General features: G+C 64.5%; 51 protein-coding genes (2 of these 51 cut by a window edge). 17 read left to right on the forward strand and 34 right to left on the reverse strand.

Annotation, left to right across the window (positions count from 1 at the left end; all coding sequences use genetic code 11):
- The 3 genes in view from AC56KZ_RS05065 to AC56KZ_RS05075 are tightly spaced (at most 6 nt apart) and all read right to left on the reverse strand, a layout consistent with a single transcriptional unit that may run on beyond the window.
- On the reverse strand, positions 1 to 1416 hold the 5' portion of the coding sequence (locus tag AC56KZ_RS05065; RefSeq protein WP_497161026.1) for an AAA family ATPase. Its footprint begins 240 nt before the window's first position; the window shows 1416 of its 1656 coding nt (coding positions 1-1416); its start codon is at positions 1414 to 1416; its stop codon lies beyond the left edge, outside the window.
- 6 nt (positions 1417 to 1422) lie between these two features.
- The gene (locus AC56KZ_RS05070; RefSeq protein ID WP_497161027.1) at positions 1423 to 1896 is read right to left on the reverse strand and encodes a hypothetical protein; all 474 of its coding nucleotides are present in this window, start codon (positions 1894 to 1896) and stop codon (positions 1423 to 1425) included.
- The gene (locus AC56KZ_RS05075; protein ID WP_497161028.1) at positions 1893 to 2078 is read right to left on the reverse strand and encodes a hypothetical protein; all 186 of its coding nucleotides are present in this window, start codon (positions 2076 to 2078) and stop codon (positions 1893 to 1895) included. Before AC56KZ_RS05075 ends, AC56KZ_RS05070 begins: the two co-directional genes overlap by 4 nt.
- 180 nt (positions 2079 to 2258) lie before the next feature.
- On the opposite strand from AC56KZ_RS05075, the gene AC56KZ_RS05080 reads away from it, so the two are divergent.
- From AC56KZ_RS05080 to AC56KZ_RS05105, 6 genes are all read left to right on the forward strand, one after another.
- Positions 2259 to 3623 (forward strand): GIN domain-containing protein, encoded by a 1365-nt coding sequence (locus tag AC56KZ_RS05080; protein WP_497161029.1) that lies wholly within the window; start codon positions 2259 to 2261, stop codon positions 3621 to 3623.
- Positions 3624 to 3739: 116 nt separating this feature from the next.
- Positions 3740 to 4618 carry a glucosamine kinase nucleotide-binding domain-containing protein gene (locus tag AC56KZ_RS05085; RefSeq protein WP_497161030.1) on the forward strand — a complete coding sequence of 293 codons (879 nt, stop codon included), beginning with the start codon at positions 3740 to 3742 and terminating at the stop codon, positions 4616 to 4618.
- Entirely contained in the window at positions 4615 to 5712 is a 1098-nt protein-coding gene (nagA, locus tag AC56KZ_RS05090; RefSeq protein WP_497161031.1) for an N-acetylglucosamine-6-phosphate deacetylase, read from the forward strand. The genes AC56KZ_RS05085 and nagA overlap by 4 nt, the downstream gene beginning before the upstream one ends.
- Positions 5713 to 5735: 23 nt before the next feature.
- On the forward strand, positions 5736 to 6746 hold the full coding sequence (locus tag AC56KZ_RS05095; RefSeq protein ID WP_497161215.1) for an SIS domain-containing protein: 1011 nt from the start codon (positions 5736 to 5738) through the stop codon (positions 6744 to 6746).
- A 29-nt stretch (positions 6747 to 6775) separates the two neighbouring features.
- Entirely contained in the window at positions 6776 to 8341 is a 1566-nt protein-coding gene (locus AC56KZ_RS05100; protein WP_497161032.1) for a glycoside hydrolase family 3 protein, read from the forward strand.
- 195 nt (positions 8342 to 8536) lie between these two features.
- Positions 8537 to 9853 carry a tetratricopeptide repeat protein gene (locus AC56KZ_RS05105; RefSeq protein ID WP_497161033.1) on the forward strand — a complete coding sequence of 439 codons (1317 nt, stop codon included), beginning with the start codon at positions 8537 to 8539 and terminating at the stop codon, positions 9851 to 9853.
- 60 nt (positions 9854 to 9913) lie between these two features.
- Here the strand turns inward: AC56KZ_RS05105 and AC56KZ_RS05110 are convergent, their stop codons facing one another.
- The 10 genes from AC56KZ_RS05110 to rpsP all read right to left on the reverse strand — a co-directional run bounded on the left by AC56KZ_RS05110 (position 9914) and on the right by rpsP (position 18859).
- Entirely contained in the window at positions 9914 to 10726 is an 813-nt protein-coding gene (locus AC56KZ_RS05110; protein WP_497161034.1) for an SDR family oxidoreductase, read from the reverse strand.
- Between the two features lie 108 nt (positions 10727 to 10834).
- Positions 10835 to 13633 (reverse strand): M16 family metallopeptidase, encoded by a 2799-nt coding sequence (locus tag AC56KZ_RS05115; RefSeq protein ID WP_497161035.1) that lies wholly within the window; start codon positions 13631 to 13633, stop codon positions 10835 to 10837.
- Positions 13634 to 13789: 156 nt separating this feature from the next.
- Positions 13790 to 14239 carry a CBS domain-containing protein gene (locus tag AC56KZ_RS05120; protein ID WP_497161036.1) on the reverse strand — a complete coding sequence of 150 codons (450 nt, stop codon included), beginning with the start codon at positions 14237 to 14239 and terminating at the stop codon, positions 13790 to 13792.
- Between the two features lie 91 nt (positions 14240 to 14330).
- A complete protein-coding gene (locus AC56KZ_RS05125; protein ID WP_497161037.1) occupies positions 14331 to 14678 on the reverse strand; it encodes a DUF3579 domain-containing protein in 348 nt (115 codons plus the stop codon).
- 125 nt (positions 14679 to 14803) lie between these two features.
- Positions 14804 to 15763, reverse strand: coding sequence for a CobD/CbiB family protein (locus AC56KZ_RS05130; protein WP_497161038.1), 960 nt, complete (start codon positions 15761 to 15763; stop codon positions 14804 to 14806).
- A gap of 182 nt (positions 15764 to 15945) precedes the next feature.
- Positions 15946 to 16617, reverse strand: coding sequence for a CoA pyrophosphatase (locus AC56KZ_RS05135; protein WP_497161039.1), 672 nt, complete (start codon positions 16615 to 16617; stop codon positions 15946 to 15948).
- 81 nt (positions 16618 to 16698) lie between these two features.
- A complete protein-coding gene (gene rplS / locus AC56KZ_RS05140) occupies positions 16699 to 17085 on the reverse strand; it encodes a 50S ribosomal protein L19 (protein WP_497161040.1) in 387 nt (128 codons plus the stop codon).
- Positions 17086 to 17216: 131 nt separating this feature from the next.
- Positions 17217 to 17981: a tRNA (guanosine(37)-N1)-methyltransferase TrmD gene (trmD, locus tag AC56KZ_RS05145; RefSeq protein ID WP_497161041.1), complete on the reverse strand. Its 765-nt coding sequence runs from the start codon at positions 17979 to 17981 to the stop codon at positions 17217 to 17219.
- Between the two features lie 44 nt (positions 17982 to 18025).
- On the reverse strand, positions 18026 to 18589 hold the full coding sequence (gene rimM, locus AC56KZ_RS05150; protein WP_497161042.1) for a ribosome maturation factor RimM: 564 nt from the start codon (positions 18587 to 18589) through the stop codon (positions 18026 to 18028).
- 15 nt (positions 18590 to 18604) lie between these two features.
- Positions 18605 to 18859: a 30S ribosomal protein S16 gene (rpsP, locus tag AC56KZ_RS05155; protein WP_379785996.1), complete on the reverse strand. Its 255-nt coding sequence runs from the start codon at positions 18857 to 18859 to the stop codon at positions 18605 to 18607.
- 313 nt (positions 18860 to 19172) lie between these two features.
- Between rpsP and AC56KZ_RS05160 the strand changes: the two genes are divergently transcribed.
- Positions 19173 to 19583 carry an NINE protein gene (locus AC56KZ_RS05160; protein WP_497161043.1) on the forward strand — a complete coding sequence of 137 codons (411 nt, stop codon included), beginning with the start codon at positions 19173 to 19175 and terminating at the stop codon, positions 19581 to 19583.
- Between the two features lie 21 nt (positions 19584 to 19604).
- Here AC56KZ_RS05160 and AC56KZ_RS05165 read toward each other — a convergent pair whose 3' ends face one another.
- From AC56KZ_RS05165 to AC56KZ_RS05200, 8 genes are all read right to left on the reverse strand, one after another.
- Positions 19605 to 20255, reverse strand: coding sequence for a hypothetical protein (locus AC56KZ_RS05165; protein WP_497161044.1), 651 nt, complete (start codon positions 20253 to 20255; stop codon positions 19605 to 19607).
- Between the two features lie 160 nt (positions 20256 to 20415).
- The gene (locus AC56KZ_RS05170; protein ID WP_497161045.1) at positions 20416 to 22230 is read right to left on the reverse strand and encodes an acyl-CoA dehydrogenase; all 1815 of its coding nucleotides are present in this window, start codon (positions 22228 to 22230) and stop codon (positions 20416 to 20418) included.
- 97 nt (positions 22231 to 22327) lie between these two features.
- A complete protein-coding gene (locus AC56KZ_RS05175; RefSeq protein WP_497161046.1) occupies positions 22328 to 23260 on the reverse strand; it encodes an electron transfer flavoprotein subunit alpha/FixB family protein in 933 nt (310 codons plus the stop codon).
- 18 nt (positions 23261 to 23278) lie between these two features.
- Positions 23279 to 24028 carry an electron transfer flavoprotein subunit beta/FixA family protein gene (locus AC56KZ_RS05180; RefSeq protein ID WP_497161047.1) on the reverse strand — a complete coding sequence of 250 codons (750 nt, stop codon included), beginning with the start codon at positions 24026 to 24028 and terminating at the stop codon, positions 23279 to 23281.
- A gap of 193 nt (positions 24029 to 24221) precedes the next feature.
- Positions 24222 to 24479: a sulfurtransferase TusA family protein gene (locus tag AC56KZ_RS05185; RefSeq protein WP_497161048.1), complete on the reverse strand. Its 258-nt coding sequence runs from the start codon at positions 24477 to 24479 to the stop codon at positions 24222 to 24224.
- A 156-nt stretch (positions 24480 to 24635) separates the two neighbouring features.
- Positions 24636 to 27245, reverse strand: coding sequence for an alanine--tRNA ligase (gene alaS / locus AC56KZ_RS05190; protein WP_497161049.1), 2610 nt, complete (start codon positions 27243 to 27245; stop codon positions 24636 to 24638).
- A 93-nt stretch (positions 27246 to 27338) separates the two neighbouring features.
- A complete protein-coding gene (gene ugpQ, locus AC56KZ_RS05195) occupies positions 27339 to 28118 on the reverse strand; it encodes a glycerophosphodiester phosphodiesterase (RefSeq protein WP_497161050.1) in 780 nt (259 codons plus the stop codon).
- Positions 28115 to 28459, reverse strand: coding sequence for a DUF1294 domain-containing protein (locus AC56KZ_RS05200; protein WP_497161051.1), 345 nt, complete (start codon positions 28457 to 28459; stop codon positions 28115 to 28117). The genes ugpQ and AC56KZ_RS05200 overlap by 4 nt, the downstream gene beginning before the upstream one ends.
- Positions 28460 to 28605: 146 nt before the next feature.
- Between AC56KZ_RS05200 and AC56KZ_RS05205 the strand changes: the two genes are divergently transcribed.
- Both AC56KZ_RS05205 and AC56KZ_RS05210 read left to right on the forward strand, forming a co-directional pair.
- On the forward strand, positions 28606 to 29223 hold the full coding sequence (locus AC56KZ_RS05205) for a hypothetical protein (protein ID WP_497161052.1): 618 nt from the start codon (positions 28606 to 28608) through the stop codon (positions 29221 to 29223).
- A gap of 64 nt (positions 29224 to 29287) precedes the next feature.
- Complete coding sequence (locus tag AC56KZ_RS05210; RefSeq protein WP_497161053.1) at positions 29288 to 29713, forward strand: DUF3597 domain-containing protein; 426 nt, start codon at positions 29288 to 29290, stop codon at positions 29711 to 29713.
- Positions 29714 to 29887: 174 nt separating this feature from the next.
- On the opposite strand, the gene trpS is transcribed toward AC56KZ_RS05210, so the two are convergent.
- Positions 29888 to 30922: a tryptophan--tRNA ligase gene (gene trpS, locus AC56KZ_RS05215; protein WP_497161054.1), complete on the reverse strand. Its 1035-nt coding sequence runs from the start codon at positions 30920 to 30922 to the stop codon at positions 29888 to 29890.
- A 371-nt stretch (positions 30923 to 31293) separates the two neighbouring features.
- On the opposite strand from trpS, the gene AC56KZ_RS05220 reads away from it, so the two are divergent.
- The 3 genes from AC56KZ_RS05220 (at position 31294) to AC56KZ_RS05230 (ending at position 36813) form a co-directional block, all read left to right on the forward strand.
- On the forward strand, positions 31294 to 33612 hold the full coding sequence (locus AC56KZ_RS05220) for a family 1 glycosylhydrolase (RefSeq protein ID WP_497161055.1): 2319 nt from the start codon (positions 31294 to 31296) through the stop codon (positions 33610 to 33612).
- Between the two features lie 114 nt (positions 33613 to 33726).
- Entirely contained in the window at positions 33727 to 35529 is a 1803-nt protein-coding gene (locus AC56KZ_RS05225) for a cation:proton antiporter domain-containing protein (protein WP_497161056.1), read from the forward strand.
- A gap of 33 nt (positions 35530 to 35562) precedes the next feature.
- The gene (locus AC56KZ_RS05230) at positions 35563 to 36813 is read left to right on the forward strand and encodes a CaiB/BaiF CoA transferase family protein (RefSeq protein ID WP_497161057.1); all 1251 of its coding nucleotides are present in this window, start codon (positions 35563 to 35565) and stop codon (positions 36811 to 36813) included.
- 56 nt (positions 36814 to 36869) lie between these two features.
- On the opposite strand, the gene AC56KZ_RS05235 is transcribed toward AC56KZ_RS05230, so the two are convergent.
- The 9 genes from AC56KZ_RS05235 to AC56KZ_RS05275 all read right to left on the reverse strand — a co-directional run bounded on the left by AC56KZ_RS05235 (position 36870) and on the right by AC56KZ_RS05275 (position 46752).
- Positions 36870 to 37196, reverse strand: coding sequence for a hypothetical protein (locus AC56KZ_RS05235; RefSeq protein ID WP_497161058.1), 327 nt, complete (start codon positions 37194 to 37196; stop codon positions 36870 to 36872).
- Between the two features lie 160 nt (positions 37197 to 37356).
- Complete coding sequence (locus AC56KZ_RS05240; RefSeq protein ID WP_497161059.1) at positions 37357 to 38445, reverse strand: hypothetical protein; 1089 nt, start codon at positions 38443 to 38445, stop codon at positions 37357 to 37359.
- A gap of 55 nt (positions 38446 to 38500) precedes the next feature.
- The gene (locus AC56KZ_RS05245; protein ID WP_497161060.1) at positions 38501 to 40036 is read right to left on the reverse strand and encodes a hypothetical protein; all 1536 of its coding nucleotides are present in this window, start codon (positions 40034 to 40036) and stop codon (positions 38501 to 38503) included.
- Positions 40037 to 40106: 70 nt separating this feature from the next.
- Positions 40107 to 42887: a type VI secretion system Vgr family protein gene (locus AC56KZ_RS05250; protein ID WP_497161061.1), complete on the reverse strand. Its 2781-nt coding sequence runs from the start codon at positions 42885 to 42887 to the stop codon at positions 40107 to 40109.
- 119 nt (positions 42888 to 43006) lie between these two features.
- Positions 43007 to 44230 (reverse strand): MFS transporter, encoded by a 1224-nt coding sequence (locus AC56KZ_RS05255; protein WP_497161062.1) that lies wholly within the window; start codon positions 44228 to 44230, stop codon positions 43007 to 43009.
- Between the two features lie 9 nt (positions 44231 to 44239).
- On the reverse strand, positions 44240 to 45124 hold the full coding sequence (locus AC56KZ_RS05260) for a hypothetical protein (RefSeq protein ID WP_497161216.1): 885 nt from the start codon (positions 45122 to 45124) through the stop codon (positions 44240 to 44242).
- 17 nt (positions 45125 to 45141) lie between these two features.
- Positions 45142 to 45918 carry a hypothetical protein gene (locus AC56KZ_RS05265; protein ID WP_497161063.1) on the reverse strand — a complete coding sequence of 259 codons (777 nt, stop codon included), beginning with the start codon at positions 45916 to 45918 and terminating at the stop codon, positions 45142 to 45144.
- Positions 45915 to 46424 carry a hypothetical protein gene (locus AC56KZ_RS05270; protein ID WP_497161064.1) on the reverse strand — a complete coding sequence of 170 codons (510 nt, stop codon included), beginning with the start codon at positions 46422 to 46424 and terminating at the stop codon, positions 45915 to 45917. Before AC56KZ_RS05270 ends, AC56KZ_RS05265 begins: the two co-directional genes overlap by 4 nt.
- A gap of 37 nt (positions 46425 to 46461) precedes the next feature.
- Positions 46462 to 46752, reverse strand: a complete 291-nt coding sequence (locus AC56KZ_RS05275) for a DnaJ domain-containing protein (protein ID WP_497161065.1) — start codon at positions 46750 to 46752, stop codon at positions 46462 to 46464.
- A 190-nt stretch (positions 46753 to 46942) separates the two neighbouring features.
- Between AC56KZ_RS05275 and AC56KZ_RS05280 the strand changes: the two genes are divergently transcribed.
- The 3 genes from AC56KZ_RS05280 to AC56KZ_RS05290 all read left to right on the forward strand — a co-directional run bounded on the left by AC56KZ_RS05280 (position 46943) and on the right by AC56KZ_RS05290 (position 51670).
- Positions 46943 to 48721: a glutamine--tRNA ligase/YqeY domain fusion protein gene (locus tag AC56KZ_RS05280; RefSeq protein ID WP_497161066.1), complete on the forward strand. Its 1779-nt coding sequence runs from the start codon at positions 46943 to 46945 to the stop codon at positions 48719 to 48721.
- Between the two features lie 164 nt (positions 48722 to 48885).
- Positions 48886 to 50718, forward strand: a complete 1833-nt coding sequence (locus AC56KZ_RS05285; RefSeq protein WP_497161067.1) for a sensor histidine kinase — start codon at positions 48886 to 48888, stop codon at positions 50716 to 50718.
- 205 nt (positions 50719 to 50923) lie between these two features.
- Positions 50924 to 51670: a glycine-rich domain-containing protein gene (locus tag AC56KZ_RS05290; RefSeq protein WP_497161068.1), complete on the forward strand. Its 747-nt coding sequence runs from the start codon at positions 50924 to 50926 to the stop codon at positions 51668 to 51670.
- A 96-nt stretch (positions 51671 to 51766) separates the two neighbouring features.
- Here AC56KZ_RS05290 and AC56KZ_RS05295 read toward each other — a convergent pair whose 3' ends face one another.
- The 3 genes from AC56KZ_RS05295 to AC56KZ_RS05305 form a co-directional block, all read right to left on the reverse strand.
- On the reverse strand, positions 51767 to 52030 hold the full coding sequence (locus tag AC56KZ_RS05295; RefSeq protein ID WP_497161069.1) for a hypothetical protein: 264 nt from the start codon (positions 52028 to 52030) through the stop codon (positions 51767 to 51769).
- Between the two features lie 28 nt (positions 52031 to 52058).
- Positions 52059 to 52952, reverse strand: a complete 894-nt coding sequence (locus tag AC56KZ_RS05300; protein ID WP_497161070.1) for a sugar nucleotide-binding protein — start codon at positions 52950 to 52952, stop codon at positions 52059 to 52061.
- 91 nt (positions 52953 to 53043) lie between these two features.
- Positions 53044 to 55020: a right-handed parallel beta-helix repeat-containing protein gene (locus AC56KZ_RS05305; RefSeq protein ID WP_497161071.1), complete on the reverse strand. Its 1977-nt coding sequence runs from the start codon at positions 55018 to 55020 to the stop codon at positions 53044 to 53046.
- Positions 55021 to 55342: 322 nt separating this feature from the next.
- Between AC56KZ_RS05305 and AC56KZ_RS05310 the strand changes: the two genes are divergently transcribed.
- Positions 55343 to 56371, forward strand: a complete 1029-nt coding sequence (locus AC56KZ_RS05310) for a CDP-6-deoxy-delta-3,4-glucoseen reductase (RefSeq protein WP_497161072.1) — start codon at positions 55343 to 55345, stop codon at positions 56369 to 56371.
- Positions 56371 to 56979, forward strand: partial view of an MFS transporter gene (locus AC56KZ_RS05315; RefSeq protein WP_497161073.1) — the start only. 612 nt of this gene lie beyond the right edge of the window; only the first 609 of its 1221 coding nucleotides appear in the window; its start codon is at positions 56371 to 56373; its stop codon lies beyond the right edge, outside the window. The genes AC56KZ_RS05310 and AC56KZ_RS05315 overlap by 1 nt, the downstream gene beginning before the upstream one ends.

The following is a 56979-nucleotide window of genomic DNA, read 5'->3' on the forward strand; positions in this document are numbered from 1 at the left end:
CTGTGCCAGTTGCTCGCGGAATCCGCGCGGCAATTGCCAGAAGGTGGTGTACTCGCCGGTGAAGCGCGGCGCCAGCTTGGCGAGCGCCACCCGCTCGCGCTTGCGCCCGGTATCGATGGTCACGCTGCCCTCGTCCATGCCAACCAGCACCGCGTAGCGCGTGGTCGCGCCCTCGCGCAGCGTGATCACCGCCGGGCGGTCGAGCTGGCGCAGTTCGTAGATGCTGCCGCGGCCTTGCAGGCAGCGCAGGTCGATCCGGTAGGCGACCTGGCAAGCGGCGCCTTCCGGCAGCACACGGCCCCAACGCGTGGCCAGCGCGCGCAGGGCCATGGCCTCGTCCGGCCATCCAAGCGGTAACACTGACTGGGCGCCGGCGACCAGGCCAGGCCTGGCCGGCGCACTGGCCGCGCCAGGCGCGCTAATCGTTCCTGCCGCGGCCTGGCGGGCCTGCGCCAGCGGCGCCTCCATGCGCGGCATCGACTGCCACGCCGCCGCGCCCAGTATCGCCCCGGCCAGCACGCCACCGGCCAGCAGCGGCCAGCGCCCCATCGAGGCGATTCTCGCCGGCGCCGCGCCGCCCTGCCCCGCGAATACCTCGGCAGCGGCCGTGCGCACGATGAGCGGCGTCGCTACCCGGCTGTTTTCCACATAGGCGCCCAGCAGCACGCGGTCGCACAGCAGGTTGATGCGGCGCGGCACGCCGCCGCTGATCCGGTGCACCAGCGGCACGATCGCATCCGGAAACACGGGCGCGCCCTGGCTGCCCGCGACCGCCATCCGGTGCGCGATGTAGGCGCCGGTCTCGGGCTCGGACAGCGGCCCCAGGTGGTAGCGCGCGATCACCCGCTGCGCCAGTTGCTCCAGCTCGGGGCGCCCCAGCATCGTGCGCAGTTCCGGCTGGCCGATCAGGATAATCTGCAGCAGCTTGCGTTCGCTCGTCTCGAGGTTGGTCAGCAGGCGCAGCTGCTCGAGCACGCTCGTCGACAGGTTCTGCGCCTCGTCGATGACGAGCACGTTGTTGCGCCCTTGCGCATGCGATTCGAGCAAATAGGCGTTGATGGCGTCGATATAGGCCTTCACCCCTGCCTTGAGCTCGGCACCTTCGCCGTCCTGCACACCCGGCGCGGCGATGCGGAATTCCTCGCACACCGACTGCAGCAATTCGACGACCGTCAGCTTCGGATTGAAGATATACGCAAGCCGGCAGTTGTCAGGCACCTGCTCGATGAAGCAGCGGCAGACCGTGGTCTTGCCGGCCCCGATCTCGCCCGTCAGCAATACGAAGCCGCCGCCGCTGTTGATGCCATACAGCAGGTGCGCCAGCGCCTCGCGGTGGCGCTCGCTCATGAACAGGTAGCGCGGATCGGGCGCGATCGAGAACGGCGCCTGCTTCAGGCTGAAGTATTGGGTGTACATGCAAGGCTAGCGAAAGGGCGGCAAGGTTTTATACCTCGCGCAGTATATTTTGGATTTGTCGCCCTGGTAAGCGATGACGCTGCCCGGGTTCGACACGCGCAAGGAAAAGCGTGACGCGTCCGTCGGCCGGTGGCGCACACCCGCCGCGGCGCGGATCGCCTGTTCCAGTTCTTCCGGCTTGCTGTCGAGGACCGCGGCGACGAACACCAGCGGGTCGGTGTCGTCGCTGACCATGATCTCGAGCACCTGTTTGCCCCACAGCGTGGCGTCGGGCTTGAACCAGTGCGCCCCGCCCTCGCGCTTGTGCGCCGGGCCGAAGGCGCTGGTGAGCCAGGAATGCAGATAGGCGTTGTCGAGATGGCTGCGGCACAGCAGCGCACTGCCGATCACGGGTGACATGGTCGAGGGCGCCGCCAACGCATCGGCACAGATGCAGGCGAGCGCCAGCACAGCGCCCGCGGCGGCGCGCGGCAGGCTCACAGCTTCGACAGCCAGTCGCGATTGGCCGCGATCTTCGCCTTGGCCGAAGCCGGCAAGGCCTCGTAGCAGCCGGGGTGCTGCTTGAGCGCCCCTTCGCGGACCTCTTTTTCGAGGCCGTTCACGATAAACACGTAGACGGTGGCGCCTTCGCCATTCTTGCGTGTGCCCAAATAACGAATCACTTGTTTCTCCTGGTTTGACCTGCGCATTATGACACTTGGCGGACGGGACGGCGCTGCTTCAAACCCCATTTTCAACGCTTGATCCTGTTATTTCGCGTGTCCGTCGGTTGGGGCTGCGCGCGCTTCGTGCTTTGCCTTATCGTGCATGCACTGGAAACCATGAGAATAACAAGGACATTCATGAATAGCCGCATCAAGAACACCGCCGTCGGCGCCCTCCTGCTCTGCATCGGTATCGCCGGCATGCAGGGTGTCACCGCCGTCGAGCGCGCCCAGGAATCGCGCACACAACAGCGCCCGCCCGTCGTCGTCGACCAGCGCGCCATCACCGCCTTCAAGGCGATCGAACTGGCAGGTCCGTTTCGCGTGATCGTCAGCGAAGGCGCGCCGCGCCTGGCGCTGTCGGGCGAGGCCAGCCAACTGGCCGAGATCGACAGCGAAGTGCGTGGCGGCACGCTCATCGTGCGCCAGCGCGCGCGTTCCGGCATCCAGTTCAACATCGGCGGGCGCGACCGGCAGCCGGTGGTGGTGCGCATCGGCGCCACTGGCTTGACCAGCCTCTCCAGCAGCGGCAGCGGCGACGTCGAACTCGAATCGATCGGCGGCGAGCGCTTCGAGCTCAAAGCTTCGGGCCCGGGCAGCATCCGCGCGCGCGGTTCGGTGCGCGAGCTGCGCGTGAGCAGCAGCGGCAGCGGCGACCTCGAATTGCGCGAGGTGAAAGCGGCGAACGCCGACCTGACGGCGTCCGGCCCGGGCGACGTCCACATCGGCGGCATCGACAATGCGCTGACGGTGCGTGTCTCCGGTTCCGGCGACGTCGACGTCGACCAGCTGCGCGCCCAGCGCGCGCTGGCCCAGCTCAGCGGTCCGGGCAACCTGCGCCTGCATGGCGCCGCCCGCGCGCTGCGCCTGGAAGTGACGGGTTCCGGCGACTTCGACGGCTGCAAGCTGGAAGTCGAAAACCTGACCAGCGTGCAGCGCGGACCGGGCAGCGTCTGCGTCGCAGGCAGCATCCGCCAGTTCGAAGCCGACGTGCACGGCTCGGGCGACCTGGAAGCGAAAGGCCTGCAGGCCGGCCGCGCCGTCCTGCGCATGAGCGGCCCCGGCAGCGCCACCCTGTCCGGCAGCGCCGACGAACTGCGGGCCGAGCTGAAAGGCTCGGGCGAACTCGAGGCCGAGCACCTGAATGTAAAAACCGCCACGATCGACGCCGGCGGCCCGGGCGACGTGTCGCTGGCCAGGGTCAGCGATACCCTCGACGCCTCGCTGCACGGCTCGGGCGACCTGGCCGCCACCATCGACGGCAAGCGCGTCGTCCTGACCATGCGCGGCCCCGGCAACGCACGTTTGGAAGGCCGCGCCGACCGCATCGAGGCCGAGCTGAGCGGCTCCGGCACCCTGCAGGCACGGCGCTTGAGCGTGCGCCAGAGCGACATCAGGGTGCGCGGGCCGGGCAGCGCGACGGTGAACCTGGTGCGCGACGGGGCCGGGCGTTCGGAAGAGCTGGTGCTGGTCGAACGGGGCGGCACCCGTCAGGCGGACTGAAGGCCTTCGGGCTCGGCAATACCAGTTCGCGTAAAAAACCATACCACTTAGATACCTGTTGACAAGAAGGAACCGCCTCCCTATAGTGCCCTGACCTCCTTTCGGCACAATTTCACATGATCGAATACCTCATCGGCGTCGATGGCGGCGGCACAGGCACCCGGGTGCGCCTGGCCCGCCCCAGCGGCGAAGAGCTGGCGCAAGCGAGCGCCGGTCCCTCCGGCCTCGCCCACGGCATCGAGAATGCCTGGACCACCATCCTCGGCGCCATCGGCGAAGCCTGCGCGCTGGCCGACGTCGGCTCCCCTCCCCTGGCCTCGATGGCGATCGGCCTCGGCCTGGCGGGCGTGCATAACAAGGACTGGGCGGCGCAGTTCGTGGCAAGCGATCCCGGCTTCGCGGCCCTCGTGCTCGATACCGACGGTTTTACGACCTTGCTCGGTGCGCATGGCGGCAAGCCGGGCGCGATCGTCGCCATTGGCACCGGCAGCGTCGGTGAAGCGATGCTGGAAGACGGCGGCAAGGTCGAAGTCGGCGGCTGGGGCTTCCCCGCCGGCGACGAGGCCAGCGGCGCCTGGATGGGACTGCGCGCGCTGAACCACATCGAACAGGTGCTCGACGGCCGGATCGAAGGCGGCGCCTTTGCGCGCGAGGTGATCGCGGCCTGCGGCGGCGACCGCGACGGCGTGCAGATCTGGCTCGGGCGCGCCAACCAGACCGCGTACGCGGGCCTGGCGCGCTTCGTGGTGCAGCATGGCGACAGCGATCCGACCGCGTGCGCCATCCTCGAACACGCCGGGCGCGAAGCCGCCGCCATCGCCGCTGCGCTCGACCGCAGCGCAAGCTTGCCGCTGGCGCTGTGCGGCGGTCTCGGCGAAGTGCTGATGGCCTGGCTGCCGCCGCAGACCCGTGCGCGCTGCCGGACGCCCCAGGGCGACTCGGCGCGCGGCGCCCTCCTCATGATCCAAGGCCACCTCGAAAGAAATACTCAATGAAAGGCAACATCCTCACTCCTGGCGGCTGGGTCCATGGCGAACTGCGCGTTTGTGCCAGGACAGGCGAAACGATCGAGGCCATCGACGGCATGCGCAGCGATCCGAGCCTGAACGCCGACGACTACATCCTGCCCGGCTTCATCGACGTCCACGTGCACGGCGGCGGCGGGCGCGACATGATGGAAGGCGGCGACGCGCCGCACGTCATCGCCGCGCTGCACGCGAAACACGGCACCACCAGCCTGCTGGCCACCACCATGACCGCGCCGCCGCAGGACATCGAGCGCGCGCTCGACGCCATCGGCGCGGCGTGCGACGCACGCGGCAAGGGCGAGGCGCGCATCCTCGGCGTCCACCTGGAAGGCCCGTACATCAATTCGGCCAAGCTGGGCGCCCAGCCGCCCTTCGCCAAGGAAGCGACGCTGCTGGAAGTCGAAGCCTGGGGCCGGCGCGCGCCGATGCGCGTAATCACGGTGGCGCCCGAGATCCACGGCCACCTGGAACTGGTGCGGCTGCTGTCCGAGCGCGGCATCCGGGTCCAGATCGGCCACACCAGCGGCTCCTACGAGGACGGCGTCGCCGCCCTCGAGCATGGCGCGGCCGGCTTCACCCACCTGTTCAATGCGATGCCCGGCCTGCACCACCGCGAGCCCGGCATGGTCGGCGCGGCGCTGGCGCACGCCGACTACGCCGAGATCATCCCAGACCTGCTGCACGTGCACCCGGGCGCGCTCAAGGTCGCGCTGCGTTCGATCCCGCACCTGTTCTGCGTGACCGATTCGACCGCCGCCTCGGGCATGCCCGATGGCGAATACATGCTGGGGCGCCAGGTCGTCCATAAATGCATGGGCGGCGTGCGCCTGGCGGACGGCACCCTGGCCGGCTCCACCCTCACCATGGACGGCGCCCTGCGCAACCTGGTGAAAATCGGCCTGCCGCTGTCGGAAGCCTCGCGCCGCGTCTCGACGAATGCCGCCGACTACCTCGGCGAAAGCCAGCGCGGACGCCTGGAGCCGGGCTGCTACGCCGACATCGTGGTGCTGGACCGCGACTTGAACATCAAAGCTGTGTACATCGAAGGAGAAATGCTGTGACGGTCGACCAAACGGGTTCGCTCATGCTGCAGGAAGCCATGTCCGCCGGCGATTGCGTCGCCCTGCAACTGTCGCAGGACATGGAGCGCTACGCCGCACTCGGGCGCACGCTGAGGTCGACCAATTTTCACAGCGCCGTCACCGTGGCGCGCGGCAGCTCGGACCATGCGTCGAACTACGTCGCCTACCTGATCATGTCGCGCCTGGGGCGCCTCGTCACGTCGCTGCCGATGTCGCTGATCACGCTCTACAAGTCGCCGCTGGTGACGCGCGACACGCTGGCGATCTCGATCTCGCAGTCGGGCCAGAGCCCGGACGTGGTCGAGCCGATCCGTTATTTCCGCGACGGCGGCGCCACCACCGTGGCGCTGGTGAACGACGCCGAGTCGCCGCTGGCCCGGACGGCCGAATGGACCATGCCGCTGCATGCGGGTAAAGAACAGAGCGTGGCCGCGACCAAGAGTTTCATCACGAGCCTGGTCGCCGGCGCGCGCCTGGTCGCGGAATGGCAGGATGACGACGGCTTGCGCGCCGGCCTGGCCGCCCTGCCCGACGACCTGCGCGCGGCCTCGCAGGTCGACTGGTCGGCGGCGCTTCCAGTGCTGGCCCCGGCCCGCAACATCATGGTCGTCGGGCGCGGGATCAGCTTTCCGATCGCGCTGGAGGCGGCGCTGAAGTTCAAGGAGACCTCGGCGTTGCAGGCCGAAGCCTTCTCCGGCGCCGAGATCAAGCACGGCCCGATGGCGCTGATCGAAGACGGCTACCCGCTCCTGATCTTCGCCACCCGCGGCCCGGCCCAGGAAAGCCTGGTGGCCCTGGCCGTGGAAATGCGCGGACGCGGCGCGCGCGTGCTGCTGGCCGCACCCGCCGACATCGCCGCGCGCGACCTGACGCTGCCGGCGGCGGCGACGCCGGACCTCGATCCGATCGTCGCGATCCAGGCTTTTTACGTGATGGCGGCCAAGCTGTCGAAGGCGCGCGGACTCGATCCGGACCGCCCGCGCCACTTGAGCAAAGTCACGAAGACCAACTGAGCAAACCAAGCCAACCAAGAGCCAAACCCATGGACGAATACAGACAACTCGCCGGCCAGCTGATCATGGTGCGCCTCTTCGGCACCGAACTGGACGACGACACGGCCGCCTTCTTGCGTGACTATCGCGTGCGCGGCGCCTGCCTGTTCCGCCAGAACATGACGGACGCGCCGCAATTGACCCGGCTCACCGGCGCCCTGCGCGCCGTCATGGGACCAGGCGCGCTGATCGCGCTCGACCAGGAAGGCGGCGCCGTGGTGCGCTCGACCTGGGTGCCGGCGCCGCCCTCGGCGATGGCGCTGGGCGCGGCCAACGACCCGGTGCTGGCGCGCGACGTCGGCGCGGCGGTGGCGCGCGCGGTGCGTTCGCTCGGCTTCAACTGGAACTTCGCGCCGGTGCTCGACCTGAACAACAATCCGGACAACCCGGTCATCGCCGAGCGTTCCTTCGGGGCCGATCCCGACACCGCCACGCGCATTGCCTTGGCCTGGATGGAAGGCAGCCAGTCCGAGGGCGTGGCCTGCTGCGTCAAGCACTTCCCCGGCCACGGCGACACCCATGTCGACTCGCACCGCGCGCTGCCAACCGTCGACAAGCCGCTGGCCGAACTCGAGCGTTTCGAATTCGCGCCCTTCCGCATGGCGGCCCAGGCAGACCATCCTGCCCCGGCGATGATGACCGCCCACATCGTCTACCCGGCGCTCGACGCCGACTACCCGGCCACGATGTCGCGCGCCATCCTCACCGGCATCCTGCGCGACAGCTGGAATTACCAGGGCGTGATCATCACCGACGGCATGGACATGCACGCGATCGCGCTGCGCTACGGCGCCGGCGCGGCCGCCGTGCGCGCACTGGTTGCGGGCGCCGACATGGTGATGGCGATCGGTTCGCGCGAGTCCCAGCTTGAAACGATCGAGGCGATTGCCGCCGCGATCGCCTCGGGCGAACTGCCGATGCACGAAGTCGAAGCACGCCTGGCGAGATTGGCGAAGCTGGCGGCCGCGCACCCGGCCGGCGCCGCATCGCGCCCGCAAGCGGCCATCGTTGCCAACGGCACCGAGGTGTCGATCGGCGACGCACGCGGCGCCGACGAAGCGCCGATCTACAGCACCGATCTCGAAGACCGCGCGCTGATGGCAAGCGCATGGCGGCGCGCCCTGAGCATGCGCGGCACGGCCAGCCGTCCGGCGCCGGGCGGGCGCGTGCGCCTGGTGGCGCGCCAGGACGTGGTCAGCGACGGCGTGTCCGAGGCCGGCGTGCCGGCCTCGCAGATCGCCGCCTCGCTGGCGCAGTTGTACGAGGTCGAGCTGGTGACTTTCGCCGACCCCGAGGAATTCGACTGGAGCGCCTTGCCGGATGACGGGCGCTTCACGATCCTGGCCTCGACCTCGCGCCGCCGCTATGGGCCCTACGCCCGCGCCAGCTGGCGTCCCGACCTGCACCTGGCCCTGTGGAACCCCTACCAGGCGCTGGACTTCGACGCCCCCGCGCTGATGACCTATGGCTTCGCCGCCCCGGCCCTGGCCGCCGTCAACGCCTGGCTGGCGGGCGAGATCGAGGCCGAGGGACGCTGCCCGGTGCCGGGCTTCTGAGGGCTTGCCGGACAGCGGCCGACGGTAACGCTATGTAACCGCGTCCCCTCCAGGCGCCGGCCTGCGGCACAATTGCGCCGCAGGGTCCCGGGCATTTATGGGACAATGCTCGTTTGCACAAGCTTGGCAAAACTGCCACCATGTCGCGGATTGCACCGCTTTGTTGAACCGCTCATCTTTTTAGAAGGATCACTCATGTCCCATTTCCGCCTTGCTCGCCTTTGCCTGCTGCTGGCTGCCGTTGGCCTGAACACCGCGCCTGCCCTGATGACGAGCGCCCATGCGCAGCAAAAAGCTGACCCGGCAGCCGCCGCCCAGGCCACCACGGTGCGCCCGGAGCTGGGCAAGCTGTTCGATGCAGCGCAGGTCCAGCCCCTGATCAACGCCAAGAATTTCACCGAACTGCAAAACCGCATCACCCAGGCCGAAGCCCTGCCGAACAAGTCGCCTTACGAAGCCTATGTCGTGACGCGCATGAAGATGGTGCACGCTTCGGCCAGCGGCAATGACGCCGTTTTCCTGACGACCGCCGAGCAAGTGCTCCAGTCCGGCTTCGAGCCGAAAGAGATGCAGTCCAAGCTGGTGCTGGCGATGGCCGACATCCAGTACAAGGCCAAGAACTACGCCGCATCGACCGAACAGCTCAAGCGCTATGAAACGATGGGCGGAGACATGGCGACCGCGCGTCCGCTGCTGCTGCGCGCGCAGTACCTGAACAAGGACTATGCCGGCGCCAAGACCGGGCTGATGCAGGTCGTCAGCGACGCCGAAAAGGCCGGCAAGACGCCAAGCCAGGAAGACCTCAAGCTGCTGCTGAGCGCTGCGCACGAGACCAAGGACACCGCCGCCTACGAGTCCACGGTCCAGAAGATGGTGACTTACTACCCGACCGACGACATGTGGAACGAAGTCATCCGCGTGGGCGTGGTCAAGAAGCCGGGCTTCAGCCAGGACAACTACATGCCGGTGCTGCGCCTCCAGCAAGCCGTCACCAAGACGATGCGCGACGACGACTACATCGACCTGGCCGAAAGCGCACTGCGCGACGGTTTCCCGACCGAAGCGAAGAGCGTGCTGGATGCGGGCTACGCGGCCGGCGTGCTGGGCAAGGGCGCCAACGCCAAGGCCCACGATGCCCTGCGCAGCCGTGCCAACAAGGGCGCGGCCGACGATGCGAAGAACATCGCCAGCGGTGAAGCGGCCGCCACCAAGTCGAAGAACGGCGCCGGCCTGGTCAACCTGGGCTGGGCGTACGTGACGATGGGCCAGCACGACAAGGGCATCGGCTTCATCCAGCAGGGTATCGCCAAGGGTGGCCTGAAGCAGCCTGACGAAGCGAAGATCCGCCTCGCTGCGGCCCAGGCGCGCGCCGGCCGCAAGGACGAAGCGATCAAGACCTTCGAGAGCGTGAAAGCCGGCGGCGGTTTGTCCGACGTGGCGCGCATCTGGGCCATGTCGCTGCGCCAGCCGGGCGCTACCGTGGCTTCGGCAGCACCGGCCACCGCCAAGTAATCCACCTGCCGCACACGAAGCGGGCGAGCGCCATGGGCGCCGCCCGCTTTTTTTTATCCGTCAGAGGGCGGTGAAGCCGCCATCGACTGCCAGTTCGTGCCCGGTGACGAAGGAGGACGCGCCCGAGCACAGCCAGAGCACCGCGTCGGCGACCTCGCCCGGCTCGGCGAAACGTCCCATCGGGTGCGCGGCGCGCAGCTTCTTTTCGCTGGCGGGCTCGCGTGCGATGGCGCGTGCCAGCATGCCCGTGCGTACAGCGCCGGGACACACGGCGTTGACGCGGATGCCATCCCGGGCATAGTCGAGCGCGGCGCTTTTCGTCAGCCCGGCCAGCGCGTGCTTGCTGGCGGCGTAGACCGACTGCGCGGGCGCACCGACCTGGCCGTGGGCCGAGGACAGGTTGACGATCGCGCCGCCGCCGGAGGTCGCCATCTGGCGGATCTGGTATTTCATCGACAGCCAGACGCCCTTCAGGTTGACGTCCATGATCCGGTCAAAGGCCGCTTCGTCGATGTCCGCCAGGCGCAGGCTGTCTTCCTGAACGCCGGCGCAGTTGACGGCGCAGTCGAGCCGGCCATAGTGGTGCACCGTCTTGTCGACCAGGGTCTCGACCTCGCAGGCGCGCGTGACGTTCGCGGCCACGAACAGCGCCTTGCCGCCATGCTGGACGATCGTCGCCGCCGTGGCGTGGCCGCCGTCGACCGAGACATCGGCCACCACCACCGACGCGCCGGCGCGGCCGAAGGCCAGCGCCACTGCGCGGCCGATGCCGCCGGCGGCGCCCGTGACCAGCACGACCTTGCCTGCGAAGGTCGTCGACACGGATTCTTGCCTGGAGTCCTGCTTGAGGTCTTGCTTGCTGCTGCCCTTCATGTGCCGATGCTCCCGCGATGATGCTGAATGATTCCCAAAGGCAACATCATAGCGGGATGGAGGGCGATCATCAAATAGGCATGCGCCGTGCGGTGTGCAAGTGTTGCGTTATAGCTTAACTGCGGGCTTAACTGCCGGCTTAACTGCGGATTCAACGGCGCCTGCGGCCGCCTTGCCCTGGTCGCCGGCCATGACCACCGACAGCCTTGCCGGGTCGATCGCCTTGCGGAAGGCGGCGTTCAACTGCGGCAGCGTGACGGCCATGAGCTTGTCCTCGAACTGGCGCGACCAGGCATAGGTGCGGTCGCGGTACAGGTAGGAGGTCCAGCCGGCGGCCACCGCGCCATCCTCGGCGCGCGTCTGCTGGCGCTGCTGCATCAGGCCGGAGCGGGCGCCGGCCAGCTCGGCGCTGGTGAAGCCATCCTTCAGTGCGCGCGCCAGTTCCTCGCGCACGGCCGCGTCCAGGCGGCGCAGGTTCTGAGGCGCGGCGATGGCGCTGATGCCGAAGCTCCCTGCCCGGTCCAGGTCGCCGGCGTCGAGCTGCGAACCGCCGCCATACGACAGGCCGTCCTTCTGGCGGATGCGGTCCATCAGGCGCGAACGCAGGCCGCCCTCGCCGAAGATGTAGTTCGCCAGCATCAGCGCCGGGTAGTCCGGGTCGTCGATGTTCAGGTCGAGATCCAAGCGCGCGATGTACACGCCGTTTTCCTTGTCCGGCGTGTCGAGCGTCTTGCTCAAGGCAGGGATGTCGGCATGGCGGCGCAGCACCGGCGCGAAGTTGGCGGGCGCTTTCCAGGCGCCGAACAGTTCCTCGACCAGCGGCGCAACCGCCGCCGCATCGAAATCGCCGACGATCGCCATTTCGGCCGGCACCGTGCCGTAGAACTCGCGGTGGAAAGCGCGCAGGTCTTGCAGGCGTGCGGCCTTCAGTTCGGCCATGTCTTCATCGAACGTATTCGCGTGGCGCACATCGCCCGTCGGATACAGGTCGAAATGGCGCGACAGCGCGCGCGACGCCAGCGCCTGCGGTTCGGCGCGGCTCGCCTCCAGGCTGACGAGCGACTGGCGCCGCAGCTGCTCGAATTCAGGCTCCGGAAAGCCCGGTTCCTTGAGCACGTGGGCGACCAGGCGCAGGGCTTGCGGCAAGTGTTCGCGCGTGGTCTGGAAGTGGGTCAGGCCACCGGCGATTTTCAGCCGCTCGAATTCGTCGGCCAGCTGTTCGCGCGTGTAGCGGCTGGTGCCGCGCACCAGCATCGCGGCGGTCAGCTCGGGAATCGCGCCTTTGCCGAACAGGTTTTTCTCGTCGCCCATGTGCTGGCGCAGGTTCACCGTCACCGCTTCGCCGCGGTTTTTCTTCGGCAAGAGCGCCAGCTTGACGCCGCCGGCGCGGGTCAGCCGGGTGCGTTTCAGGATGTTTTCCTGGGTCGGCTCGAAGTCTTCCGCCACCAGGGTCGACGCCCGCGGCGTGAATTTCTCGAGGATGCTGTCGATCGACGGTGCAGGCGGAATCACGGCCCGCAGCGGCGACTCTTCCGGCACGAAAATGCCGGTGACGCGGTTGTCGCGCCTGAAATAGCGCTGCGAGGCGGCGGCCACCTCCTCCGCGCTGATCGTCTTGATGCGCTCGCGGCCGGTGAAGAACAGGCGCCAGTCGCCCAGGGCAATCGTCTCGGACAGCGCCACGCCGACGCCCTGCGGATCGTTCAGGCTGCGCTCCATCTCGTTTTCGTAGGTGCGGCGCACGCGCGCCATTTCCTCAGGCGTCGGCGGCCTGGCGCCAAAGCCTTCCACGGCCTCGGTCAGCGCGGCGCGCACCGGCTCGATCGGCTCGCCCTTCTTGACGATCGCGCCCACGTATTGCAGGCCGGGCGCATAGCCGGTTTCGCCAAAGGTGAAGACCTGGCTGGCCTTGCCGGTTTCGACCAGGCTCTTGTGCAGGCGGCCGGTCGGCACGTCGCCCAGGATCGCTGAGGCAAAGGCCATCACGTCGCTGTCGTCGTGCACGCTCGACGGCACCTTGTAGCCGAGCATCACGATCTGGACGTCGCCCTGGCGCCGCACGGAAAAACTGCGCTCGCCATCCTGGGTCGGCTCCACGGTCCAGAACTGGGGCAGCTGGCGCTTCGGTTTCGGAATCGCGCCGAACAGGCGGTTGACCTTGGCCAGCGTGGCAACGGCATCGAACTTGCCCGCCACCAGCAGTACCGCATTGTCCGGCTGGTAATAGGTCCGGTAGAAAGCGCGCAGGTTGGCCAGCTTGACGTTCTCGATATCGCTGCGGTTGCCGATGGTCGAGCGGCCATAGCTGTGCCAGTCGTAGGCCACGCTCTGCATGCGTTTGACGAGCACGCTCGACGGCGAATTCTCGCCGCTTTCGAACTCGTTGCGCACGACCGTCATTTCCGAGTCGAGGTCTTTCTGCGCGATGAAGGAACCCGTCATGCGGTCCGCTTCCATCTGCAGCGCCCAGTCGAGATTCGCGGGCGTGGCCTGGAACACTTCGTAATAGTTGGTGCGGTCGAGCGAAGTGGTGCCGTTGAATTCCATGCCGCGATCGGCGAACTGGCGCGTGATGTCGGGGTTTTTCTTCGAGCCCTTGAACAGCAGGTGCTCGAGCAGGTGCGCCATGCCGGTTTCGCCGTAATTCTCGTGGCGCGAGCCGACCAGGTAGGTGACGTTGACGGTGACGGTCGGACGCGAAGTGTCGGGGAACAGCAGCACCTTCAGGCCGTTGGCCAGGCGGTATTCGGTGATGCCCTCGACCGAGGCGCCCAGGCTCACGCCTTTCGGCAGCGGTGATGGCGGCGGCGCGGCCTGGACAACACCGATGCCGCCGGCCGCCAGCAAGGCAAACGCGCCTGCCACCACATGCGCAGGCAGGCCGCGCTTACATTGCGTGAAACTCATGTTATCCCGTCAGATTGGGCGCCCGCTGGACGCGCGTGCGCCGCCGCTGCGGCGCGCAAACGGCGATGGTAACAGATGCTTAGCCCATGGAAATGTCGCGACCCGCTGTTGTCGTGCTTGTTGTCGTGCTGTTGAAATGCGCTTGCACCTGGAAGGCTAATGCCTGGCGCGTTTCTCGTGGGCCTGCTGGCTGCCGCTGATGCGCGACAAGTCGCCCATTTCCTCGGCCAGGAATTCGAGCAGGTCATCGGCGCTGACGATGCCGGCCAGCGAGCCGCCGGCGTCGACCACCGGCACCCGGCGGATCCCGCGCAGGCGCATGTGCTCGATGGTCTGGTAGACGTCGTCGTCTTCGCGGCAGGTGAGCAGATCGTCGCTCATGATGTCGCCGACCAGCAGGCTGGACGGATCGAGTCCGAGGGCGATGACGGAAACGACGATGTCGCGGTCGGTGATGATGCCGACGGGAATAGCGTCGTCATCGACGCGGTCGACGACGACCAGGTCGCCGACATGGTGCTTGCGCATCAAAAAGGCCGCGGCCTGGACGGTTTCGTCGCGGGTGCAGCTGATCGTGTCGGCGGTACAGATGTCGCTGATGTTCATGGCGGTCTCCCTGCTGGTTGGCATGCGCACAGGCTATGAAGCTAGCGCAGGAGACTTACGGACCTTTGATCTGGATCAAACCGAGAATGGCTCACACCATTTTGTCGCCGGGGAAATCCACGAAGCAGGCATCCACCACCTGCAGGTCGTTATCCTTGGCGAAATTGACGACAAAGTGGTAAGCCAGCGGTTCGGCTTTCTGCAGCGCGTTGCTGACCACAACGGCTTTGACGCCGTCGATGATGGTCGGGTGCACATAGGGGGAAAACTGGATATGCGCATGGCGGCCGCCGCTGCCTTCCGCGCGGAAGCAGGTCATCGCCCCGCACAGGCGCTCGGCCCAGTCACTCGGACGGAACTGCTTGCCGTTGCTGGTAAGGCCCAGGATGAAGAACTCGCCTGCGGCGCCTTCCTTCCCGGTGTGCGGTAACTCGGCCATAGTGCTGCTTGCTGATACGAAAATGCTGCGTGGAAGTGAGCAGGTATTATATCTTATAGAAGACTGCGGGGACGAAGCGTCGTGCCTGCCGAATACGCGAAGCCACTAGCGCTCCAGCTCCCCAATCAGCCTAACCACACCATGCTGGAGAGCAGCAGCAGCAGGATCATCCATAATATCAGGGCGCGCCAGACAAGTCCTACCGTGCTTTGGAGTGCGCGCAGGCTGGGCTCTTCGCCGGGCAGCACGTCGTTTTCGGTATCGCTCAGGTCGACCAGGGCGGCGTCGACCGGCAGCAGGCGGGCTGCGTTTTCGTTCGGGGTGCCCAGGCGTACCCCCATGGCGCCACCGCCGGCAGCCAGGATGATGCCGCGCGACTCGTCCGCCCAGCGATTGGCGAAATTGCGCCAGGCATAGATCGCGTCTTCGAAGTTGCCGACCACGGCAAAGGCGATAGCGGTGAGTCTTACCGGGATCCAGTCGATCCAGTAAAAGGCCCTGGCGGCGAACTGGCCGAAGGCTTCGTTGCGCATGTGCTCGGGCTCGTTCCAGGCGCGCGCCAGGTATTCCGAGACGCGGTACAGCACCGCGCAGGCGGGGCCGGCAGGCATCAGGAACCAGAAAAACACACCGAACACGCTGCGGTGCGTTGTGATCAGCGACATTTCGACGGCGATGCGGGCGATCTCCGTGGCATCCATGCCGACCGTATCGATCCTTGCCCACTCGGCCAGCAAGACCCGTGCGCTCGCTTCGTCGCCATTGTTCAAGGCCAGCTGGATCGAGGTGAAATAGTGGCTGTAGTGGCGAAAACCCAGTGTCAGGTAGACGATGGCCACATTCCAGGCAAAGGCTAGGAACACCAGGCCGAAATACTGCAGCACCCAGTAGACGAGCGCAACCGGCAGTACCAGCAGCGCCATCATCAGGAACCAACCCATGCGGCCGTTCTTCGGCTCGCCCGCGTTGAACCAGCCCTCGATGCGCATTGCCAGGTTCTTGATCCCACCGTAGACCTGGTTATCCGCACGCAGGGGTTTCAACTGCTCGATGAGCAGGGCGCACAGGATGGAAAAAAATGTCATGCAAGTCCTTCTTTTGTTATGGCAATACCACGCTGCCCGCTACGATAGCGCAGGTCCCCGCCATAATCAAATCAGAACGACGTTTAAGAGTGCCTGAGAAAACCTTCAGGGCAGGACGAATGCAAGGCCGCCATGGAGGGCGCGTGCACAGCACGTGCGGCTTTACCTTTATCAGGCGCTCTTCATGCGCGCAGGAAATGGAACAGGTTGCGCAGCATGCCCGCAGTGGCGCCCCAGATGAAGAAACGCTCGTAGGGCATGGCATAAAAGCTGCGCCGCCCCGCGCCTTCGGGCAAGTCGAAGGAATGGCGCTGGTGGTGCATCCCGTTCATCAGGAAGGCGAGCGGCACCTCGAAGATCTCGGCGACTTCGTTCGGGTCCGCCGTCAACGCGAACGGCGGCTTGACCAGGGCCACGACCGGGGCCACACGGTAGGCGCTGCCGGTGACGTAATCGGGCAGCACGCCCAGGATCGACACGTGGCGCCGGTGCAGCCCGATCTCTTCCTCGGACTCGCGCAGCGCGGTTTCGATCGGCGACGAGTCGAGCTCCTCGGTGCGTCCGCCGGGAAAACTGATCTGGCCGGCGTGGTTCGTGAGGTGCTCGGTACGCAGCGTCAGGAGCACGGTCACGCCTTCAGGCCGGTCGACCAGCGGCACCAGCACGGCGGCGCGGCGCAGCAGCGCTTTGCCCTGCCCCAGCGGCACCTCGGGCGCCTCGGGCTCCCACGCAGGGCGCGTCTGGGCGAAGCGCGCACGCAACTCGGCCGGACTCAGCAATTCCGAATGGACGGCCGCTTCACCAGCGATGGCCTCGACCGGCAGGCGGGATGGATCGAGATTGACCTTAACCAAAAGCACTTCCTTCAACAGGGGGTGAAGCTTCGAACGAAAAAAGGCATCCCGAAGGATGCCTTTTTCATTCCACAGGCGCGATTACTGAGCGACTGGGGTTGCTGCAACTTTACGCTGCGGCAGCTTTTCTTTGATACGTGCCGACTTGCCCGAACGCTCACGCAGATAGTACAGCTTGGCGCGACGGACGTCACCGCGACGTTTCACTTCGATCGAAGCGATCAGTGGCGAATACAGCTGGAACGTACGCTCGACACCCTCACCCGACGAGATCTTGCGAACGATGAAGTTCGAGTTCAGGCCGCGGTTACGACGCGAAATGACAACGCCTTCGTACGCCTGGGCGCGCTTGCGGGTGCCTTCGACGACGTTGACGCTGACGATGACGGTGTCGCCAGGTGCGAAATCAGGAATCTTGCGGCCGAGGCGCGCGATTTCTTCCTGCTCGAGTTGTTGAATCAGATTCATTTTTATGACTCCAAAAACCATCTTGCTGGCACTCGTTGCTGCATATGTCGTAACACATGCCTTGCCCAGTAGAGGATGGGGTTGAACACAGGGGCAACATGCTCCCGTGTCTCGCACCAATCAGGTGCATTTTAAGGCAAATTCCCCGAAGGGAGCGTCGCCAAAAACTTTTCGTCGGCCGAAGTCAGCTGACCGGCGCTACGCGCCTTGTCCAGCAATTCCGGCCGTTTCTTCGCGGTCGCCTCCAGCATGCGCTGGCGGCGCCACTTGATGATCTCGGCGTGGTTGCCACCCATCAGGACCGGTGGCACCGCGACGCCTTCGTACACGTCCGGGCGCGTGTAATGCGGCGAATCGAGCAGGCCGTTGACAAAACTGTCTTCGACCGCCGAGGCGTCGTCGCCCAGCACCCCGGGCAATTGTCGCACTACCGCATCCATCAGCGCCATCGCCGGCAGCTCGCCGCCGGACAGGACGAAGTCGCCAAGAGAGATTTCCTCGTCGACAACGCGGTCCAGCAGGCGCTGGTCGACCGCTTCGTAACGGCCGCACAGGACAACCAGGCCAGGCTCGTCCTTCAATGCCATCACGCGCTCGTGGGTCAGCGCCCTGCCTTGCGGCGACATGAAGACGACGCGCGGCGGCGGCAGGCCGAGTTCGACCTGGCGCGCCTTGGCCGCAGCAATTGTCGCCTCCAGCGGGCGCGCCATCATCACCATGCCCGGGCCGCCGCCATACGGGCGGTCATCCACGGTGCGATGGCGGTCAAGCGTGAAATCGCGCGGATTCCAGACGGTCAACGCCCAGCGTTCCTGCTCGAAGGCGCGCCGGGTGACACCCGACTGCGTCAAGGCAGCGAACATTTCGGGAAACAAGCTCACGACGTCAAACTGCATCGGGACCTCGCTTCAATTGGACCGGATCAAAAGGCTTGCGCGCTTTAATAATCCAGGCCCCAGTCCAGGGTAATCTTTTTCGCCTTGATGTCGACGTGCTTCACGAACTGGTCCACGAACGGTACCAGGCGCTCAGGCGCCTTGTCGTTTGCTTCCCCTTCGGCGACGGGCGCGATGCGCAAGATCGACTGCGGACCGTTGCTCATCATGTCGACCACCTTGCCGAGGGCTTCGCCCTCGAGGTTCACTGTGTCCAGGCCAATCAGGTCGGACCAGTAATACTCGTCTTCTTCAAGCGAGGGAAACGCGGCGCGCGATACATGCACGCCGGTGCCCTTGAGCGCCTCGGAAGCATCGCGGCCGGACATCCCGACCAGGGTGGCGATCACGTCGCCACCATGTATTTTCACGCTCCGTACCAGGACGGAGTGCAGGCTCGGCTTGTCGAGCCACCAGGTTTTCACGTTCATCAGGGCATCCGCATCCGTCGAGAACGGCGTGACGCGGATGGCGCCGGCAATCCCGTAGGCGCCGGACACATACCCGACCTGGGTCAGGTCGTCCGGGGCTTGCGCCCCACCATCGACTGAAGCAGTTGAATCGGTCAAACCTGAAACCTTGCTTTAAGCAGCTGCTGCTGGGGTCTGCTGAGCGACCAGGCGAGCAACGGTTGGCGACAGTTGTGCGCCAACGCCTTGCCAGTAGGCCAGACGATCAGCGGTGATGCGCAGGCCGACTTCGGCGCCCGACGCCATCGGGTTGTAGAAACCGATGCGCTCGATGAAACGGCCATCGCGACGGTTACGCGAATCGGTTGCAACGATGTTGAAGAATGGGCGCTTCTTGGCGCCTCCACGAGCTAAACGAATAACGACCATAATATTTCCAAAAAGTTGTGCTGGGCGGAGAAAGCCGACGATTATAGCGCGCATGCCCCAGAGCAGCAAGCGATAACGGCAAAGGGCGGACAACGGGCGCGCGGTCCCGGCCGAATTGAGCATTATCGCCGATTTTCCGCGCGACCGCTACCTGCCCCTGCCCCTGCCGTGATGCTTCCGGATTCGAGTCGCTTCGCGCGTGGCCACTGGCGCGGAGGCTACAAGTTGATACATAGCATTTACATAAAAGCTAATGCTTTTGCCACCTTTTTGAACGATACTCATTGTTTCCTTGTAACACATTCATTCACGCATGGCACACAAGAACAAGACGCTCGCCACGGCCCTGGCACTGATCCTGGGCACGCTCGGAGCACACCGCTTTTACCTGCACGGCCCGGTCGACCGGATCGGCCTGCTGCACGCAGGCAGCCTGCCGCTCGCCGCACTCCTCTACAGCCAGGTGAACGGACTGCACGAGTTCTACGCCTTGTTGCCGCTCCTGGTGTCGAGCATTGCCGCTTTCATCAGCGCGCTGGTCATCGGCCTGACACCGGACGACAAATGGGACGCCCGTTTCAATGCCGGCTCTGGCAGGCAGTCGCGTTCGAACTGGCCGCTGGCCATCTTGCTCGTACTGACCCTGCTGGTCGGCACGACGGTGCTGATTGCGACGATCTCGCGCTTGCTCGACATCCTGTACACAGGCGGCGCCTACGGCTAGAACGCCTGCACGACCGTGTCATCACAAGCCGGCGGGCCAGCGGTATTTCGGCAGCACCGGCGGCGCAGTACCGCTGATGATGACGATTTCCCGGTGCGCCGTCAGCTCCAGCTGCGCCGGGTCGGCTGTGAACGGCGCGAGTTGCTCGTTCTCGATCAGGTAAAAGCGGATCGGCCCTGCCAGTCCGGCCGTGCCATTCGCTCCCAGCGGCTGGTTCCACAGCGCAAAAAACTGGCCCAGCGTGAACTTTTTCGGCACGTCGGTCTCGATGTGCACCACACTCGTGACGTCGTGCGTATGCAATTCATAGGCACAGCCGCTGCGCCCGACATTGTCGGGCAGGCCCTGGCGCACGCCGTCCCTGTAGATCGTGACCAGCGCATGCAAGTGGTAGTTTTCGTTGATGAGACAAGCGACGCCGCCGACCGGGACGCGCCCGGGCGGGGCCACCCAGGCCGGCCAGCCCGGCCGGCGGGTGATGGTGCCGGCGACGAGGTCGGTATGGGCCTCCGCCAGCACGGTGTCGGGGGGCGGCCGGCTGGGCGCGGCCGGAGGGTCGGCGGCAATCACATCCCGGCTGGAATCGTTGCCGCCACCGCAGGACGCCAGCATCAGCAAGAAAGACACGGCAAGCGCCGGACGAAGGAAGGTGCGCACTAGCGTGGGCAGCATGTTGGCTCCCTGTATTGATGGGTGAATGGAGCCAGCTTACGAACGCGACCGTCGTATTCCGCTTATCCGAAATCAAACTCAGCCGATTCAGGACGCGCTTGCGATCCGTGCAATAAAAAAGCGGCCCTCAGGCCGCTTTCGGGGAGCGCTGGGAAACGCTTCAGAACTGATCGACCTCGAGCGCCAGCACGCCGGCGCTGCCTTCGACGATCGCGCTGCGCAGGCCACTCGCACCCGACAGGATATGGTCGGCAAAGAAACGCGCGGTGCCGATCTTGGCACGCAGGAAGGCGGGGTCAATGTCCCCCTTGCCCTCCCCTGCATCCAGCTTTTGTTGCGCAACGAGGGCCGCGCGCGCCATCTGCCAGCCGCCCAGCACAATGCCGGCCAGCTTCAGGTAGAGCACGGAACCCGCAAACACGCCCTTGATGTCCGACTTCACGTTGGCCACGACGAAATCGACGACTTCTTCGAGGGCGGTGGAACCAAGCGCCAGCTGCTTGCCGATCGCAGCCAGGTCGGCGCCATGCACGCCGCCCTGCGCTTCGCCCAGCGCGGTTTCGGTCGCGCGTACCTGGGCCAGGATCGATTTTGCGGTCGCGCCGCCATCGCGCACGGTCTTGCGGCCGACCAGGTCGTTTGCCTGGATCGCGGTCGTGCCTTCATAGATTGTCAGGATCTTGGCGTCGCGATAATGCTGGGCGGCGCCGGTCTCTTCGATGAAGCCCATGCCGCCATGCACCTGCACGCCGTCGCGCGCGACGTTCTCGCTCATCTCGGTCGACCAGCCCTTGATCACCGGGACCAGGTATTCATAGACCGCGAGGCTGGACTTGCGGGTCGCTTCATCGGTGTGATGGTGCGCGAGGTCGAAGATGCCGGCGCCGACATAGGCCAGCGCACGCGCCGCTTCGGTCTGGGCGCGCATCGACATCAGCATGCGGCGTACGTCCGGATGGTGGATGATGGCGACCGAACCGCTTGACCCGGCCAGGTCGCGCGACTGGACGCGGTCCTTGGCGAAGGCCACCGCCTGCTGGTAGGCGCGTTCGGCCAGGCCGATGCCCTGCAGGCCGACGCCGAAGCGGGCCGCGTTCATCATGATGAACATGTACTCGAGGCCGCGGTTTTCCTCGCCGACCAGGGTGCCGATGGCGCCGCCGTTGTCGCCGAACTGCAGCACGGCGGTCGGGCTGCCCTTGATGCCCAGCTTGTGCTCGATCGAGACGCAGTGCGCGTCGTTGCGCGCGCCGGGCGTGCCGTCCTCGTTGATCATGAACTTCGGCACGATGAACAGCGAAATCCCCTTGACGCCCGGTGGCGCGTCCGGCGTACGCGCCAGGACCAGGTGGATGATGTTCTCGGCCATGTCGTGCTCGCCGTAGGTGATGTAGATCTTGGTGCCGAAAATTTTATACGTGCCGTCGCCCTGCGGCACGGCGCGCGTGCGCACCGCGGCCAGGTCGGAGCCGGCCTGCGGCTCGGTCAGGTTCATGGTGCCGGTCCACTTGCCGGTGATGAGCGGCTCGAGGTACAAGGCCTTCTGCGCGTCCGACCCGGCGGTCAGCAGCGCCTCGATGGCGCCGTCGGTCAGCAGCGCCACCAGCGCAAAGGAGATCGAGGCGGCGTTCAGCATCTCGGTGCAGGGCGTCGCAACCAGCTTGGGCAAGCCCTGGCCGCCAAACTCGGTCGGGTGCTGCACGCCCTGCCAGCCGGATTCGCCGAATGCCTGGAACGCGACCTTGAAGCCGGCCGAGGTAGTCACCTGGCCGTCGTGCCAGAAGCTCGGTTCCTTGTCGCTCGGGTGGTTCAGCGGGGCGACGACTTCGCCGCAAAACTTCGCGTTCTCTTCCAGCACCGCTTCGACGGTGTCGAGGGTCGCGTCTTCGCAGCCTGGCAGCTGGCTCACCTGCTGCAAACCGGCCAGTTCGTTCATCACGAACAGCATGTCTTTGATCGGGGCTTGGTAGCTCACCTTGATCTCCTCAGAATTGGATGTAAGAGCAGCTCGTAAAACAGGCCACGGCTGGCAGATGCCGGCGGCGTGGCCCGTGGGTGCATATGAAACCGGTTTAACCGAGTTCTTGCACGAGCGCCGGAATCACTTCGAACAGGTCGCCCACCAGGCCATAATCGGCCACCGAGAAGATCGGCGCTTCCGGATCCTTGTTGATGGCGACGATGGTCTTCGAGTCCTTCATGCCGGCCAGGTGCTGGATCGCGCCGGAGATACCGACGGCGATGTACAGCGACGGCGCGACGATCTTGCCGGTCTGGCCCACTTGCCAGTCGTTCGGCACGTAGCCGGCGTCGACCGCGGCGCGCGAGGCGCCCATGGCGGCGCCGAGCTTGTCGGCCAGCGGTTCGAGCAGCTTGAAGTTGTCACCCGAGCCCATGCCGCGGCCACCGGAAACAATGATCTTGGCGGCGGTCAGTTCCGGACGGCTGGAGACGGCCAGCTCGCGGCCCACGAAAGCGGACTTGCCGAAGTCGGCGGCGGCAGCCACCTGCTCGACGGCGGCCGAACCGCCGCTGGCAGGCGCCGCGTCGAAGCCAGTGCCGCGCACGGTGATGACCTTGACGGAATCCGTCGACTGAACGGTGGCAATCGCGTTACCGGCGTAGATCGGACGCTCGAAGGTGTCCGGCGACTCGACCTTGGTGATTTCCGAGATCTGGGCGACGTCCAGCCTGGCGGCGACGCGCGGCAGGATGTTCTTGCCGTAGGCCGTGGCCGGGGCCAGGATATGCGAGTAGCTGCCGGCGATGGCCAGGATCTGCTCGGCCACGTTTTCGGCCAGGCCGTCGGCGAAGTGCGGCGCGTCGGCGACCAGCACTTTGGTGACGCCGGCGATTTGCGCGGCAGCTTCGGCGGCAGCGCCGCAACCGGAACCTGCGACCAGCACGTGAACTTCGCCACCGCACTGGGCGGCCGCGGTCACGGTGTGGTGGGTTGCGCCCTTCAGGGAGCCGTTATCGTGTTCAGCGATGACTAGTGCGACCATGATGTTTTCCTGTATTTTTTAGATGACTTTGGCTTCAGTGCGCAGCTTCTGCACCAGCGTGGCGACGTCCGGCACCATGATGCCCGCCGAGCGCTTGGCCGGCTCGACGACCCTGATGGTCTTCAGACGCGGGCTAACGTCAACGCCCAGCTCTTCCGGCTTGATCGTTTCCAGCGGCTTCTTTTTGGCCTTCATGATGTTCGGCAGCGTGACATAGCGCGGCTCGTTCAGGCGCAGGTCGGTGGTGATGATTGCAGGCAGGCTCAATGCAACCGTTTCCAGGCCGCCGTCCACTTCGCGCGTCACCGTGACTTTGCCGTCTTCCAGCACCACCTTCGACGCAAACGTCGCCTGTGGCCAGCCCAAGAGGGCTGCCAGCATCTGGCCGGTCTGGTTCGAATCGTCGTCGATCGCCTGCTTGCCCAGGATGATCAGCTGCGGCTGCTCCTTGTCGGCCAGCGCCTTGAGGATCTTGGCCACGCCCAGCGGCTCGGTGTCGCCGCTCGTTTCGACCAGGATGCCGCGGTCGGCGCCGATCGCCATGCCGGTGCGCAGGGTTTCCTGGCACTGCGGCACGCCGATCGATACCGCCACCACTTCGGTGACCTTGCCGGCTTCCTTCAAACGGGTCGCTTCTTCGAGCGCGATTTCATCGAAAGGGTTCATCGACATCTTGACGTTGGCGATATCCACGCCGCTGCCGTCGGACTTGACGCGGACCTTGACGTTGTAGTCGACCACGCGCTTGACGGGTACCAGGACTTTCATAGGTGTGCCTTTGAAAAATTGAAGAGGTAGACTGGCTGAGGGCCTAGATTATAAGAGATAAACAGCTTCAAGGCTGAATTAAAGCACGATCGTGCGATTTTCGGTTAGAGGAAATCTTCGAAACTGTTCGACTGCTATAAAAAGAAGGGAAACTGACGGGGGCAGAATGCGCCCCGCCGGGAGGAAGAACGACTTACTTGCGGCGCATCAGGAAGACGAATTCGCCGCCGTTTTGCGTATGCGACAACAGGGCGTTGCCGGTTTGCTTGGCAAACGCCTGGAAGTCGCGCACGGAACCGGTATCGGTAGCCGTAATGCGCAGCACTTCGCCAGTGGCCAGTTCGGCCAGCGCCTTCTTGGCCTTCAAGATCGGCAACGGGCAGTTGAGGCCGCGCGCGTCCAGGTCCAGCTGAAATTGAATTGTTTCGGGGTCGAGAATGGTGTCGCTCATCGCATGCCTGCTTAGGTGGTGATACTGAATTGGAGTCTACTCCTATTTCCGGATTATGACGCGCCGCACAAAAATAGTCACGAAATGTTGCAGCGGCACAACCGCACGAGCTCGGTTGGCCGCATTCGTGGACGGGCGGCGAGGCCCGTCGAGGCATCAGCTGCGCTCGCCGACCCAGGCCGCCACTCCCGCCAGCGCCGCCGGCAAGCCTGCCGGATCGGTACCGCCGGCCTGCGCCATGTCCGGGCGCCCGCCGCCCTTGCCGCCGACCTGCTGTGCAACAAAATTGACCAGCTCGCCGGCCTTGACCTTGCCCGTTGCATCCTTGGTGACGCCGGCAATCAGGCTGACCTTGCCGTCGATGACGCTGGCCAGCACGATGGCCGCGGTGCCCAGCTTGTCCTTCAGTTTGTCCATGGTCTCGCGCAGACCGGTGGCGTCGGCGCCCTCCATCGTCGCGGCCAGCACCTTGATGCCATTGACAATAACCGCCTGGTTCACCAGTTCGTCGCCCTGCCCCGAGGCCAGCTTCGATTTCAGCGTCGCCACTTCCTTTTCGAGCAGTTTGACTTGCTCCTGCACCTGGTTGATACGCGAAGGCAGTTCGTCCGGCGCCGTTTTCAGGGCGGCGGCGGCGGCCAGCAGCCGGGCGTTGGTCGCCTGCACCCATGCCAGCGCGCCCTCGCCCGTCACCGCTTCGATGCGGCGGATGCCGGCGGCGACGCCGCCTTCGGACACGATCTTGAAGAGACCGATGTCGCCGGTGCGCGTCACGTGCACGCCGCCGCACAGCTCTTTCGACGAGCCGATGTCGAGCACGCGCACTTCGTCGCCGTACTTCTCGCCGAAGAGAGCCATCGCGCCATGCTTGACGGCGTCGTCGAAACTCATGTTGTGCGACTGCGTGGCGTGGTTTTCGAGGATCTCGCGGTTGACGATCGTCTCGACCCGGGCGATCTGCTCCTGGGTGACCGGGGCATTGTGGCTGAAGTCGAAACGGGTTTTATCCGGGTCGACCAGCGAACCCTTTTGCTGGACGTGAGGGCCCAGCACTTCGCGCAAGGCTTTGTGCATCAGGTGCGTCGCCGAGTGGTTGCGGATGGTACGCGCGCGCTTGGCCTGGTCGACCTGTGCGTCGACCGTGTCGCCCACTTTCAGCGAACCGGAACGCAGCACGCCGTGGTGCCCGAATACCTCGGCCTGGATTTTCAGCGTGTCCTCGACTTCGAATTCGCCAGAATCCGTGCGGATGGCGCCATGGTCGCCCACCTGGCCGCCCGATTCTGCGTAGAACGGCGTCGTGTCCAGCACGACGATGCCTTCCTGGCCGGCTTTCAGTTCCTCGACCTTCACGCCTTCGAAGTACAGGGCCAGCACGTGGGTGTTATGCACCAGCGACTCGTAGCCGACAAATTTCGTCTTTTCGCCCGCGTATTCGACCTTGGCGGCCATCTTGAACTTGCCCGCGGCGCGCGCGGTTTTCTTTTGCTGCTCCATGGCGGCGGTGAAACCTGCCTCGTCCAGCGTCACGCCGCGCTCGCGGCAGATGTCGGCGGTCAGGTCGAGCGGGAAGCCGTAGGTGTCGTACAGGGTGAAGGCGGTGCCGCCGTCGAGGTTTTTCGCGTCCTTCGCCAGCTGGGCTTCGAGGATCTTCATGCCGTTTTCCAGCGTCTCGCCGAAACGCTCTTCCTCGGCCTTCAGCACTTGCGCGACGCGCTCTTTCGCGTCCAGCAGTTCCGGATAGGCGCCGCCCATTTCGCCGTTCAGGTCTTCGACCAGCTTGTAGAAGAACGGACGGGTCTGGCCCAGCTTGTGGCCATGGCGCAGCGCGCGGCGGATGATGCGGCGCAGGACGTAACCGTGGCCTTCGCTGCTCGGGATGATGCCGTCGACGATCATGAAGGCGGCGGCGCGGATGTGGTCCGCAATCACCTTCAGCGAGTTGTTCTCGAGGTCAGGCGCGCCGGTCTCGCGCGCGGCGGCGCGGATCAGGCTCTGGAACAGGTCGATCTCGTAGTTGCTATGCACGCCCTGCAGCACGGCGGCCAGGCGCTCCATGCCCATGCCGGTATCGATCGAGGGCTTCGGCAGCGGCGTCAGGACGCCCGATTCGTCGCGGTTGAACTGCATGAACACGAGGTTCCAGATCTCGATGAAGCGGTCGCCGTCTTCGTCGGGCGAACCCGGAGGGCCGCCGAAGATGTCGGCGCCGTGGTCGTAGAACACCTCGGTGCACGGGCCGCAGGGGCCGGTGTCGGCCATCTGCCAGAAATTGTCCGACGCGTAGCGCGCACCCTTGTTGTCGCCGATGCGAATGATGCGCTCTTGCGGCACGCCGATTTCGTTGGCCCAGATGTCGTAGGCTTCGTCGTCCTCGAAGTAGACGGTGACGGTCAGCTTTTCGGGCGGTAGCGCATAGACTTTCGTCAGCAGCTCCCAGCAGTAATTGATCGCATCGCGCTTGAAATAATCGCCGAAGCTGAAGTTACCCAGCATCTCGAAAAAAGTGTGGTGGCGCGCCGTGTAGCCGACGTTTTCCAGGTCGTTGTGCTTGCCGCCGGCGCGCACGCAGCGCTGCACGCTCGTCGCGCGCGCATACGGGCGCGAATCGAGACCGAGGAAGACGTCCTTGAACTGCACCATTCCGCTGTTGGTCAACAACATGGTCGGATCGTTGCCCGGTACAAGGGGGCTGGACCGTACGATCGTATGGCCCTTGGACTCAAAAAACTTGAGGAACTTTTCGCGGATTTCGGATGATTTCATGTTGGCGGGTGCGGAAAGAGCGATGCGGTAGATAAAGCAAGGATTATATCAGTCGGCTCACACTTATTTACATGCTTCACCGAGGGGAGCGGACTACACCCCCGCTGCGAAATACGGCCCGATCAAATCGATTCTGTCGGTGCAAAACGCGTCGACGCCCCAGGACAGCAGTTCCCGGGCGCGGCGCGGGTCGTTGACGGTGTAGCAGAACAGGCCGAAGCCGGCGGCGCGCACCCTGGCCGCCGCATCCCGGGTCAGGTGGCGGTGGTTGGTGTGGATCGCGACGGCCTCGACCGACTGTGCGCGGCGCTCCCAGTCCGGGGGCAACTCGCTCATCAGGCAGGCGCGCGGCACCTGCGGCGCCACCTGCTGCGCCGCCTCCAAAGCCAGGTGGCTGAACGAGGACAGCAGCGGCACCGCCGCCATGTCCCCCGCCGCGATCTCGTCGGCATACATTGCAGCGGCGATGCGCGCGACGGTGCCGCCGGTTTCGATGTCGAAGCCCGGCGCGGGCTTCAGTTCCATGTTCATCCAGATGCCGTGCGCCTTGCAAAATGCCGCGAACTCGACGAAGAGCGGCACCGGCTCGCCTTCGTATTCACGTGCGAACCACGCGCCGGCATCCATGCCGGCCAGTTCCGCGGCATCGTAATCGAAGACATTGCCGGAACCCGCGACGGTGCGCCCGAGGTAGGGGTCGTGCAGGACAACCGGCCTGCCGTCGCGCGCCAGCATGATGTCGTATTCGATGGCGGCAAACCCGCGGCGCATGCCTTCGCGCAGGCCGGCCAGGGTATTTTCCGGCGCCAGCGTGCCGCCGCCGCGGTGGGCCAGCACGCGCGGGTAGCGCCAGGGGCCGGCCGGGAGGATCATCGGTCGACCGCCAGCGTCGAGCACAGGTAGAGGAAGCCGAGGATGTTCGCGACCACGGTCATCCAGAACATGTGCTGGAAGGAGCGCTTGCTCGTCTTGTGGCGCAACCATTGCTGGGCCAGCAAGGCGCCGGGCCAGCCGCAGGCCAGGCCCAGGAACAGCAAGGTGCGCTCCGGCGTGCGCCAGCCGCCATTCCTGGCGGCCGACTTGTCGATGGCATAGGCCACGAAACAGGTCACGCTGATGACGAGATAGGCGAGCGCCACCAGCAGCGGCAGCTCCCAGGCGAAACTGGCGGCGGCGTAGACCAGGGCGAAGACGAGGAGCGGCAGGTAGACCATGCCGCCAGCTTAGCGCGGCATGCAGACAATTGCTAGTCGGCATGGATGTGGCTGTTTACTTTCTTTTACGTTCGATACCGTACCGAGTCGCTCAATCGAACGCCCTACCCTCGACCTTCAACTTGTCATTTATGCAGGAGGACGTCATGGCTTTAGATTTGGGCAACCTGTTACAGCAGTACATGAACGGCGCATCCGGCGCCGACAATACCCGCGCAACGGAAGATTTCGACCGCGTCTCGCAACAGGTGCCGCGCGACCAGCTCGCGCAAGGCGTGACGCAGGCGCTGCGCTCGGACCAGACTCCGCCCTTCCCGCAAATGGTGGGACAGATGTTCGGCCAGAGTAGTCCGAACCAGCAGGCTGGCATGCTGAACCAGCTGATCGCAGCGGCCGGCCCGGCACTGCTCGGCGCCCTTGCCGGTCGCGGCATGGGCGGTGGCGGCATGGGTGGCCTCGGTGGCCTGGGAGGTATGGGCGGCGGCATGGGTGGCGGCATGGGCGGCCTTGGCGGCTTGCTCGGCGGCCTGCTCGGCGGTGGCGCCGGCGGCAACGCGCAGCCGCAGATCACACCGGAACAGGCCTCCCAGATCTCACCGCAACAGGTCGAGGAAATCGCAGCGAAGGCGGAACAGGAAAACCCCGGCGTGGTCGATCGCATGGGCGACTTCTATGCCGAGAACCCGAACCTCGTCAAGGGCCTCGGCGGCGCGGCACTGGCCATCGCACTGGCCCACATGGCGTCGAACATCCAGCGCCGCTGATCAGTTTTATACGCAGTTTTTAATACGCAGCTTCACTCACCTACCAACAACAAAGGAGCACCACATGGGCATTCTGAGCAATATCTTCAACAAGATCTTCCCGAACTCGAACTCGGCCAAGGAAGCACAGGCAAAAGCCCAGGCACAAACCCAGGCCCAAAACGCGCCTGCAGCCGCGCCGCGTCCGACGACCACGGCAGCGCCGACCGCAGCGCCGGCCCCGGCCATGGAACAGGTCGACGTCGAAGCCATCCTCAACAGCAAGCTGGCAGCTTCGGGACAGCAATTGAACTGGCGCACCTCGATCGTCGACTTGCTGAAACTGCTCGACCTCGACAGCAGCCTGCAATCGCGCAAGGAACTGGCTGCCGAGCTCAACTACTCGGGCGATACCAGCGATTCGGCCACGATGAACATCTGGCTGCACCGCCAGGTCATGAACAAGCTTGCAGCGAATGGCGGCAAAGTGCCGGCCGACCTGAAGGACTGATCGGGTAACGTACCGATAAACTGCTGCACACTCTGCAGCAGGACGTAGGGTGGGCGGCTATGCCGCGCACGCGTTCAACCAATTGATGCTTAATCGCACTGTGGTTTTCAGCCGTTCATTGAACGCGTGAGCGGGAGGACCCGCCCACCCTACGGGTCTGCCCGACAGCAACGATCACCAGTACGACAACCCCAACGCGCGGCGCACTTCGTCCGCCGTGCCGGCCGCCACTTCGCGCGCCTTCATCGTGCCTTCCTTGAGCATCTGCATCACCTGCCCTTTGTCCTTGGCGAATTCTTCGCGGCGGGCGCGGATCGGCTCCAGCATTTCCTGCAGCACCAGGTCGAGGCGTTTCTTGACGATGCTGTCGCCCAGGCCGCCGCGCGTGTAGTGCGCCTTCATCTCTTCCAGCGCGACCTTGTCGGTATCGAAGGCGTCGAGGTAGAGGAAGGCGACGTTGCCTTCCACATGGCCCGGGTCCGACACTTTCAGGTGCAGCGGGTCGGTATAGACCTGCTTGACGGCGGCGCGGATCTGGTCGGCGCTGTCGCCGAGGTTGATCGTGTTGCCGAGCGACTTGCTCATCTTGGCCTTGCCGTCGATGCCCGGCAGGCGGCCGATTTCCGGCACCAGGGCCTTGCACTCGACCAGGATGTCGCGTTTGGCGATGCGGTTGAAGCGGCGCACGATCTCGTTGCACTGCTCGATCATCGGGATCTGGTCTTCGCCCACCGGCACCAGTGTGGCCTTGAAGGCGCTGATGTCGGAGGCCTGGCTGGCGGGGTAAGTCAGGAAGCCGGCCGGGATGTCGCGCTCGAAGCCGCGCAGCGCAATTTCCGTCTTGACGGTCGGGTTGCGCTCCAAACGGGCGACAGTGACGAGATTTAAATAATAGAATGTCAACTCCGCCAGCTCAGGTACCTGGGACTGGATGAAGATTGTCGAGCGCGCCGGATCGATGCCGACCGCGAGATAATCGAGCGCCACTTCGACAACATTCCGATGTACCTTTTCGGTGTCATCCATGTTGTCGGTGAGCGCCTGGGCGTCGGCCAGCATGACGAACTGACGGTACTCGTTCTGGTAGGCGACCCGGTTGCGCAGGCTGCCCACGAAGTGGCCCAGGTGCAGCGGGCCGGTAGGGCGATCGCCGGTCAGGATGACGGGTGCGGCGGCAGGTGCAGTGGCGTTGGTCGCGTCTTGGCTCATCGGGTTTCCTTCGGGTTATTCAAGGTTTGCCCCGATCCCGCCGCGCCAAAAAAAACGCCGCCTGAATCGAGGCGGCATTCATTGAGTCACATCTTCTCGTCAAGGCCGCGTGCTGTCAGCGGCGCCACCAGGTGCAGAACGAGGAATGTGGGTTGATAAATTTCATGGATGGCATGGTTGCAGGTTGATGGCGCGCTGTCAACCGCCAGCACGACCGGTGAGCCGCTCTTGCCATACCGGAGAACGACTCCCGGCCAGCACGCCGGCGCAGTTTTCCGAAAAGATATCCGACACGGGCATATGCCTGAACTTAATCTTTTCGGTGACCGTCTAAAGCTTTTTGTTGCAAAAATTTAATAAGTGGTGAAATCATGAATAACACGAGCCCGAACAGCCAACCCCGCCCACTCGAACTCTGGGGCGGCCTCGAATGCACCGTCAACCGCGTGCAGGACGACTATTTCAGCCAGCTCGACCGCAACGGCCATGCACTGCGCAATTGCGACATCAAACGCTTCGCTTCGCTCGGCATCCGGGCGATCCGCTACCCGATCCTCTGGGAACGCACCGCCCCGGACGGCCTCGCCAAGGCAGACTGGACCTGGCCCGACGAGCGCCTCCCTGCCCTGCTGGAGGCCGGCGTCACCCCGATCGCCGGCCTGATTCACCACGGCAGCGGCCCGCGCGACACCAGCCTGCTCGACCCGGCCTTTCCCGAACGCCTGGCCGAATATGCGGGCGCGGTGGCCGCCCGCTACCCGTGGCTCGAGTATTACACCCCCGTCAACGAACCCTGCACCACGGCGCGCTTTGCCGGCCTGTACGGCGTCTGGTATCCGCATGCCCGCGACGACAAAAGCTTCATCCAGGCCCTCTTGATCCAGTCGCGCGCCACCGTGCTGTGCATGCGTGAAATCCGCAACGTCAATCCGAACGCCAAGCTGGTCCAGACCGACGACCTCGGCAAGACCTACAGCACGCCGGAAATGGCCATCGTCGCCGAGTTTTATAACGAACGCCGCTGGCTGGCCTGGGACCTGCTGTGCGGCATGGTCGGCCCCGAACACAAGCTGTGGAAATACCTGGTGGGCACCGGGGTCGACATCGCCGACCTGCTCTGGTTCCGCGACAATACCTGCCCGCCGGACATCATCGGCGTCAATTACTACGTCACCAGCGAGCGCTGGCTCGACCATCGTCCCGACCGCTTCCCGGCCCACCACCGCGGCATGGCCGACGGCATTCCCTGCGCCGACATCGAAGCCTCGCGCGTGCTGGCCACGCCAACCGCCGGCATCGGGCCGCTGCTGACCGAAATCTGGGACCGCTACCGGCTGCCGCTGGCGATTACCGAAGCCCACATCGACGCCAACCGCGAAGACCAGCTGCGCTGGCTGCTGGAAATCTGGGAAGCGGCCAAGACGGCGCACGCCAACGGCATCGACCTGCGCGCCGTCACCGTCTGGTCGCTGCTCGGCTCCTTCGACTGGAACAGCCTGGTGACCCAGGAGCGCGGTTATTACGAACCGGGGCCCTTCGACGTGCGCTCCCCGATGCCGCGCCCGACCGCGCTCGCGACAATGATGCGCGAAATTGCCGATGGCAAGCCGCTGTCGCATCCGGTGCTGCGCGGCCAAGGCTGGTGGCGCCGTCCGGGCCGCTTCCTGTGCCCGCCGGTCGCAACCCCCGCCGCCCTGACCTCGATCACGGCCGACGGCCACCGCCTGGTCGGCACCGGAGCCGCGCCGATCCTGATCACCGGGGCGACCGGCACCCTCGGCCGTGCGTTCGCCCGCGTCTGCCAGAAGCGCAACCTGCACTATAAATTGCTGTCGCGGCGCGATATGGACATCGCCGACGCCGGCTCGGTCGAACGCGCGCTGGCCGAATACAAGCCTTGGGCCGTGATCAACACCAGCGGCTATGTACGCGTAGACGATGCCGAAGCCGATGTCGAGCGCTGCATGCGCGACAACACGCTTGGCGCCGCCGTCCTGGCCGAAGCCTGTGCCCGCCGCGGCGTGCACCTGACCACCTTCTCGAGCGACCTCGTCTTCGACGGCAGCAAGGGCAGCCCGTATGTCGAGAGCGATCCGGTCACGCCGCTGAACGTCTACGGGCGCAGCAAGGCCGAGTCGGAAACGGCCGTGCTGGACAAGCACCCGGGCGCGCTGGTCGTGCGCACCAGCGCCTTCTTCGGCCCCTGGGACAAGCACAACTTCGTCAAGCTGGCGCTCGACGCCCTCGAGCGCGGCGAGCGCTTCGTGGCCGCCGACGACATGACCGTCTCGCCCACCTACGTGCCGGATCTCGTGCACACCTGCCTGGACCTGGCGGTGGACCGCGAAAGCGGCGTCTGGCACCTGAACAACGGCGGCGAGGTCACCTGGTTCGCCTTGGCACGCATGGCGGCCGAGAAAGCCGGCATCGATGCGCGCACCCTGGTCGCGCAAGCCTCCAGCGACATGGGCATGGCGGCGGCGCGCCCGGTCTACAGCGTGCTGCACAGCGAACGCGCCATCCTGCTGCCGAGGCTGGAAAACGCGCTGGAGCGCTTCATCGAACTGCGCAACGTGGTCGATCCGGAGTACGAAGAGCTGGTCAGGACCGCTGAATCGCGCCAGCAGATCGCCAGCGGGCATCGCCAGCAAGAAGAAACCGCACCGGAGGCCCTGGCGGGGCATTTTTAAGCGCCGCTCTTCAGGAAGGAAGGTCGACGGCTTTGCCCGTCGCCTTCCTCGCATTCCCACTGCTCCGCCGTTATAGAATGCCAACGCAGCCCACAACCGCAAAGGCATTCCTCCGTGCAAGAGCAACACGCGTTCCCCTTCCTCCGTGAAATCATTCTGTTTCTCATCCTTGCCGGCATCCTCATTCCTACGCTGCAAAGATTGCGCATCAACCAGGTGGTGGGTTTCCTCGTTGTCGGTACCCTGCTCGGGCCCTTCGGCCTGGGCCTGTTTGCGGCGCGCTTTCCCGAACTGAGCTGGATCACCTTCCCCACCGGCCAGGGGGTGTCGATGCTGGCGGAAGTCGGCGTGCTGTTCCTGATGTTCATGATCGGCCTGGAACTCTCCGCCGCGCGCCTGTGGGCGATGCGGGCCTGGGTGTTTGGCGCCGGCACCGTGCAGGTGGTCGTCAGCGCGCTGCTGATCGGCGGCGTCGCCATGCTGGCCGGCCAGTCCCTGGCCACGGCAGCCATCCTCGGCGCGGTACTCTCGCTGTCGTCGACCGCCGTCGTCATGCAACTGATGAACGAGCAGAACAGCACCGGCACCCCGCTCGGCCAGGCGACGTTTTCCGTGCTGATGCTGCAAGACCTGGCGGTGGTACCGATCCTGGTGCTGATCGGCGTGCTGGCCGGTGGCGCTGACAGCAGCGGCGACGCCGGCGGCGCGGCGACGCTCGCGCTGGTCGCCCTGGCCAAGGCCGCGGGCGCGATCGCCCTGATCTACCTGGTCGGCCGGCGCGTCATCCATCCGACCTTCAAGGCCTTCGCGCGGCACCGCCAGCCCGACGTGTTCATGGCGCTGATCCTGCTCAGCACCTTCGGCATCGCCGGCTTGTCCGCCGCCGCCGGGCTGTCGATGGCGCTCGGCGCCCTGATCGCCGGCCTGCTGCTGGCCGAAACCGAATTCCGGCACGAAGTCGAACTCATGGTCGAGCCTTTCAAGGGCCTGCTCATGGGCCTGTTCTTCATGTCGGTCGGCATGAGCATGGACATGCGCATTGCCGTCGAGGCGCCGCTGTGGCTGGCCGCTGCCGTGCTGGGCCTGGTGCTGGTCAAGGCGACCGTGGTGACGCTGCTGTTTCGCGCCGCGCGCCTGCCCTGGTGCCGCTCGGTCGAGGGCGGCCTGCTGCTGGCGCAAGGCGGCGAGTTCGCCTTTATCGTGCTCGGCCAGGCCATGGCCGCGAGCCTGCTCGACCCCACGCTCGGCGCACGCGTCATGCTCGCGGTCGGCCTGTCGATGTTCATCACGCCGCTGCTGGCGCGCCTGGGAAGGGCGATCGGCGCGCGCGGCGAACGCGCTGCGATCGAACGCGGCGCGCAGGGGGACGAACAGGCCCTGGCGGCTGCCCGCGGGCAGATCGTCATCGCCGGTTTCGGGCGCGTGGGCCAGCAGCTGGCCAAGCTGCTCACGGCCCAAAACATCCCGTTCATCGCTTTCGAAAACGATGCCAGGCTGGTGTCGAAACTGCATGCGCAAGGCATCCCGGTCTACTTCGGCAATGCGATGCGCCCGGAGTTGCTGCGCCTCGTGAATGCCGAGGAAGCGCCGGCCATCGTCCTGACGATGGACAACCCGAAGTCGGCGCTGCAGGCCGTGCATGCCATCCGCCGCGAGTTCGAGGATGTGCCCCTGTTCGTGCGCTCGCGCGACGAAAAGCAGGCGCGCATCCTGAAACGTGCGGGCGCCACCGTGGTCGTACCCGAGACCCTGGAAGCGAGCCTGCAATTGTCGGCCTTCGTCCTCGAATCGATGGGGCTGGACGAACGCACCGTGGACGACATCGTCGACAACGAGCGCGACCTGTTTGCCGCCCAGCTCAACGATGCCGGCTTTCGCGAGGCCGGGACGCAGCGTGGCGAGGGAGGCCAGCTATAATCGCCTTCGTTCGAACCTGGTAAAGAGAGCAGAATGACTCCATCCGACTCCACCGACGCCGCCCCGAAGGCGCTCGGGCATATCCGCGTACTCGACCTCTCGCGCGTCCTGGCCGGGCCATGGTGCTCGCAAAACCTGGCCGACCTCGGCGCCGACGTGATCAAGATCGAACGCCCCGGCTGCGGCGACGACACCCGCGCCTGGGGTCCGCCCTACGCGAAGGACGCCGACGGCCAGGACACGGGCGAAGCGGCGTATTACCTGTCGGCGAACCGGGGCAAACGTTCGGTAACGGTGGATATCGCCAGCCCTGAAGGCCAGGCGCTGCTGCGCGAACTGGCGCGCCACTCGGACGTGGTGATCGAAAACTTCAAGGTCGGGCACCTGAAGCGTTACGGCCTCGATTACGAGTCGCTCAAGGCCATCAAGCCAGACCTCGTCTACTGCTCGATCACCGGCTTCGGCCAGGATGGCCCTTACGCGCACCGCGCCGGCTATGACTTCCTGATCCAGGGCATGGGCGGCCTGATGTCGGTCACCGGCGAACGCGACGACCTGCCCGGCGGCGGCCCGCAAAAGGCCGGCGTCGCCCTCACCGACCTGATGACCGGCATGTATGCGACGATCGCCGTGCTGGCCGCCCTCACCCACCGCGACCGCACCGGCGCCGGCCAGTACATCGACATGGCCCTGCTCGACACGCAGGTGGCGATGCTGGCCAACGTCGGCAGCAATTACCTCAACAGCGGCAAGGCGCCGAAACGCTGGGGCAACGCCCACGCCAACATCGTGCCTTACCAGACCTTCGCCTGTTCGGACGGCCACATCATCGTCGCCACCGGCAACGATGGCCAGTACCAGAAATTCGTCGAAGCCGGCGGCCGCCCCGAGCTGGCAAACGACCCGCGCTTCGCCACCAACCCGCTGCGCGTGCGGAACCGCGATGTCCTCGTGCCGCTGCTGGCCGACATGGTAGCCACGCGCGCGCGCGACGAATGGATCGCGCTGCTCGAAGCGGTGGGGGTGCCCTGCGGGCCGATCAACGACGTCGGCGAAGTCTTCGCCAATGAACAGGTGCAGGCGCGCGCGATGGCGCTCAAGCTGCCGCACCCCAGCGCCGGCCAGGTCACGCTGGTGCGCAGCCCGATGAAGATGTCGGCAACGCCCGCCACCAGCACGATGGCGCCGCCGCTGCTCGGCCAGCACACCGACGAAGTGCTGCGCGAGGTGCTCGGCAAGAGCGCCGACGAAGTAGCGGCGCTGCGCGAGCGCGGCGTTCTGTAGACAAAAAAGAGCCGGCCCCGCGTCCTGCGGGAGCCGGCTCCGTACTACGGCCGTGCTTAATGCAATTTGTGCTTGAAGTCGGACAGCTCGGCATGCACCCGGGTGACGACTGCCTCCAGGTGCGCGGGCATCCGCGGCGCCGAGCGGCTGATGCGTTTCGCTTCGTCGCCCATGTCCTCCAGGGTGTCGACGCACTGGATAATGCGCGCCTCATCGTTCGACTGCATTACATCGCGCGCCTGTCGTACCTCACGCGACATGCGTTCGATACAATCGCGCATCTCCGGCGGCGTATCCTGTGACGCCTTGCAGGCCTGCTCGGCTTCGCCGATGGTCTGCTGCAGATGGCTGTAGCGTTGCTGGATTTCGTTGGCTTGCAGCATGATGACCTCCTCAAAAGAGAGAGCGGACAATTCTAGCGCTGGTCGTAAATGGATGCGGTACGCGAGCACAGTAGCCTGCAAGCAATTCGTTATGCGGCACCCATACTGCGTCGCTTAACTCTGCATGTCACGCCTTAACCTGATACTAAGCTCGACTCCGCTAGCCCTGCGTTGCGTCCCACTGCCAGATAGACTTGCCGTAGTCCGAACACAGAGCAGGAAATCGCTCGCCGTACTTGAAATAGCGGTGCGAATTCATGTCGGCGGGTGAGAAGTAGTAGCCAGCTTTCGAACAGGTTTCACCTGCCTCGAAGCGTAATATTTCAGGCAAATCTTTATCGACTTCGATGGCGATCGGTTCGAACTCATCATTTACCAACTCGACATAGCACCAGCGCGACGGATGCGACGTGAATGCATTGTCAGCTACCAGGCTCGGAGCGAGATCCGGCGTCTTGGACTCATCAAAAAACGGATCGGATGTGAGGTCCGGATTTGACAAGTTCTGAAGCACGAAATGAAGCATGGCATCGCCATTGACCCACAGCATTGCTCTGCCCACCGCGGCTAAAGCGGCCTTGCCAGTTTCGTTGAAGCTGGTAGCGTCTAAAAGACGTCCATCCCGAGAGCCTGTCCATGCAAACTGTGGCGTCGCGTGAGGATCGTCCATCGACACATACACGCCTGTTTTAGGCGGCAGCTGACCGCTCACCGCTGCAATATCGGTTAAAGCTCGCAGTTTCGGAAGTACTGGAAATTGGTCCATGTGGTGTTGCCACGCCATCGTCAGTCCGAAATCATCCCATCTGGTCGCAATCACTGTCCGGTCCATCGTTTCATCAATATAGAGAGCGTACGTCGACAGATCCTCAAACATCCTGTCGAATTGATCCTGCTCTTCAGGAGCCATCCACTGTACGGATGATTCGCTGATACCTCGGCCGCACTGATAAGCCCCTGTCCTGTGGTACTTATTCGATCTTCGGTCAACGATATTTTGTGCAATGGAGCGCTGAAAATCGCCCAGGAAGGGCCACGCATTGTTCTCCCAATTTTCGCCCGTATCGCGGTTCCCCCACTGCTTACTTGTAAGGAAATTATCCCGGCCTTCGGCTTGGTTATCGTCTAGGATGCCTTCAGCAAAAACGCGGAGTGCACGTAGGCGATCTCTCAGACCTTCGAGGTAACTCAAGGATGAGAAGTGGTAAAGCAAAGCCACCTGCTTTTTTTGCCATGCAGTCAAATTCATGTCTGATTCCTATTGAAGAACGAATCGGCCTGCCAATGTTGAGCGAGACGTTCACTCATTTCTGAAGGACTGTACTTTGGCCCGACAGGGCCGGAAGCCCGATTTTTCTCGAAAATCCGGCACCCTCGAAATCCGTGTATCCCCACCCAGTCTCGAAGGGGCCGCTGATGTTTGGATGGGTAATCGATTCACGTATGGACACGTAATCTTTCTTCTGAGCTTCTGCAAGCCTCGCGTGTTCAGCCTGGGAAATCGCGTCTTTTAAAATATTTTTTTGGCTACCCTGCAATTTGTAAAAACGCATCACATCGTTCCGTGGATCTGTTCGCGCCACGTTAAAAACAATTTGTTCCCACCCGCCTTCCAGATGTCTATCTGGTAGAGCGTCTTTGGTTTGCCCAGATGCTGGCCCTCGCCATACCTTCAGGGACTCGCCGGCTTTAATCTCGTAGACTGCGAACTGACCATTTGCGTTCCAGTCAGGCCACACGGCCAAAAACTTTCGCCAGGCAGCACGAGGATCGGGTGAGTTTTGAATATCGTTAAAGACTTTTTCGCTAATCCAGCAGTCGCTCATAGCCCTGCTGTTCGGCGACAGAATACGGTAGAGCCGGCTAGGGCCTTTGATTTCAGCGGCAGTCATCGTATGAAACGATCGAATGTTATCTGCGCTTAGTGAGGGCCACCCTTGCTGTACCTTGGCGGCGACACGTGGTTGCATCTTTTCTACCTTCGCCTGCGTCCAACGTGGGGCAGCCCCGTCGCTGAGCCAGCTCGGCCGGGTGCGTGCATCACGCATCAGGGACACTGCGCTGGCTTCGGGTAAGGTGCCTCGGAAATGTACATTTCGTACATCGACTATGCCCTTCTGCCTCTGCAGTGCTTCCCGCTCCAGACGCAATATCACCGTGTCAACCAGATCCTGCGCTGGCTTGACCGCGCGAGCAAGGTGCGCGTCGGCTGCCAGGCGAATCTTTTTAATATCGGCCAGCGCCTGCTTGGCTTTACCGCCGAGCACTGGGACAATCGCGACTTTGCTGGTCATTACCTCAACGACCTTGATCGCCCTGTCAAACGCTGCGGTCGACTCGCTTGCACTGATCTTCGCGCGGACCACCCTGATCTCAGTCGCCAGCCATTTCAGCGCATCGTCCACTTTGCGCGCACGAAGATATTCCTGGACTCGACGTCGCCGGAGAAATGAGATGGTCCAACTCATCGCTCCATCGACCGCTTCCGATACTTTTTCCCCGCCGGATCTCCGGACAAACCCGAAGAAGATTTTCAGCACTCCTTTGACGAGGGAGCCCAAGGCCGGGAAGAGCCCGATAAGCGTCAACACTAGCGCGACCCAGTTCCAGACGTCGGTCTGGTCTTTTGAAAGCTTGCGGCAATTTGCGATGAGGTCGCGCAGATCGCATACCTGATCAACGAGGGGGATCATCGAAATACCGGCATCGACAAGAATTTGAGACGTCGACCTGTTTTCGTTAAAGTCGCCCTCGATCGCTTCCCAGAACCATACGAAAGGGTTTGAGCTGGCTTCGCGTGCTTCTTCCTCTCCAGTTGCCCATGCCAACGCGTCGCGCATTTGTGTCGCATTTACGTCTGTCATCAATGACCCCCAAGCTTGAGCAAGTATCAGAAAGGCGCTCCCTGAATCAGCCGACGAGCTTTTCCAGCGGATCGTGTGGCGGCTCCTTTGTCGGCTTACGGGGCGCGTAAACGACCTTCTTGACGGCTTTGTTCAGAACGTTCTCGTGCATTGCCTGTCCATCCGCGTCGAGGGTGCCGGACAATACTGTTCCTTCCTCAAAATGGATCTGGTAGTCGACTTCAGGGATTCCCTCTCCCAGTTCCGGATCGAGATAGTGCAAGGCGATCCAGTGTTTGGCCTCCTCGCTCAGTTCGCCGGGCAGGTTGGCTGAATTGGCCGCTTTGCGTGCGCCGCCGTCAAACAAATGCTTCCCACCCTTCACCGAAAACTTCCCCGGGCAAGCCATCGTGATATTTCCCCCCTCCAGCGTGATCGCCGACTGCCCCGCCTGCAGCACGATCTTTTCCCTGGCCTTGATCTCGATGCAGTCGTTTACCGAAATGATCGTGATTTCCTTGTCCGCTAAAATCTCCAGCGCATCGGTATGCGCCTGCAGCGATACCGGCCCGTTGCCGGCAATCGCCTGGATGCCGCCCGCGTGGGTGAACAGGCTGGCCGTGTTTGCCGCGACCGAAGACGCCGTGTGCGCCGCTGTCAGGTGCAGGTCCGACTGCGTCGTCCATGCCAGTTGCTGCCCCGCGCAGACCACGGTCGATGCCGGCGTGGCCCAGTTGATGCTGGCGGCGGAATCCATCAGCACGATCGACGCGCCGAATTGCTCGACCGGCTGCGACGCGTCCAGCTCGCGCGAACCGGGCTTGGCTTTCAGGGAGGATTGCCCGTTCACCGTCGCCGGATGCTTGCCCTTCGCCTTCGGATCGAGCTGCTCGATGAGCCCGGCCTGCGCCTTGGCAGCATCCATGCTGAACAGCGCCTGCTGCTGGGTGGCCGCGTCTCCCAGGGTCTGGCCGAGTGCGGCCGCGCTCGTCAATAGCGACAGCGCTTCTGCCGCGTCCATCTGCGTCGAGCTCACGCCGCTGCCCTGGCGAGGGCGGGCGCTGGTCGACAGCAGCACGCCCGCGCCGCCGCGCAGCACGGCCCAGGCGTCAGTGCGCAGCTCGAAACCGCTGCCGCGCCAGGCGCCGCGCTGGGCAGAGCCTGGGGACTGGTGGATCAGATGGCCGAGGTTGAGCTGGGTGGCGCCGAGGCTGGTCGCCAGGCGGGTGCGCAGCTGGCCAGGGGAATCGTCGACTTGCCACTGGTTGTAGCCGCCGCCGTCGAAATTCTGGGTGTGAATGCCGGACAGGACGCCCGCGTGCTTGGCGCCGGAATCGACGCCGGCGGCGAATGGCGGTGCGTCTGCGCCGTTGTAGAGCTGGGCGACGATGACGGGGCGGTCGATGTCGCCTTCGATGAAATCGACCAGCACTTCGGCGCCAATGCGCGGAGTGAACTGGGTGCCCCAATTGGGGCCGGCCAGGGCTTCGGCCACGCGCACCCAGGTGCCGGAGGTGTCGTTGCCGGGCGCGCAGCCTTCCCCGCCACTGTCGTGCGCCATGCCGCCCGGGTTCGGCGTGCGTCCGCGCTGCCAGGCGAACTGCACCTTCACCTGGTGGTCGCGGTTGGTGGTGGCGACCGCATCGTCCAGCCCGACGACCAGCGCACACTGCGGCCCGGGCGCGGTGGGCTGGTGCGGCCGGCACGTCAGCGCCGGCACGATTGAGACCGTCTCGCGCACGCAGGCGAAGCGGTTGCGGTAGCTGCCGCGCTCCACGCCAGCCGCGCTGCCGGCGATCCCGGTGCGGAAGTTGTTGCGCGCGTCGTGTTCGACCCAGAGCACCGTGAAAGCATTCTCGCCATCGGGGTAGCGATCGTGCCGGGTCAGGTTAAACGTGTGGCCGGCCGCCAGGCGCCGGACCGCGCCGGCGCCCTCGAATGCCTTGTTCTCCATCTCGAGGGCCTGCAGCATCAGGCGGCTGTGCGCGTCGGCCGCGCGCCGTTCGCTCGCGATGCGTTCGCCGCTGCCGTCGTAGAGCGGCATTGGCGGCAGGTCACCAGCGTCGAGGTTGGACTGCTGCTCGGCGCCGGGGGCGAGCAGTTGCGCGGGATCCCAGCTGCTGATACTCACGCCATTCGCCGCCAGCACGCGGCGCGCGCTGAATGCATCGATCGCGTCGTCTGTGTCGGTGGCGCGCACGCCATGAAAGCGTAGCGCCGCGATGCCCGGGGTAGCGGGCAGGCGCGCCGTCGAATCGAAAATGACAAGGCGGTGGCGTGCTTGTTCACCGTCTGCCGACTCGTGCTCGAAGCGCCAGCTCAGGCCTTCGGAGGCAAGCAGCCGCACCAGGAATTCCAGGTCGCTTTCGCGGTACTGGGTGCAGATGGCGCGCACCGGCAGTTGCTGGCTGATGTCGAAGTTGAAGGCGACTTGCGGGTAATCGGCCAGCAGTTCGGTCACGATCTCGCGTGCGCTCTGGTCCTGGAAAATATAGCTGTCGCGCCGCAGCGCCAGCAGCGCCAGGGCAGGTTCCAGCCGCAGCCGGTAGCACGCGAGGCCGCCGTCGGCCCCCAGCCACATCGCGCTGGTGCAGAGCCCGTGCCATTGGCGCCGTCCTCCGTCCGGTTGCAGCAACCCGACGCTGAGCTCTTCACCGAGGAAGATGTCTAAATCGAGGTCGGTGGAGGTACTGAGCGCATCGATATCGAAGGAAAACAGCTCGTTGACGGCTTCGCGGCCGCTGAAGCGCTCTGCTGCAAGCGCCTCGGGAAGCTCGCTGTCCTGGGCAGTGGTAAGGGTGATCAGGCGGGCATGCTGGCCGAGGCCAGTGCCGAACAAACTTGCCATTGCCATGCTCCTTCACATTTCCGGATGGATACCAACCGTCGATGTTACTGGAGCACCGGCAGGCAATGATGCCGGTGGGAATGACCCGCGTCAAAGCTTGAGCGGATTATGCGATGTGCTTATCCGGGTGGCGGTGCCGCAGGCGCGGCCGCGTCGATCGGCGCCAGGCCGCGCAGGCGCAGCGCGATCAGCATCGCGACGATCAGGATGGCGCCGAGCAGGATGACCACGCCGGACCAGCCGCCGTGTTCCCACACATAACCCGAAACCCAGCCGACCACGCTCGAGCCGAGATAGTAGAAGAAGAGGTAGAGCGCCGAGGCCAGCGCCTGCGGCGAGCGGGCGCGCCTGCCAACCCAGCTGCTGGCCACCGAGTGCGAGGCGAAAAAGCCGAAGGTGTACAGGCCGACGCCGGCGACGACGGCAACCAGGTTGCCGAGCAAGGTCAGCAGCAAGCCGGCGAGCATGATCGACAGCACCAGCCACAGCACCTTGCGCCGGCCCAGGCGGTCGGCCAGGCGGCCGGCCCACACCGAACTGAAAATACCGAGCAGGTAGAGCACCGACAGCGCGCCGACTGCGCTCTGGCGCAGGGAAAATTCAGGTCCGAGCAGCCGGTAGCCGATGTAGTTGTACAGGCTGACGAAAGAACCCATCAGCAGGAAGGACAAGGCGAACAGCCATGGCAGGCCGGCGTCGCGCGCGTGCCTGCCGATCCCTTCCCGCAAGCCGGCCAGCCCCCCCTGCCCCGGCCGGAAGCGTCTTGAGGCCGGCAGGCTGCGCCAGAATTCCCAAGCTGCATACAGGCCGGCTGCGCCCAGCACGCCGAGGGCTATGCGCCATGAATAAAAATCGCTGATGACCGAAGCCAGTACGCGCCCGGTCATGCCGCCGAAGGCACTGCCGCTGATGTACATGCCCATCGACAGGCCGAGCGAACTGCCTTCGATTTCTTCGCTCAGGTAGGCCATCGCCACGGCCGGCAGACCGCCCAGCATGAAGCCGAGCAGCGCGCGCAGCACCAGAAGCTGGGTGTAGTCCGTGGTGAATGCTGCGAGCAGGGTCAGGAAGCCGCCGCCGAGCATGGAAGCGGCCATCATGGGTTTACGGCCGAAGCGCTCGGACAGCACGCTCGACACCAGCAGCGAGATGGCCAGCGCCGCGGTGGAGATCGACAGGGCGAGGCTGCTCTGGGCCGGCGTCAGGGCGAAGTCCTGCGCCAGCAGGGGCATCAGCGGCTGCACGCTGTAGAGCAGCGCGAAGGTGGAAAAGCCGCCGAAGGCCATGGCGCGGTTGATGCGCCGGAAGTCGGCGCTGCCGGCGGCGATGGCGGGAGCGGGCATGGGGTGGTGTTACGGATATTCCGTATCGAGCTCCGCCCCGGCGTAATTCTCGAACTCCGCCACCAGCTGCTTCATCGGCGCCTTTGTCCGAATGCTCTGGAACAGGGTGCAGGTGTCGCGGTAGGCTTGCACGCGCTCGGCGATGATGGCTTTGTGCGGCGCCGGCACCTTTTCCAGCAGGGCCGCCCAGCCGGCTTCGAAGTCGGGATTGCTCTTGCGCACCGAGCGCACGAAACCCTCGAATTCCTTCTGGCCGGCGCGTGCGACGATGGTGCCGCCGCCGTCGATGGCGAAGATGATCGCCAGCGCGATCACGCCTTCGGCGTTCAGGTCCGGGTCGTTGATCGGGCCCTTGTAGTGGTTCTTGCGCAGCCACTGGGCGGCGCGCACGATCGCCTGCACGCCTTCGCGCTGGCGCACCTGGCCGAGGTAGCGCTCGTAGCCGGTCCAGGTTTCGCCCGGATCGGCCGTGCAGATGTCGACGAACAGCTCCTTCAGGCGCCGGTTCGAGTAGATCGGGTCGAGGTCGTATTCGCCGACCAGGGTGTCCTCGGGCAGTGCGGAGAGTTCGCGGATCATGCGGAAACCGGCCTGGAACACGTACTCGGCGCCATCGGCGATGAGGATGTCGAGAGCCGCGCTGTCGCCATCGGCCTCGCTGGCGTTGTCGACCAGCTGTTCCAGGCCGAGCGACATCCCGCCTACGGTCAGCATCAGCGCGCGCTGGATGCCTTCCGCCGTGCGGTCGTTGGTGAACTTCTCGGCCACCATCGCGGTGATCGAGGACAGTTCGTCGGCCAGCGCGATTGCCTCGTCGGCGTTGGCCTGGGTCGGCAGCAGCCGGATCGCCCGCACCAGGAGGGGCAGCCTCTCGATGACGATTGCGGGCAGCATCGTTGCTTGCGCTGTGCTCACGAGAAGATGTCCGAACCGATGCTCTTGCGCGTACTGCGGCGCGGCATGGTGCGCACCGACGGTACCTGCTTGCGCAGGCGCAGCAGCAGGTCGCGCGTGCTGCGCTGCTGGAAGGACGGGTCTTCGTCGGGATCATCCGGGAACTCGGCCTCGGCCATTTCGTTACTGTGGCGGAACTCGGGGAAGAGCTCGATGAGCGAACGCTCCCAGCCGTCTTCGCTGGCGCGCGCCAGGTCGATCGCCAGCGGCACGATGTCGCTGTCGGACGAGGTCTGGCCCGTGACGTAGCGGCCCTTGGCATTGATTTCGCCGGCCACTTCCATGATCTCTTTCGGCGCCAGCGACCACAGGATGGCGAACACGGTCGCGCCATGGTCGGTGGCGGAAGCCTCGGCCAGCAGGTCGTGGCGGCGGTCTTCGTCGTCGGTGGCATAGACCACGCCATGCACATGGTTGAACAGGCCCTCGGCAATGCGCTCGGGGTCGTCCTCGATCATGTTGTCGGGCCAGGTCGCGGCCATGTAGGCCAGGCTGTCGGCCCAGGCCTTGGCCGGGACCAGCATGGTCGCCAGCGAGGTCTTGCCGCCGTCGAAACCGGCCAGGTGCAGGGCCGTCACTTGCGGCGGCAGCGTCGCCAGCACTTCGGTCACGGCATAGTCGCCGTGTTCGTCGGCCGCCTTCGAGAATGCTTCCTCGGCGTGCTGCAGGGAGCCGGCCAGTACCAGTTCGCTGACCTGCTCGCGCAGCGCCGGCAGGTTCGCTTCATTGCTCATTCACGCTCTCCTTCGCCGTCGAAGATTCCGGTAAACTCGTCGGTCGCGGCCACGTCGTCCATCTCGTCGTCGTCGCCGTCGTCGTTCCTTCCGAGCTGCTCGAGCGACTGGTCCTCGTCTTCCCAGCGCTGCTGGTGCTTGAACAGGAAGGCGGTGATGATCGCCTGGCGCGCCAGTTCCGGGTGGTTGGCAGTCATTGCCGCGTACATCGCCGCGCCGTCCTCGCCCGTGCATTCGGCCATCGCGAACACGCCCGCTGGGTCGCCACCGGCATAGTCGGCCGCTTCGCGCAGCAGTCCCTTCGGGTCGAGGAACTTGATCTTGTCAACGAGGGCGAAGGCCATCAGGTTGACGTCGTCGATCCCGGAGCCGCCGGCATACTCGGATACCAGCGCGCCGACCATCATGTCGTAGTTCTTGCGGTTCGGCGGATCGCCCAGGGTGCCGTCGATCTGGCCTTCGAGTTCGCGCGACTGGTAGGCGAATTCCGGATGTACTCTTTTCATTGATAGTCCTTAAATTGCAATGGGTGCGTCCACGCGCTCACGGCTGCAGCGTGACGCCGTTCAGCGCGAAAAGCGAGCGCCACAGCTCGAAGGCTTCGGCTTCGGCGTCGAGCACGATGCGGTGGTTGACGCTCTGGTTGTATTCCTCGCGCCTGGCGCGGTCCGACAGGATTTCGTAGGCCTTGGTGACGGCCTTGAAGCGCGCCTCCGCACCCGGCGCGTCGTTGCGGTCGGGGTGATAGCGCATCGCCAGCGAGCGGTAGACCTTCTTGATGTCTTCGTCGCTGGCATTCGGCGCGACGCCGAGGATCGCGTATAAATTTTCCACGTTTGGAATTCTCCGGCTGGTGCCGAGGGACGGCAAAAAGAGATTATCCTATAGAAAGGGCCAACGCGACACGTGCGTCCAGTATGACCGGAGCATAAAGGGCGAACCGTGCGCTTTACCACATAGCCGGAACGCCTGTGCATGTCTACGGTAAAATGTCTCCTACTTTACCCATCCAGACCCCGACTTCATGAGCAACGAGAAGAACAAACCGGCGGCGGCAAACACGCCTTCGTCGACGCCCGCATCGCCGCCTTCCTCTAATTTCCTGCGCGCCATCATCGACAACGACCTGGCGGCCGGCACCCACGCGCGCGAAGGCATGCCTTCGGTCATCACCCGTTTCCCGCCGGAGCCGAACGGCTACCTGCACGTGGGCCACGCGAAATCGATCTGCCTCAACTTCGGTCTGGCGCGCGACTATACCGGCCGCTGCCACCTGCGTTTCGACGACACCAATCCCGAAAAGGAAGACCAGGAATACGTCGACACGATCATGGACAGCGTCAAGTGGCTGGGCTTTTCGTGGGAGCAAGGCGGCGAAGAATACCTGCACTACGCGAGCGATTATTTCGACCAGCTCTACGCGATGGCCGAGTACCTGATTCAACAGGGCTATGCCTATGTCGACAGCCAGAGCGCCGACGACATGGCGAAAAACCGCGGCAACTTCGGCACGCCCGGCACCAATTCGCCGTTCCGGAATCGTCCGATGCAAGAGTCGCTGCAGCTGTTCCGCGACATGAAGGCCGGCAAGTACAAGGACGGCGAGCACATCCTGCGCGCAAAGATGAGCGAGGATGCAATGGCGTCCCCGAACATGACCAACCGCGACCCGGCCCTGTACCGCATCCGCCATGCGCACCACCACCGCACGGGTGACGACTGGTGCATCTACCCGATGTACGACTACACCCATCCGCTGTCGGATGCACTCGAGTCGATCACCCATTCGATCTGCACGCTCGAATTCCAGGATCACCGCCCGCTCTACGACTGGCTGGTCAATACCCTGGCCGACGGCGGCTTTTTCGCGCGCCCGGTGCCGCGCCAGTACGAGATGTCGCGCCTGAACCTGACCTATGTCGTGATGTCGAAGCGCAAGCTGCGCCAGCTGGTCGACGAGAACATCGTCACCGGCTGGGACGACCCGCGCATGCCGACCATCGTCGGCCTGCGCCGCCGCGGCTACACGCCGGAATCGATCCAGCTGTTCTGCGAGCGCATCGGCGTCTCCAAGTCGGACGGCTGGATCGACATGAGCACCCTCGAAGGCGCCCTGCGCGACGACCTCGACCCGAAGGCGCCGCGCGCGATTGCCGTGCTGCGTCCTTTAAAACTGATCGTCGACAACTTCCCCGAAGGCGAAGCGCATCCCTGCACCTCGCCGGTTCATCCGCACCATCCCGAGATGGGCCTGCGCAGCTTCCCCTTCACGCGCGAACTGTGGATCGAACAGGAAGATTTCATGGAAACCCCGACCAAGGGCTATTTCCGCTTCACGCCGCCAGTCGGGGAGCAGCCGGGCAGCCGCGTGCGCCTGAAGTACGGCTATGTCGTCGAGTGCACCGGTTACGACAAGGACGAGAACGGTAAAGTGATCGCCGTGCACGTCAACTATTTCCCGGATTCGAAATCGGGCACGCCGGGCGCCGACAATTACAAGGTCAAGGGCAATATCACCTGGGTCAGCGCCGCCACTGCACTGGAAACCGAAGTGCGCCTGTACGACCGCCTGTTCAACGATCCGCATCCTGACGCCGGCGGCAAGGATTTCAAAGCCCTGCTCAACCCGAACGCGCTGGAAACCGTGACGGCCTACCTCGAGCCGGGCATGGCGGCGGCCCTGCCCGAGCAGCGTTTCCAGTTCGAGCGCCATGGCTATTTCGTGGCCGACCAGGTCGATTCGCAACCCGGCAAGCCGGTGTTCAACCGCGTCACGACGCTGAAGGACAGCTCGGGCAAGTAATCGTCCCGATGCTGCTGTCATCGATCCCGCCCCGGGCAAGCCGCGGCGGGATTTTTTTCGTCGATACGCGCTGCGCCGCAACTGGCAGACCTGCTAGGTTTCATGCAGGGGCGGTCTGGGCGATTCTGATTCAAATCAAACAAGCCATCTCACCTGGACAAGAAATGGGCATCATGGCCGACCCGGTCACGCGGATGAGATCGATCAAACTGAATTCCTGGTTAGGCGCCCTGCTATCGCTGAGCGTCGGCGTCGGCTTGTATGTCAGCACCAGCCAGGCGATCGAAAACGACGCCCGCACCCGCTTTGGCCATATGGCGCGCAACGTCCAGTCCATCCTGGATGGGCGCATCAAGACCTATACCGACTTGATGCGCGGAACGGCCAGCCTGTTCCTGACGACCGACACCGTGACCCGCGATGCATTCCGGCGCTATGTAGCGGGCCTTGACCTGCCGCACAACTTCCCGGGCGTCGACACCATCAATTTTGCCCACCACTTCCTGGACGCTGAACGCGGCCGGTTCGAAGCGCAGGTGTTGCACAACATCGATGGGCGCGGGCGCAACGCGCAGATCAGGCCCGAGGGACGGCGCGCTGAGTACACGGTCCTGAGTTTCATGGAACCGGGTAGCGCCTGGGCGAACCGGATCGGCATCGACATGCAGGCCAATCCGACGGCTCCGGCACAACTGGCGCATGCGCGCGACACGGGCGAAGTCCTGACCTCCGGCGGGCCGGTCCGTTCAGGATCGAAGGTGATTGGGCTGGCAATGCGCTTTCCGGTGTACCGCGCCGACATGTCCCAGAAGGGTGTAAGCGAGCGCCGCGCCGCCTACCTCGGCTCAGTCGGGATCGGATTCAGCGTCAGCAGCCTTGCGCAGGGCGTGCTTGACAACACGCCGGCAAACGCGACGCGGCTCGTGATTTCCGGAATGACCCCCGTCGCCCATTCCGACAAGCCAGGCGGCTATGTGCGCACCGTGTTGTTCGATAACCGGCCGGGAGCCATCCCCGACCAGCAGGCCGAGTTCCGGGCGCTGTTGCCCCTTGGTCCAGGCGGACGCGGGTGGGACATTGATTTCACGGTCAAGAAGCGCAGCATGTACTCCGGCATCGACAGCTTCCTGCCCTGGGTATCGATGTTGGCAGGCATGGTCAGTACCGCCCTGCTGTACGCGCTGTTCCAGACACTCAGTTCCTCGCGCCGGCGCGCTATCGGGCTGGCCGAAGAAATGACGGAAGAATTGCGGGCCAGCGAAGCGAAACTGCAGAAAACCAACGACAACTTGCGTCGCCTGGCCGCCCACGCCGAAAGCATCAAGGAAAGCGAGCGCAAGCGTATTGCGCGCGAGATCCACGACGACCTCGGCCAGAACCTGCTGGCGCTGCGCATCGAAGTCGACCTGCTGGCCTCGCGCACCAACAAGCGCCACCCGCGCCTGCACACACGCGCCCAATGGATGCTCGAACAGATCGACGCGACAATCAAGAGCGTGCGCCAGATCATCAACGACCTGCGTCCGAATGTGCTCGACCTGGGCCTGACGGCGGCGGTCGACTGGCAAATCGCCGAGTTCCGGCGGCGCACGGGCTTGGCCTGCGAACTGGTGTCGCACAACCACGACCTGCATGTGAGCGATCGCTGCGCAACGACCCTGTTCCGCATCCTGCAGGAATCGCTCACCAACGTGTCGCGCCATGCCCGCGCCAGTGCCGTGCGGGTCGAACTCGCGGTCGATCCTGACTCGATCTCGATGACGGTCAGCGACAACGGGGTCGGCCTGCTCCAGACCGGCGGCCAGAAGTCAGGGTCGTTTGGCCTGGTCGGTATCGAGGAAAGGGTGCGCATCCTTGGAGGCAAGTGCCTTATCACGAGTGGACCGGACCGTGGCACGACCGTCCACGTGTCGATTCCCGCCGCCGACAACCTGCTGGCCATCGCTCCCGGGCCGGCAGTTCCCAGCATGTCCAAACCCGTCTTTGACCGCATGTAGCGTATTTACCGCAGGAAATTTGTTGACGCCACACAAGTTGCGCAAGGTCAACGATTTCCGCAGGTTTGCGGTAGAGAATCGTCCTTAATGCTTCTCGTCAAACAAGCTTTTAAGGAGGATTTACCATTCGCCAGCACGCCCTCATCGATCGCCCGCAGTTCACAACAAAATAAACAATGCAGTAGCCAAAACCAAAGGATAGATCATGATCTCGAATAACGACTTCGCCCGTATTGCTGCTCTGGATTTGAACCCGATCAAGACAAAATTGATGCACAAGCAATCCGGCGAAGGCTGGTCGCGCGAACACGCCAACGCCGTCGAAACCGAGTACCGCCGTTTTCTGTATCTGGCCAAGGCCTTCCCCCAGGTAGAGACGGCGCCCCTGGTCGATGTCGACACCTTTTGGCACTACCACATCCTCGACACGATGAAGTACGCTCGCGACTGCGAGCAGGCTTTCGGTTACTTTTTGCACCATTCGCCCTACCTCGGCATCGAAGGCGACGATGCCGTCGAGATGCAGCATCAGGCGGGCGAGCGCATGCGTGAGTTGTACGAGTCCACGTTCGGCATGTCGTATGTGCGTCCGCTGCGCACCGATGGCGCTCTGGAAGCTGCCGATGTGCAAACGGCCTGGGCGCCCTCCATGACCCAGGCCGCCAACTCGGCGTATTGCATCGGCGTGCCGCAACATGGATTTGCGACGGCAGCCGGTCCTCAGACCGCGTATTGCATCGGCGTGCCGCAAACAGGCGCCGTCAAAGCAGCCGATGTACAGACCGCTTATTGCATCGGTGTGCCGCAAGTGACCGGTTCGAATGCTGCCGCCTTGACGACGGCGTACTGCATCGGCGTACCGCAAGCGCTGACAGCCAGGGCGGCCCCTGGCGTGGCCAAGGCAGCCGATGTCCAGACGGCCTATTGCATTGGCGTGCCGCAAGCCGCCTGAGCGCAAACAGTCCGGATCGTCCCGCCGATCGGCAAGCTGCCACGGCGGGATTTTTTTCGAGAAACGGATGTGGCGAACCTGTCCAGACGATCCTGCTCAGGGTTTCTTTGCCTGGCTCGTACGCAGTTGCTGCCTTTCCTGCGTCTTCTGCTTGTTCTGCTTGCCTTCGAACAAGGCCTTCGCTTCTTTTTTCGCCTGGTCGAGCGTGCGCATGGCCTCGTGATCGTCGTGCGCCACGAAATAATCGTCCGCCTGCGCGTCGACCACCAGCTTGATGGCGGCGTCGTCGTCGAGTTCGTAGATCTCGGTGAGCAGGGTCGTGATTTCGTCGAGGAAGGCTTCGTAGGTCAGGGTCGTCATGGTAGTGGCTCTTTATGAAATCAGGCCGTCATTCTACCAGCGGCCATTGCGCCAGGGCGTGCTGGACGTCGGGATAGCGCAGGCGCACGCCGAGCTCGCGCCGCATGCGCGTGTTGTCGAGGCGGCGCGATTCCGACATGTACGACATCAGCACCGGCGAGACCACTGCGCGCAGCTCGGCGCGCGGCAGGCGTGGCGGACGTGGCAGCCGGGCGGCGTCGGCGACGGCGTCGAAATAGTCGGCCATTTTGAGGCGGGTGTCGTCGGTCGCATGGTAAACCCGGCCGGGGCGCGCGCGAAACAGCGCCAGCGCGACGATGTGCGCCAGGTCATCGGCCTGGATGTGGTTCGTGTAGACGTCGTCTTCAGGCCGCAGGGCCGGCGTGCCTTCGCGCAGGCGTTTCAGCGGCAGCCGCTCGCGCGCATAGATGCCGGGCACGCGCAGGATGGCGGCGCTGCCGCCGGTCCGCATGGCCCAGCCGCGCAGCACGCGCTCGGCGTCCACGCGGCGCCCGGCGCGTGCATTTTTCGGCGCCACGCTGCGCGTTTCGTCGATCAGCGCACCGCCACAATCGCCGTACACGCCGCTCGTGCTGACATACACCAGCGTCGCTCCCGCCGGCAGCACGGCAACCAGGCTGCGCGTGCGGACATCGCGCGCACCTTCGGGACGCGGCGGCGCCAGGTGCACCACATACGGCGCCAGCCCGCGCAGGCGCGCCAGGCTGGAAGGCTGGTCGAGGTCGGCAACGAGGGGGACCGCGCCCGCCGCCCGCAGCGCGCCGGCGCGTTCGGGGTCGCGCGTCACCGCAAACACGCGAAAGCGCGTGCACAACAGGGGCAGCAGGCGCATGCCGACGTCGCCGCAGCCGATCAGCAGCAGGCGCGGGCGGGAAAATCGCAGTCGATGAGGGGGCTTCATGCCGCGATTGTAAGCAAAACCCAGGCAAAACCGGGCACCGCAGTGAACTGGGGTGCCCGGTTGGGTTCTTGCGGCTAGTTCCTGCTGCTGCTTACTTGATCACGCTCGAGTAGGCGCAGCTCTTGACGACGCCGTTGATTGGATCGCCGAACACCCAGTTATTGCAGCCGATCGAAGCGGTTCCGGTCCGGATCGAGAAGCTGGTGCCGGCACCATAGCGAACCTCGCGCGTACCGCTGAACGAGCAGCTACCGCCTTCGACCGCGCAGGCGGTCCAGGTCACGGCCGGGGCCGGGGCTGGGGCCGGGGCTGGCGCCGGGGCTGGAGCTGGCGCCGGGGCCGGGCTTGTATCAGTGCTGGTGCTCGAAAAACTGCAGGACTTCGTCACACCGGGCGCCGGGTCGCCGAATACGGCGTTCGAGCAGCTGACCGAGCCAGTCACGGTCCGGGTCACGAAGTTGGTGCCGACACCATAGCGAACCTGGCGCGTACCGCTGAACGAGCAGGTGCCGCCTTCAATTGCACAGATGGTCCAGGAATCGACCGGGGCTGGCGCTGGGGCTGGGGTCGGGGCTGGTGCTGGCGCGGTGCCGGTGCTCGAAAAGCTGCACGACTTCGTGACACCCGGGGTCGGGTCGCCGAATACCGCGTTCGAGCAAGCGATCGAGCCAGTGACCATTTTCGTGACGAAGGTGGTGCCTGAGCCATAACGTACTTCGCGCGTTCCCTCGAAGGCGCACACGCCGCCTTCAGTGGCGCATGTGGTCCAGCCGGAAGTTGGTGCCGGTGCTGGCGCTGGTGCTGGTGCTGGCGCCGGTGCCGGTGCCGGTGCCGGCGTCGGTGCAGGCGCCGTGGCCACGCCGGCTTCGTAGGCGCCGATGTCGATCGTGCCGACGCTCGTACGGAGCGCGCTGGCAGCCGTATGCTGGTAGTGCGCAACCGGGCTCAGCTCCAGACCGGCTGCCGACCTGCCCGGCAGCGAACCGCCATTGATCATCGGCGAATTTACGGCAGGCAGAAGGTCGAAAGCGGCGCGGTTGACAAAGGCCGGGGCTGCGGAACGGTAATTCGTCCTGTCGATTGCGCTGGCCTGATTGGTGGTGGTACCAACACCGGCAAAAATATTATTTTGCAGCAGGACAGGCGTCGTGACGCCGGAACCGACCATGACGAAGGTGCCGCCCGAACCATAATCATTCAGGAAGGTATTGTTGACGACGTACAAATCCTTGCCGGGGTTGGTCGCCCCTTCCTCGCCATACGCCAGGATATTCGGATTCTGGTTCGCCGACGGCTGCTGGATGACGTTACCGATCACATACGAGGTACCGGCATTCGGCAGGTTGATTTCGTAGCTGGGCTGGCCTGCGGCGGTACTGCCGGTCTGTCCCGGCGCCAAGCTGGAAAAGCGGTTGTACAGGATCGAATTGACCTGGGCACGCGATTTCAGGTTATGGCCGACGCGCGCATCGTGCGAAAAATTGTAGCGGAAGGTCAGCGTGCGGACATTGCCGATATACACGTTGTGCGAGTAACCGTCGCCGAAGCCATTGTAGCCAAACTCGTTGTACTCAAGGACAATGTCGCTGGCGGTATTCACGCCACTCAAGATACCGTTCTCGTTATCGTGCAAGAAGCTCTTGCGCAGCGTAAAGCCAGTGCCTTCCAGGCGCAGTGCAGCACCGTTCTGGTCGGGAACCTTGGCGCCCAGCATTTCGACGTTCTCGATCGTCACATTGTTGCCGACCACGACCCAGGTGCCTTTGCCCATGGCATTGGCGCCGGCCGCGTCGATTTTCGGGCGGCCATTCACGCCACGCACAGTGAGGTTGTGGCGATAGATGCCGCAGACGTCGCGGGAATACGTGTTGTTACCGGCGATTTCGACGGTATCCCCATCCTGTGCAGCGGCGAACGCGGCGCAAGGCGTGGCAAAGCTGAGGCCAGGACCGACCGACAGTGTCGCAGCCGAGGCGGCGCCTGCGGCAGACAGGGAAACCAGCAGCAGGGAAGCGAGAGCAGTAGCTTTCTGACGCGCGTTGTTCAGTGGAATGATTTGAGCTTGCATGGAAATATGTCCGCTTGGAAAAAGGGACATTTAAACCCATTTCCTAGTGGCAAATGTGAAAAGTTCCCGAAAATAAGGCGTGTAATTCGTAAAAATTTGTAACCGAGTGGTAATTTATGAAAGATTTAATGCGATTTTAGAGCCAATTTCTCATCATTTGCTTCAAAATGGCAACTTAAATTGTTAAATCGAACGATTGCCTTTGACTAAGACTGGGTTTCGAAAAGCGCTATCCGGGTCGGGTAAAATGCTGTTTACCATCACCCATCCAGACTTTGTCGATCCCACTTCTGGCCTTTGCAACGATTACCGAGTAAACAGCATGAGCTTCCTGATCACCGTCCAGCCCAGCAGCACCCAATTCGCCTGCGAAGCCGACGAAACCATCCTGTCGGCTGCCATCCGCGCCGGCGTCGGCCTGCCTTACGGCTGCAAGAACGGCGCCTGCGGTTCGTGCAAGGGCAAGGTTCTCGATGGCGCGGTGGTGCACAGGCCGCACCAGGCGCGCGCCCTGACCGATCAGGAAAAGCTGCAGGGCATGTCGCTGTTCTGCTGCGCGCTGCCGGGCGGCGACCTCGTGATCGAGGCACGTGAAATCGGCGGCAGCAGCGACTACCCGATCCGCAAGATGCCGAGCCGGGTCCAGTCCATTACGCGCGCCGCGCCGGACGTCGCGATCGTCACGCTGCAGCTGCCCGCCAACGAGGCCCTCGCCTACCGCGCCGGCCAGTACGTCGAATTCCTGCTGAAAGACGGCAAGCGCCGCGCCTACAGCATCGCCAGCGCGCCGTCGCTCGAGCGTCCGCTGGAACTGCACATCCGTCACCTGTCCGGCGGCCTGTTCACCGACCATGTCTTCGGCGCAATGAAGGAGCGCGACATCCTGCGCTTCGAAGGACCGCTCGGCACCTTTTTCCTGCGTGAAGATTCCAACAAACCGATCGTGCTGCTCGCTTCCGGCACCGGTTTCGCGCCGGTCAAGGCCCTGGTAGAGCACCTGATGCACCTGAAGTCGACCCGTCCCGTGCGCCTGTACTGGGGCGGGCGCCGTCCGCAAGACCTGTACATGCACGAGCTGTGCGAAGCCTGGGCGGCCACCCTGCCCGACTTCCAGTACGTGCCGGTCATTTCCGACGCACTGCCCGAACATGGCTGGCTCGGGCGCACCGGCTTCGTGCACGCGGCGGTGATGCAGGACATTCCGGATCTTTCGGGCTGGCAGGTGTATGCCTGCGGGGCGCCGGTGATGGTCGACGCGGCGCGCAGCGAGTACGTGGCGCATTGCGGCTTGCCGGCCGAAGAGTTTTTTGCCGATGCATTCACGACCGAGGCAGACCTGGCGCAGGACTGATGTTCCTGCGCAACCGCAACCTCGCCTTCTACCTGTCGGCACGCTTCCTCGGCACCCTCGCTGTCCAGATGCAAAGCGTCGCCGTCGGCTGGCAGGTGTACCAGATCACCGGCAGCCTGTTCGACCTCGGCCTGATCGGCCTGGCGCAGTTCGCGCCCTTCCTGGTGCTGATCCTGTGGGCAGGGCACGTCGCCGACCGTTATGACCGGCGCAAGATCATCGTCGCCTGCATGCTGACCCAGTTGCTGGTGAGCGGCCTGCTGCTAGCCTTTACGGCCAGCGGCAGCCGCGTGGTCTGGCCCGTATTCGCCGTGCTGGTGCTGTTCGGCAGCGCGCGTGCCTTCATGGCGCCGGCTTCCCAGGCGGTGCTGCGCAACCTGGTGCCCGACCAGGACTTCAGCCGGGCGGTGGCGCTGTCCTCCTCGACCTTCCACGTGGCCGTGATCGCCGGACCGGTACTCGGCGGCCTGCTCTACGTCTTCGGGCCGACCACGGTCTACATGATCTCGGCCGCGCTGCTGGCGCTGGCGACCCTCTTGATGGCCTCGACCAGGAGCGCGCCGCAAGTGCGCAGCAGCGGGCCGGCCAGCTGGCACACCCTGCTCGAA

Source organism: Telluria sp. LT2P34 (assembly GCF_059685915.1).

Coding starts and splice junctions, on each gene's coding strand:
- rplS (WP_497161040.1), bottom strand. CDS start 17,085: ATGAATCTGATTCAACAACTCGAGCAGGAAGAAATCGCGCGCCTCGGC.
- AC56KZ_RS05085 (WP_497161030.1), top strand. CDS start 3,740: ATGATCGAATACCTCATCGGCGTCGATGGCGGCGGCACAGGCACCCGG.
- AC56KZ_RS05270 (WP_497161064.1), bottom strand. CDS start 46,424: ATGAAAAGAGTACATCCGGAATTCGCCTACCAGTCGCGCGAACTCGAA.
- AC56KZ_RS05245 (WP_497161060.1), bottom strand. CDS start 40,036: ATGCGCGACGCGTTGGCATGGGCAACTGGAGAGGAAGAAGCACGCGAA.
- AC56KZ_RS05130 (WP_497161038.1), bottom strand. CDS start 15,763: ATGACATTTTTTTCCATCCTGTGCGCCCTGCTCATCGAGCAGTTGAAA.
- AC56KZ_RS05110 (WP_497161034.1), bottom strand. CDS start 10,726: ATGAAGGGCAGCAGCAAGCAAGACCTCAAGCAGGACTCCAGGCAAGAA.
- alaS (WP_497161049.1), bottom strand. CDS start 27,245: ATGAAATCATCCGAAATCCGCGAAAAGTTCCTCAAGTTTTTTGAGTCC.
- AC56KZ_RS05305 (WP_497161071.1), bottom strand. CDS start 55,020: ATGCAAGCTCAAATCATTCCACTGAACAACGCGCGTCAGAAAGCTACT.
- nagA (WP_497161031.1), top strand. CDS start 4,615: ATGAAAGGCAACATCCTCACTCCTGGCGGCTGGGTCCATGGCGAACTG.
- AC56KZ_RS05235 (WP_497161058.1), bottom strand. CDS start 37,196: ATGCTGCAAGCCAACGAAATCCAGCAACGCTACAGCCATCTGCAGCAG.
- AC56KZ_RS05210 (WP_497161053.1), top strand. CDS start 29,288: ATGGGCATTCTGAGCAATATCTTCAACAAGATCTTCCCGAACTCGAAC.
- AC56KZ_RS05280 (WP_497161066.1), top strand. CDS start 46,943: ATGAGCAACGAGAAGAACAAACCGGCGGCGGCAAACACGCCTTCGTCG.
- AC56KZ_RS05115 (WP_497161035.1), bottom strand. CDS start 13,633: ATGAGTTTCACGCAATGTAAGCGCGGCCTGCCTGCGCATGTGGTGGCA.
- AC56KZ_RS05125 (WP_497161037.1), bottom strand. CDS start 14,678: ATGGCCGAGTTACCGCACACCGGGAAGGAAGGCGCCGCAGGCGAGTTC.
- AC56KZ_RS05185 (WP_497161048.1), bottom strand. CDS start 24,479: ATGAGCGACACCATTCTCGACCCCGAAACAATTCAATTTCAGCTGGAC.
- AC56KZ_RS05290 (WP_497161068.1), top strand. CDS start 50,924: ATGATCTCGAATAACGACTTCGCCCGTATTGCTGCTCTGGATTTGAAC.
- AC56KZ_RS05180 (WP_497161047.1), bottom strand. CDS start 24,028: ATGAAAGTCCTGGTACCCGTCAAGCGCGTGGTCGACTACAACGTCAAG.
- rpsP (WP_379785996.1), bottom strand. CDS start 18,859: ATGGTCGTTATTCGTTTAGCTCGTGGAGGCGCCAAGAAGCGCCCATTC.
- trmD (WP_497161041.1), bottom strand. CDS start 17,981: ATGCAGTTTGACGTCGTGAGCTTGTTTCCCGAAATGTTCGCTGCCTTG.
- AC56KZ_RS05220 (WP_497161055.1), top strand. CDS start 31,294: ATGAATAACACGAGCCCGAACAGCCAACCCCGCCCACTCGAACTCTGG.
- AC56KZ_RS05295 (WP_497161069.1), bottom strand. CDS start 52,030: ATGACGACCCTGACCTACGAAGCCTTCCTCGACGAAATCACGACCCTG.
- trpS (WP_497161054.1), bottom strand. CDS start 30,922: ATGAGCCAAGACGCGACCAACGCCACTGCACCTGCCGCCGCACCCGTC.
- AC56KZ_RS05120 (WP_497161036.1), bottom strand. CDS start 14,239: ATGAACATCAGCGACATCTGTACCGCCGACACGATCAGCTGCACCCGC.
- ugpQ (WP_497161050.1), bottom strand. CDS start 28,118: ATGATCCTCCCGGCCGGCCCCTGGCGCTACCCGCGCGTGCTGGCCCAC.
- AC56KZ_RS05205 (WP_497161052.1), top strand. CDS start 28,606: ATGGCTTTAGATTTGGGCAACCTGTTACAGCAGTACATGAACGGCGCA.
- AC56KZ_RS05260 (WP_497161216.1), bottom strand. CDS start 45,124: ATGCTGCCCGCAATCGTCATCGAGAGGCTGCCCCTCCTGGTGCGGGCG.
- AC56KZ_RS05100 (WP_497161032.1), top strand. CDS start 6,776: ATGGACGAATACAGACAACTCGCCGGCCAGCTGATCATGGTGCGCCTC.
- AC56KZ_RS05255 (WP_497161062.1), bottom strand. CDS start 44,230: ATGCCCGCTCCCGCCATCGCCGCCGGCAGCGCCGACTTCCGGCGCATC.
- AC56KZ_RS05105 (WP_497161033.1), top strand. CDS start 8,537: ATGTCCCATTTCCGCCTTGCTCGCCTTTGCCTGCTGCTGGCTGCCGTT.
- AC56KZ_RS05080 (WP_497161029.1), top strand. CDS start 2,259: ATGAATAGCCGCATCAAGAACACCGCCGTCGGCGCCCTCCTGCTCTGC.
- AC56KZ_RS05285 (WP_497161067.1), top strand. CDS start 48,886: ATGGGCATCATGGCCGACCCGGTCACGCGGATGAGATCGATCAAACTG.
- AC56KZ_RS05240 (WP_497161059.1), bottom strand. CDS start 38,445: ATGAATTTGACTGCATGGCAAAAAAAGCAGGTGGCTTTGCTTTACCAC.
- AC56KZ_RS05300 (WP_497161070.1), bottom strand. CDS start 52,952: ATGAAGCCCCCTCATCGACTGCGATTTTCCCGCCCGCGCCTGCTGCTG.
- AC56KZ_RS05200 (WP_497161051.1), bottom strand. CDS start 28,459: ATGGTCTACCTGCCGCTCCTCGTCTTCGCCCTGGTCTACGCCGCCGCC.
- AC56KZ_RS05265 (WP_497161063.1), bottom strand. CDS start 45,918: ATGAGCAATGAAGCGAACCTGCCGGCGCTGCGCGAGCAGGTCAGCGAA.
- AC56KZ_RS05095 (WP_497161215.1), top strand. CDS start 5,736: ATGCTGCAGGAAGCCATGTCCGCCGGCGATTGCGTCGCCCTGCAACTG.
- AC56KZ_RS05230 (WP_497161057.1), top strand. CDS start 35,563: ATGACTCCATCCGACTCCACCGACGCCGCCCCGAAGGCGCTCGGGCAT.
- AC56KZ_RS05165 (WP_497161044.1), bottom strand. CDS start 20,255: ATGCTGCCCACGCTAGTGCGCACCTTCCTTCGTCCGGCGCTTGCCGTG.
- AC56KZ_RS05160 (WP_497161043.1), top strand. CDS start 19,173: ATGGCACACAAGAACAAGACGCTCGCCACGGCCCTGGCACTGATCCTG.
- AC56KZ_RS05250 (WP_497161061.1), bottom strand. CDS start 42,887: ATGGCAAGTTTGTTCGGCACTGGCCTCGGCCAGCATGCCCGCCTGATC.
- AC56KZ_RS05310 (WP_497161072.1), top strand. CDS start 55,343: ATGAGCTTCCTGATCACCGTCCAGCCCAGCAGCACCCAATTCGCCTGC.
- AC56KZ_RS05175 (WP_497161046.1), bottom strand. CDS start 23,260: ATGGTCGCACTAGTCATCGCTGAACACGATAACGGCTCCCTGAAGGGC.